This window comes from Paraburkholderia phytofirmans, from assembly GCF_046028095.1.
Classification (GTDB): domain Bacteria; phylum Pseudomonadota; class Gammaproteobacteria; order Burkholderiales; family Burkholderiaceae; genus Paraburkholderia; species Paraburkholderia phytofirmans_A.
This window is the reverse complement of record NZ_JAQQDJ010000011.1, coordinates 1-57248: the sequence shown is the minus strand read 5'-3', so window position 1 is coordinate 57248 and position 57248 is coordinate 1. Positions and strand designations below refer to the sequence as shown.

The 57248-nt window shown below is 65.2% G+C and carries 48 protein-coding genes (1 of these 48 running past the window's edge); 16 read left to right on the top strand and 32 right to left on the bottom strand.

The genetic code is table 11. The features are described from left to right. The 4 genes in view from PQR54_RS27315 to PQR54_RS27300 are tightly spaced (at most 27 nt apart) and all read right to left on the bottom strand, a layout consistent with a single transcriptional unit that may run on beyond the window. A protein-coding gene (locus tag PQR54_RS27315; RefSeq protein ID WP_408251143.1) for a hypothetical protein crosses the window boundary here: on the bottom strand, window positions 1-194 show its 5' portion. Its footprint begins 73 nt before the window's first position; 194 of the gene's 267 nt are visible here — the first part of the coding sequence; the start codon lies at window positions 192-194; the stop codon falls past the left edge of the window. Next, entirely contained in the window at window positions 145-501 is a 357-nt protein-coding gene (locus tag PQR54_RS27310; RefSeq protein WP_408251141.1) for a DUF1634 domain-containing protein, read from the bottom strand. The genes PQR54_RS27315 and PQR54_RS27310 overlap by 50 nt, the downstream gene beginning before the upstream one ends. Continuing rightward, window positions 470-1210, bottom strand: coding sequence for a hypothetical protein (locus PQR54_RS27305; RefSeq protein WP_408251140.1), 741 nt, complete (start codon window positions 1208-1210; stop codon window positions 470-472). Before PQR54_RS27305 ends, PQR54_RS27310 begins: the two co-directional genes overlap by 32 nt. Window positions 1211-1237: 27 nt before the next feature. Then, window positions 1238-1765, bottom strand: a complete 528-nt coding sequence (locus PQR54_RS27300; protein WP_408251138.1) for a DUF8737 domain-containing protein — start codon at window positions 1763-1765, stop codon at window positions 1238-1240. Window positions 1766-1984: 219 nt separating this feature from the next. Between PQR54_RS27300 and PQR54_RS27295 the strand changes: the two genes are divergently transcribed. After that, on the top strand, window positions 1985-2893 hold the full coding sequence (locus tag PQR54_RS27295) for a LysR family transcriptional regulator (RefSeq protein ID WP_408251136.1): 909 nt from the start codon (window positions 1985-1987) through the stop codon (window positions 2891-2893). Window positions 2894-3035: 142 nt separating this feature from the next. On the opposite strand, the gene PQR54_RS27290 is transcribed toward PQR54_RS27295, so the two are convergent. The 3 genes from PQR54_RS27290 to PQR54_RS27280 all read right to left on the bottom strand — a co-directional run bounded on the left by PQR54_RS27290 (window position 3036) and on the right by PQR54_RS27280 (window position 7304). Next, a complete protein-coding gene (locus PQR54_RS27290) occupies window positions 3036-3365 on the bottom strand; it encodes a hypothetical protein (RefSeq protein WP_408251133.1) in 330 nt (109 codons plus the stop codon). A 320-nt stretch (window positions 3366-3685) separates the two neighbouring features. Next, on the bottom strand, window positions 3686-4606 hold the full coding sequence (locus PQR54_RS27285; RefSeq protein ID WP_408251132.1) for a DUF72 domain-containing protein: 921 nt from the start codon (window positions 4604-4606) through the stop codon (window positions 3686-3688). 34 nt (window positions 4607-4640) lie between these two features. Then, the gene (locus PQR54_RS27280) at window positions 4641-7304 is read right to left on the bottom strand and encodes a hybrid sensor histidine kinase/response regulator (RefSeq protein ID WP_408251130.1); all 2664 of its coding nucleotides are present in this window, start codon (window positions 7302-7304) and stop codon (window positions 4641-4643) included. 459 nt (window positions 7305-7763) lie between these two features. Here PQR54_RS27280 and PQR54_RS27275 point away from each other — a divergent pair, with 459 nt between their 5' ends. Continuing rightward, window positions 7764-8996, top strand: coding sequence for a DUF2252 domain-containing protein (locus PQR54_RS27275; protein ID WP_408251127.1), 1233 nt, complete (start codon window positions 7764-7766; stop codon window positions 8994-8996). 62 nt (window positions 8997-9058) lie between these two features. Here PQR54_RS27275 and PQR54_RS27270 read toward each other — a convergent pair whose 3' ends face one another. The 7 genes from PQR54_RS27270 to bcsD form a co-directional block, all read right to left on the bottom strand. After that, window positions 9059-13783: a cellulose synthase subunit BcsC-related outer membrane protein gene (locus tag PQR54_RS27270; protein WP_408251125.1), complete on the bottom strand. Its 4725-nt coding sequence runs from the start codon at window positions 13781-13783 to the stop codon at window positions 9059-9061. Then, window positions 13774-14955: a cellulose synthase complex periplasmic endoglucanase BcsZ gene (gene bcsZ / locus PQR54_RS27265; protein WP_408251123.1), complete on the bottom strand. Its 1182-nt coding sequence runs from the start codon at window positions 14953-14955 to the stop codon at window positions 13774-13776. Before bcsZ ends, PQR54_RS27270 begins: the two co-directional genes overlap by 10 nt. Before the next feature lie 10 nt (window positions 14956-14965). Beyond that, window positions 14966-17530, bottom strand: coding sequence for a cellulose biosynthesis cyclic di-GMP-binding regulatory protein BcsB (gene bcsB / locus PQR54_RS27260; protein ID WP_408251121.1), 2565 nt, complete (start codon window positions 17528-17530; stop codon window positions 14966-14968). 3 nt (window positions 17531-17533) lie between these two features. Then, window positions 17534-19738, bottom strand: a complete 2205-nt coding sequence (bcsA, locus tag PQR54_RS27255; RefSeq protein WP_408251119.1) for a UDP-forming cellulose synthase catalytic subunit — start codon at window positions 19736-19738, stop codon at window positions 17534-17536. Then, window positions 19735-20523, bottom strand: coding sequence for a cellulose biosynthesis protein BcsQ (gene bcsQ / locus PQR54_RS27250; protein WP_408251117.1), 789 nt, complete (start codon window positions 20521-20523; stop codon window positions 19735-19737). Before bcsQ ends, bcsA begins: the two co-directional genes overlap by 4 nt. Continuing rightward, window positions 20520-21500, bottom strand: a complete 981-nt coding sequence (gene bcsP, locus PQR54_RS27245; RefSeq protein WP_408251115.1) for a cellulose biosynthesis protein BcsP — start codon at window positions 21498-21500, stop codon at window positions 20520-20522. Before bcsP ends, bcsQ begins: the two co-directional genes overlap by 4 nt. Before the next feature lie 197 nt (window positions 21501-21697). Continuing rightward, a complete protein-coding gene (bcsD, locus tag PQR54_RS27240) occupies window positions 21698-22153 on the bottom strand; it encodes a cellulose biosynthesis protein BcsD (protein ID WP_408251113.1) in 456 nt (151 codons plus the stop codon). 552 nt (window positions 22154-22705) lie between these two features. On the opposite strand from bcsD, the gene PQR54_RS27235 reads away from it, so the two are divergent. Next, window positions 22706-23851, top strand: coding sequence for a GGDEF domain-containing protein (locus tag PQR54_RS27235; RefSeq protein WP_408251111.1), 1146 nt, complete (start codon window positions 22706-22708; stop codon window positions 23849-23851). 117 nt (window positions 23852-23968) lie between these two features. Next, window positions 23969-26302: a diguanylate cyclase gene (locus PQR54_RS27230; RefSeq protein WP_408251109.1), complete on the top strand. Its 2334-nt coding sequence runs from the start codon at window positions 23969-23971 to the stop codon at window positions 26300-26302. Between the two features lie 54 nt (window positions 26303-26356). Here the strand turns inward: PQR54_RS27230 and hpaI are convergent, their stop codons facing one another. Genes hpaI through PQR54_RS27195 form a run of 7 tightly spaced genes read right to left on the bottom strand, consistent with a single transcriptional unit; the run spans window position 26357 to window position 32319 of the window. After that, window positions 26357-27160 carry a 4-hydroxy-2-oxoheptanedioate aldolase gene (hpaI, locus tag PQR54_RS27225; protein WP_408251107.1) on the bottom strand — a complete coding sequence of 268 codons (804 nt, stop codon included), beginning with the start codon at window positions 27158-27160 and terminating at the stop codon, window positions 26357-26359. Window positions 27161-27181: 21 nt separating this feature from the next. Beyond that, complete coding sequence (hpaH, locus tag PQR54_RS27220; RefSeq protein ID WP_106304577.1) at window positions 27182-27985, bottom strand: 2-oxo-hept-4-ene-1,7-dioate hydratase; 804 nt, start codon at window positions 27983-27985, stop codon at window positions 27182-27184. A gap of 20 nt (window positions 27986-28005) precedes the next feature. Then, complete coding sequence (locus PQR54_RS27215; RefSeq protein ID WP_408251105.1) at window positions 28006-28407, bottom strand: 5-carboxymethyl-2-hydroxymuconate Delta-isomerase; 402 nt, start codon at window positions 28405-28407, stop codon at window positions 28006-28008. Between the two features lie 21 nt (window positions 28408-28428). Then, window positions 28429-29292 carry a 3,4-dihydroxyphenylacetate 2,3-dioxygenase gene (hpaD, locus tag PQR54_RS27210; protein ID WP_408251103.1) on the bottom strand — a complete coding sequence of 288 codons (864 nt, stop codon included), beginning with the start codon at window positions 29290-29292 and terminating at the stop codon, window positions 28429-28431. Continuing rightward, window positions 29292-30749, bottom strand: a complete 1458-nt coding sequence (hpaE, locus tag PQR54_RS27205; RefSeq protein WP_408251101.1) for a 5-carboxymethyl-2-hydroxymuconate semialdehyde dehydrogenase — start codon at window positions 30747-30749, stop codon at window positions 29292-29294. Before hpaE ends, hpaD begins: the two co-directional genes overlap by 1 nt. A gap of 41 nt (window positions 30750-30790) precedes the next feature. Continuing rightward, a complete protein-coding gene (locus tag PQR54_RS27200) occupies window positions 30791-31549 on the bottom strand; it encodes a fumarylacetoacetate hydrolase family protein (protein ID WP_408251099.1) in 759 nt (252 codons plus the stop codon). Further along, a complete protein-coding gene (locus PQR54_RS27195) occupies window positions 31546-32319 on the bottom strand; it encodes a fumarylacetoacetate hydrolase family protein (RefSeq protein ID WP_408251097.1) in 774 nt (257 codons plus the stop codon). The genes PQR54_RS27200 and PQR54_RS27195 overlap by 4 nt, the downstream gene beginning before the upstream one ends. A gap of 180 nt (window positions 32320-32499) precedes the next feature. Here PQR54_RS27195 and hpaR point away from each other — a divergent pair, with 180 nt between their 5' ends. Next, window positions 32500-32907 carry a homoprotocatechuate degradation operon regulator HpaR gene (gene hpaR, locus PQR54_RS27190; RefSeq protein WP_041759232.1) on the top strand — a complete coding sequence of 136 codons (408 nt, stop codon included), beginning with the start codon at window positions 32500-32502 and terminating at the stop codon, window positions 32905-32907. A gap of 9 nt (window positions 32908-32916) precedes the next feature. Here hpaR and PQR54_RS27185 read toward each other — a convergent pair whose 3' ends face one another. From PQR54_RS27185 to PQR54_RS27170, 4 genes are all read right to left on the bottom strand, one after another. Further along, a complete protein-coding gene (locus tag PQR54_RS27185) occupies window positions 32917-33105 on the bottom strand; it encodes a hypothetical protein (protein ID WP_408251095.1) in 189 nt (62 codons plus the stop codon). A 17-nt stretch (window positions 33106-33122) separates the two neighbouring features. Further along, window positions 33123-34262, bottom strand: coding sequence for a DSD1 family PLP-dependent enzyme (locus PQR54_RS27180; protein WP_408251093.1), 1140 nt, complete (start codon window positions 34260-34262; stop codon window positions 33123-33125). Window positions 34263-34282: 20 nt separating this feature from the next. After that, window positions 34283-34954, bottom strand: a complete 672-nt coding sequence (locus PQR54_RS27175) for an HAD family hydrolase (RefSeq protein ID WP_408251090.1) — start codon at window positions 34952-34954, stop codon at window positions 34283-34285. Between the two features lie 137 nt (window positions 34955-35091). Then, window positions 35092-35997 (bottom strand): LysR family transcriptional regulator, encoded by a 906-nt coding sequence (locus tag PQR54_RS27170; RefSeq protein WP_408251088.1) that lies wholly within the window; start codon window positions 35995-35997, stop codon window positions 35092-35094. Between the two features lie 201 nt (window positions 35998-36198). Here PQR54_RS27170 and PQR54_RS27165 point away from each other — a divergent pair, with 201 nt between their 5' ends. Then, a complete protein-coding gene (locus tag PQR54_RS27165) occupies window positions 36199-37293 on the top strand; it encodes a hypothetical protein (protein ID WP_408251086.1) in 1095 nt (364 codons plus the stop codon). A 61-nt stretch (window positions 37294-37354) separates the two neighbouring features. Here the strand turns inward: PQR54_RS27165 and aroQ are convergent, their stop codons facing one another. From aroQ to PQR54_RS27150, 3 genes are read right to left on the bottom strand one after another with little or no spacing between them, the layout of a single operon-like run. Further along, the gene (aroQ, locus tag PQR54_RS27160; protein WP_012427663.1) at window positions 37355-37795 is read right to left on the bottom strand and encodes a type II 3-dehydroquinate dehydratase; all 441 of its coding nucleotides are present in this window, start codon (window positions 37793-37795) and stop codon (window positions 37355-37357) included. A 43-nt stretch (window positions 37796-37838) separates the two neighbouring features. Continuing rightward, window positions 37839-38906: a Gfo/Idh/MocA family protein gene (locus PQR54_RS27155; protein ID WP_408251084.1), complete on the bottom strand. Its 1068-nt coding sequence runs from the start codon at window positions 38904-38906 to the stop codon at window positions 37839-37841. Window positions 38907-38939: 33 nt separating this feature from the next. After that, window positions 38940-40346 (bottom strand): MFS transporter, encoded by a 1407-nt coding sequence (locus tag PQR54_RS27150; RefSeq protein ID WP_408251082.1) that lies wholly within the window; start codon window positions 40344-40346, stop codon window positions 38940-38942. A 277-nt stretch (window positions 40347-40623) separates the two neighbouring features. Here PQR54_RS27150 and PQR54_RS27145 point away from each other — a divergent pair, with 277 nt between their 5' ends. Beyond that, entirely contained in the window at window positions 40624-41580 is a 957-nt protein-coding gene (locus PQR54_RS27145; protein ID WP_408251080.1) for a LysR family transcriptional regulator, read from the top strand. 261 nt (window positions 41581-41841) lie between these two features. After that, window positions 41842-43365, top strand: coding sequence for a CoA-acylating methylmalonate-semialdehyde dehydrogenase (locus PQR54_RS27140; protein ID WP_408251078.1), 1524 nt, complete (start codon window positions 41842-41844; stop codon window positions 43363-43365). A gap of 86 nt (window positions 43366-43451) precedes the next feature. On the opposite strand, the gene PQR54_RS27135 is transcribed toward PQR54_RS27140, so the two are convergent. The 4 genes from PQR54_RS27135 to PQR54_RS27120 all read right to left on the bottom strand — a co-directional run bounded on the left by PQR54_RS27135 (window position 43452) and on the right by PQR54_RS27120 (window position 48650). Further along, on the bottom strand, window positions 43452-44792 hold the full coding sequence (locus PQR54_RS27135) for an MFS transporter (protein WP_408251076.1): 1341 nt from the start codon (window positions 44790-44792) through the stop codon (window positions 43452-43454). A 64-nt stretch (window positions 44793-44856) separates the two neighbouring features. After that, on the bottom strand, window positions 44857-45420 hold the full coding sequence (locus tag PQR54_RS27130; protein WP_408251074.1) for an isochorismatase family protein: 564 nt from the start codon (window positions 45418-45420) through the stop codon (window positions 44857-44859). Between the two features lie 17 nt (window positions 45421-45437). Then, window positions 45438-45890 (bottom strand): MarR family winged helix-turn-helix transcriptional regulator, encoded by a 453-nt coding sequence (locus tag PQR54_RS27125; RefSeq protein WP_408251072.1) that lies wholly within the window; start codon window positions 45888-45890, stop codon window positions 45438-45440. A 63-nt stretch (window positions 45891-45953) separates the two neighbouring features. Further along, entirely contained in the window at window positions 45954-48650 is a 2697-nt protein-coding gene (locus PQR54_RS27120) for a winged helix-turn-helix domain-containing protein (protein WP_408251070.1), read from the bottom strand. 383 nt (window positions 48651-49033) lie between these two features. Here PQR54_RS27120 and PQR54_RS27115 point away from each other — a divergent pair, with 383 nt between their 5' ends. From PQR54_RS27115 to PQR54_RS27080, 8 genes are all read left to right on the top strand, one after another. Beyond that, window positions 49034-50629 (top strand): class I adenylate-forming enzyme family protein, encoded by a 1596-nt coding sequence (locus PQR54_RS27115; protein ID WP_408251068.1) that lies wholly within the window; start codon window positions 49034-49036, stop codon window positions 50627-50629. Then, window positions 50626-51426 (top strand): SDR family NAD(P)-dependent oxidoreductase, encoded by an 801-nt coding sequence (locus tag PQR54_RS27110; protein WP_408251066.1) that lies wholly within the window; start codon window positions 50626-50628, stop codon window positions 51424-51426. Before PQR54_RS27115 ends, PQR54_RS27110 begins: the two co-directional genes overlap by 4 nt. 9 nt (window positions 51427-51435) lie before the next feature. Further along, window positions 51436-52203 carry a crotonase/enoyl-CoA hydratase family protein gene (locus PQR54_RS27105; RefSeq protein WP_408251064.1) on the top strand — a complete coding sequence of 256 codons (768 nt, stop codon included), beginning with the start codon at window positions 51436-51438 and terminating at the stop codon, window positions 52201-52203. Window positions 52204-52205: 2 nt separating this feature from the next. Next, window positions 52206-53186 (top strand): NAD(P)H-dependent flavin oxidoreductase, encoded by a 981-nt coding sequence (locus tag PQR54_RS27100; RefSeq protein ID WP_408251062.1) that lies wholly within the window; start codon window positions 52206-52208, stop codon window positions 53184-53186. Next, complete coding sequence (locus PQR54_RS27095) at window positions 53183-54331, top strand: acyl-CoA dehydrogenase family protein (RefSeq protein WP_408251060.1); 1149 nt, start codon at window positions 53183-53185, stop codon at window positions 54329-54331. The genes PQR54_RS27100 and PQR54_RS27095 overlap by 4 nt, the downstream gene beginning before the upstream one ends. Before the next feature lie 34 nt (window positions 54332-54365). Next, window positions 54366-54788 (top strand): PhlB family protein, encoded by a 423-nt coding sequence (locus tag PQR54_RS27090; RefSeq protein WP_408251058.1) that lies wholly within the window; start codon window positions 54366-54368, stop codon window positions 54786-54788. Window positions 54789-54823: 35 nt separating this feature from the next. Further along, a complete protein-coding gene (locus PQR54_RS27085; protein ID WP_408251056.1) occupies window positions 54824-55975 on the top strand; it encodes a thiolase family protein in 1152 nt (383 codons plus the stop codon). A gap of 4 nt (window positions 55976-55979) precedes the next feature. Next, on the top strand, window positions 55980-57248 hold a 1269-nt coding region (locus tag PQR54_RS27080; RefSeq protein ID WP_408251054.1), incomplete at its 3' end, for an MBL fold metallo-hydrolase.

Below are 57248 nucleotides of genomic sequence, written 5' to 3'. Positions count from 1 at the left end.
AGGATGATGCCGAAGTTCGGAATCTCGTCGCCGTACGTAATCGGACCGTAAAGCACCACGGTCGCCACGATCGCGAAGACCAGGACGCCGACGGCCACCATCAGAAGATTGCGCGCGGCAATCGGCATGACCTTGCGCGCGGCCTTATGCGGTGTGGTGCTGGCAGCGGGGACTTTGTCGGGTTGGACGGGCATGATGGTTCTCGTGACGAAAAGACAGGCTGCGTGAGGAGCAACGGCGAACCGGACTCCACGAAAGGCGTGCGAGGGGCATCATACCAGGGCGCGTGCGTGCCGCGCATTTCATGCCGCGCCGACCACCTACCACGGCCACGATTGTCAGCACGATGGTGGCGATCGCGCTGAACCGGTAATCCCGTTGATGCAGGAACACGCCAAACATCAATATAAGCTGCATTGCCGGCGGCCGGATAAAAAGCGCGATGCCGATGGTCACGATAGAGCGGGCGCTACCCGTGACGGCCACCAGCGGCCACCCCATAAAAGGTAAAGAAATCCGCGATAGGCGCTGTCACCGCGAGCGCCTGAAGTGGAAAGCAGCTCGCCAGATCGCCAACGTTCTTCACGTTCGACAACCGCCGGATGAAATCCTCAGCGGCGTCGATTCTGACTAGCCCGTTGCGATCCAGAAATTGCCCCCACAAAGGCATGTTGCGAAATCGCGTTTCAGCGACCATGGCGCTCGCAACGTAGGCTTGCGGAAAGCACCGTCGATAAGCGCGCAGGTTATAAAGCCATGAAGTTCCGGCGACGCGTGTTGCTTCTTGCTGGTGATGTGCTACGTGGTCGAAAAGCGCGCGGAGTTCGGTGAGTCGTTCGGGCAGACGGTCGATGCTCAAAGGAGAGATCGCGGCCGGTTCGATATCCCGGAAGTGAATGCGTACGCATTCTGGACCTTGCCGCGCATACGAGAAGCAACCAAACGTCTTCACTATCTGCGTCCGGGAAACTTCTGGTTTCTGCCCGAGGTAGAACCGATATGTCCAGTCGGATATGTCGGCCGTCTCGCTCAAGCCATCCGCGTAGCACCGCCACGTTGGATGTTCCCGATCAAAGGCCCGACCCAGTCCGAAGCGGACGTAGATATTCGTATAGTCGAGCAACGCCTGCTCGATCGGCCTATCGGTCAGAGCGGCAACGGCCCGCGCAAAGCGGATTTGCAGAGCAAAGAAATCCTTGCTGTATCGCATCCGGCATCCTTCATATACCAAAGACCGTCAACGCGAGGAGGCGGCATCACCGGCCAAAGCCCATGCTGCCTTCGTCCGTGACCGCATGAGCAGATAGAACGCGGCCACGTGCGTCAGCATCAGCAGTGGCACGTAGATGATCGGGATTGCGTAGGTGGCGCCGAACTGCCCAGCCATGGCGGGAAGGCCGAGGCGGGTCGCATGATAATAGTCGACGATGATGTCGGCCGCGCCCACGATATTGAAGGCGAACACAAAGAAATAGAAGAGCGGACGCATCCTGAAGGTGAGCAACGCCAGCATGGCCAGCACGCCGGTTGCGAAGTCGGCATAAGCGGCGAACTGGGAGAAGCCGGCCGGCAGATTGGGGCCGACGACGCCCGGAAGGATGAAGACAAGCCCGAAGAACCGGAAGCTGTGCAGCGTGGCAATGGCGCGCAGCGCGCCGGCACGGTCCATCGACCTGAGCCGGGGCAGGGCGTAGACGACGAGGCAGGGAAACCATGCGACATAGCCGAGAACGAGCTGAGTCTGGAAAAGGATTTCGGGTGACATTGCTGAGCTCCTGTCAGGTGTTGCTCGGCGCGATATCGAACACTGCGCTCAAGAGGCCGAGCCGGCCCTCCGGAAGACTTCGTCCCGGATGGGCCGGAAAGTTGCACGAAGTCGGGAGTCTTCGCCATGCCACGATTCGGCGTTTCGGCGCTCCTGATCCGCTAGCAGAGTCTAAGTCCGCTTTCGGCGAGCGACTATCCGCGATAATATTCACGGGTTATGAAGCAGAACTTCACAGTCCGGCAAGGCGCGCTCGACGGCGTCGAGGCGTTTCTTAGCGTGGCCGAGCACCGCAGCTTTCGTCGAGCGGCCGCGCAACTCGGCGTGACGCCTTCGGCCATCAGCCAAACAATACGCATGCTCGAGGCACGCGTGGGCGCGGCGCTTTTTGTGCGCACCACACGCAGCGTCGGCCTGACAGAAGCAGGCGAACGCTTCCTTTCACGGGCGAAGCCCGCCTTCGAAGAACTCATCGGTGCGAGCGAACTCGCGCGTGAACTCGGACAGAAACCGGCGGGGCTGTTGCGCCTCTCGGTGCCGAGCGCGGCAGTGCCGATCGTGTTGGAGCCGCTGATCGCATCCTTTTGCCGGGCCTATCCCGAGGTAGAAGTGGAGGTCGTCGCGAGCGCGGAGTTGATCGATCTCGCGGCCGAAGGATTCGATGCCGGCGTGCGCATGGGCCAGTTCATCGAAGCCGATATGGTCGCGGTGCGTCTGACTCCACCGTTTCCGTTCATGGTCGTTGGTAACCCTGATTATTTGCGCCGATGTGGCCGACCGGAGCGCATCGACGATCTGCGAAGCCATCATTGCCTGCGCATGCGCCGCTCAAACGGATCGATCGCGCCGTGGCCTTTTGTCGACGGCGACAAGGCAGTTGAGGCAATCGTCTCCGGGCCGCTTATCGCGCACGACTATCCGACTCTCCTCGGAGCAGCGATTCGAGGAGTGGGGCTGGCGCAGGTGCCCGGGCCGATTGCCGCTGCGCCGATCGCCGATGGCCGCCTGGAAGCGGTACTGATACCGTTCGCCGTCACGACGCCAGGGGTTTTTCTTTACCACTCGGGCAGGCATCAGGTTTTGCCCAAACTGCGCGCATTCATCGAGCACGTTAAATACCAGCACTGAACTGTGTCGCCGTGCGCAGTTAGTCGGTCACCTTCTGTACGCAACCAGCCGGCGTATCGCGCAAGCGCGCGTTTAGCAGTCTTGTCATCCCGCGATAGAAGCACTTGCGCTTATTCGCGGCTGGTCGTCATCTCTCTAACAACTACTGTTGACCGGCGGCCGGCGACACGACGCTCGGGGTCGCCAATGTGTTGTTAGTTTTGGGCGCGCTGGTAGTGTTCGAACCGGTGTTTCCGCTCGGCAGACCGGAGTTCGGCGCCTGACGGGTGGACATGCCGCTATCCGAGTTGGTGCCGCCTGGCGTGCCGTAGCCGCCGGTTGTGCCGTTCATCTGGTTCACCTGATTTGCCGGACTAGCGGTGCTGCCCGACGTACCGCCGCCGCTCGGGCCTCCGGCCGCCTGTGCAAACGCGCCGCCCGACAGAGCAAGTGCGGCGACGGCCGCGATTAAGCTTCTGGTTGCCTTGTTCATGATCCGTCCCTCCTTGGTTGAACTGGAATAAAGACGCAGACGATCGCCGCCTGCTTGATCACGAATGGAGCACTTACCGTGCCGCGTACTGTGATTCGCAGCGAAAGGATTGACTCGGTGCCTGACAGATCCATAACTGCTTGCAGCCGTGCGACTGCGACGCCGGCCAGACGCGGGATACGCCGGGAGCCCGCAATCCATGCGCAGCTGAAATTCACGAGAGCGCGATAACGCGCGGCTATGGCGAGGTGGCTGCGTTAAAGCAAAGCAATGGAAAAAATCCTAATGGACCTTTTTCCTTTAAACGCCATCAAAACGGCTCAAGGCCCGCCCGCAATTCCCTCCAGAATGCCCATTAAAGTTCTTGCATTCCGCTGCCCCTGATCCTCGAAGCAATTGTTGAAAATGACATGCGTGCGTCCGGCCCGTCGCGCGATCGCGCGGATCGCCACGGCCAGTTCCGTCAGTTCCGCCTCGTTGTAGTCATAGTCGAAGCGATCCGCGGCACTCGCCGCGCCGGTTGCGCTCCACGTCTGCGTGTTGCGTCCATGCAGACGCACCATTGCGAGCTCAGGATTCGTCACTTCCCACACCGTATGCACACGATTGCTCACGTCCGGCGGCGCGTCGACGATCACATGCACGATGCCGCGCTCACGCAAAAAATCGAGCGACCACGCCGCATGCTCGTCATCGAACCACGACTGATTGCGAAACTCGGCCGCCATCATGTAGCCCGCCATCCGCTTCCGGCATTCCTCGACCAGCGCGAGGCCATCCGGCGCGCGCGTGATCCACGGCGCGAACTGAAACAGCACAGCGCCGAGCCGCCCGCTCGCGCGCAGCGGTTCGAGCGCTTCCAGATAGCGCCGCCACAATTCATCGCGGATATCGTCCGGCATGTCGCGGTAGTAGACGTTCTTCGTGCGTGGGCCTGTGATGCCTTCCGGCAGCGCCATCGCAATGTCTCGCGGTAACGCCTCGGGCGATGTCTGATGCCCTGTGAAAAGACGAAACGCCTTGAAGTTGAACGTGAAGCCTTCAGGCGTGCGCTCGAACCACAGCTGGGCGTTGCTCGCCGAAGGCATCGCGTAGTAAGCCGAATCCACCTCGACCAGCGGGAACTGCGAAGCATAAAAACGCAGACGTGCCTCAGCGCTGCTGCTGCCGCGCGGATAAAAGCGCTTACAGGCAATCAGTGTCTTGTCGGTCCAGCCTGCGGTGCCGCAGCGAATGTCCATCGGTGAAGTCGGTTGAATGGGTGGCGTGCGCCGCTTACGATGCTTCTTCGGTGTGATCGATCCAGTCCGCGAGTTCGCGCCGCAGCTCCGCGATATCGAGCGGTTTGCCGAGCAGCCGCGCGCCTGGAATCGCGTCGCCGATCTGCGCGCTCTTGCCGTAGCCCGACACCAGCAGCACGCGAATATCCGGCTGCTGCCGCAACACGGTGCGCGCGAGGCAGTCGCCGGACATGCCTGGCAACGTGAGATCCGGGAAGAGGATATCGAAGTGTTGCGCGGGCACGAGCGGCAGCGCTTCTTCCGCGCTCCCGACCGCGGTGCAATCGAGTCCCAGCGCGTTCAGCAGGTCGCTGAATGCTTCGCGTGAGTCCATGTCGTCTTCGACCAGCAGTACACGAGCCGGCGTGCCAGGCGAGCGCGCCGTCGCGCAAGAAGGCTTCGTTTCGGCGATGGCCTCGACCTCGGGCGGCTGGCTTGCCTCGCTGGTTTCCCTGGCGGGGTCGTAAGCGGCGGGCGGCACGCAGGCGGCAATCTGTCCTTCGGCCACGGACACCGGCAACGCCATACCGGCCGCCGTCGCAGCACCGGCGCGCAACACGCTGCGCACCTTGCGGGCGAGATCGTCGCGCCGGTACGGTTTCGAGAGCAACGTGATACCGGCGTCGAGTTTGCCGTGGTGGACGATTTCGTCGCGCGTATAGCCGGAAGTGAAGAGGGTCGGCACCGCGGGCGAGCGCGCAGCGGCACGCTGCGCGAGTTCGACGCTTTTGATCTTGCCGGGCATCACCACATCAGTGAACAGCAGATCGATCGGCACGTCGCTGTCGATGAACTCGATCGCCGCGTCGCCGCTCGACGCGGTCAGCACCTTGTAGCCGAGTTGCGCGAGCATTTCGACGGCGGTCAGCCGCACGTCGGCGTCGTCTTCGACGATCAGAATCGTTTCGCCGCCGCCGGTGGGCGCCGCGGTTTCGTCGACGGCTTCCGGGGTTTCGGCTTCGCAGCAGCGCGGGAAAAACAGCGAGACCGTGGTGCCGCGTCCCACTTCGCTATCGATCAAGGTATGGCCACCGCTTTGCCTGAGAAAGCCGAACACCATGCTCAGGCCGAGGCCGGTGCCGTGGCCGTCGGGCTTGGTCGTGAAGAACGGTTCGAACACGCGTTGCAGGATCTCGGGTGGCATGCCGGCGCCGCTGTCGGTGACGGAAAACACCACGTATTCACCCGGCGACAGCTCGGGTTTGTCTTGACAGAACGCGGCATCCAGCACGCGGTTGGCCGCCTGCACGGTGAGCGTGCCGTCCCCCTGCATGGCGTCGCGCGCGTTGATCGCGAGATTGAGCAGCGCGTTTTCCAGTTGATTGCGATCGGCCTGCACGTTCCACAGATCGTCGCTCAGGACCGTGTCGACGCGCACGGTTTCGCCGAGCGCGCGATGCAGCATCTCACTCATGCCGCTCAGCAGGCGGCGCGGATTCAGCACAGTGGGAGAGAGCGGCTGGCGCCGCGCGAAGGCGAGCAGATGCGCGGCCAGTTTCGCGCCGCGCTTGACGGCGTCCGTCGCGGCCGACAGGCGGCGCAGCGTGGCTGGGTGGCCGCCGGCATCGGCGGCGAGCATTTGCAGGTTGCCGTTGATCACCTGCAGCACGTTGTTGAAGTCGTGCGCCACGCCGCCCGTGAGGCTGCCGATCGCTTCCATCTTCTGCGCCTGGCGCAATTGTTCCTCGGCCAAAGCGCGCGCCGCGACCGCGTCGGCGACGCGCTGTTCGAGCGTCTCGGTCAACTGGCGCAGCGACTGTTCGGCGATCTTGCGTTCGTGAATGTCGATCAGCACGCCGGGAAAACGCGTCGGTTCGCCATGCTCGCCGAACTCGCACTGGCCGTTCGCCTGCACCCACATGTAGTCGCCGTCGGGCCGCCGGATTCGAAACTCGGCGCGAAACGGCTGCCGCGTGCGGATCGCCTCGGCGGTCAGTTGATCGTTGAGCGCCTGGTCGTCCGGATGAAGCATGTGGATGGCGGCGTGGCGCTCGACTCCTTTCGCGGCTTCTTCCTGCTGAAAGGAAAAGGTGCGCGCGAAACGTTCGTCGCCGCTGACCTTGCCCGTGCGCACGTCCAGCACCCACGTGCCGAGCACCGTGCCGGTATTGAGCGCGAGCTGCAGCCGTTCGTTGGTTTCGTGCAGTTCGGCTTCGGCGCGCTGCCGCCAGCGTTCGGTGAGCACGCGCGCGGTGGTTTCGACGACTACTGCCAGCACACCGGCCGGCGCGCCGCTGTCGTCGGCGACCGGACTGTAGTAGAGATCCATCCACACGTCTTCGGGTTTGCCGTCGCGCAGCAGTACCAGTTCCTTGTCGCGATACGACAACGTGCCGCCCGCGAGACACGTGGCCATGACATGCCGGTTGAAATCGGCGACTTCCGGCCAGCCGTGTTCGACCGGGCAGCCGAGCAGATAGGGATGCCTGCCGCCCGCGAAGATTGCGTAGGCGTCGTTGTAGATCATGTAGCCGGGTTTGCCCCATAGCAGCACCAGCGGCACGGGCGAGGCGAGCAGCATCTGGACGGTGGCAGTCAGGCTGCGCGGCCAGTTTTCGATGACGCCAAGGCCGGTGGCGGCCCAGTCGAATGCGCTGATGCGCTGCGCCATCTCCCCACGCCAGCCCGAGCAGCCGTGGTCTTGTGCCGGAAAAGGCATGCTGCGCTCCACAGAGGTCACGTCGATGAAAGTGTCCCCACTCTGCCGGCGCGCGTGACGCGTTTGCACTCGCAGCAGGAGGCGGGATGAAGCTTCTGCCGTGCACCGCATGCCGGCGGATGGCTGACATGCGGCTGCGGTAATTGTAGGCCACAACGCCGGGCCGGTGACTTGTCGCGCATGCGTTGTGGGGTTTAGCCGAACCTTTGTCTGCAAACGATTCGCAAGATTGTCCAGGTGAATGTGCGCGGGCACTTCGGCGCGCGGAATGAGGTGCACAGGTGGGCGTTTCATGCGGAAAAGGATAGTGCGCGTTGAGATGCTCTGTTCCGCTTACAGATTGCATTCAGAATGCAGGCGCGAATCCTGCTGCCAGGATGTGTTCGCGCGCGCCGGCAGGCGCACCGTGGAGTTGAACACCACGCGCAATTCGAACGTAGATCAAAGCGGACCCTGCGAATGACAAAGAAAAACATCACACGAAACAAGCTGCCTAAGCCGGATGCTCGCCAGGCATTGTTGACCACACGCCGCAATTCCAAAATGGCGCGCTCGGCACACGCTTATGTTCGCGGCAACACCAGCAAGTTCTATGAATGGCTCGACGGCATCGAAGGTCATCGGTTGCCGGAGGGACCCGCCATCTGGATTTGCGGCGATTGCCACACTGGCAATCTCGGCCCCGTCGCCGATGCGCAAGGACGCGTCGAAATCCAGATTCGCGACCTCGATCAGACCGTGATCGGCAATCCGGCGCACGACCTGATTCGCCTCGGTCTGTCATTGGCGACCGCCGCGCGCGGTTCGGACCTGCCGGGCGTGACGACGGTACGCATGATGGAAGCGATCGCGGACGGTTACGAGCGCGCCTTCGACGAAGCCGCGGGGAACGCCGACATCCACGCGGAAAAGCCCGAAGCGGTGCGGTTGGTCATGCGGGAAGCCGTGCGCCGTTCATGGCGTCATCTGGCGGAGGAGCGTATCGATGATCTCGAACCGAGCATTCCGCTCGGCCCGCGTTTCTGGCCGCTCGCCAAAAGCGAGCGGCGCGAGATCGAGACATTGTTCGAGAAAGGCTCATTGGCGCGGCTCGCCACCGTGCTGCGCGGCACCGGCGACGAGGCCGACGTGGAAGTCCTCGACGCCGCCTACTGGGTGAAAGGCTGCAGTTCGCTCGGCAGGTTGCGCTATGCGGTGCTGCTCGACATCGACGGCGCGGCGGTGGAGGGCGACGACCTGTGCCTGATCGATATCAAGGAAGCGGCGCAAGCGGCCGCGCCGCGCTATCCCGGCGTACGCATGCCGCGCGATAACGCGGAGCGTGTGGTGGAGGGCGCGCGGCATCTGTCGCCGTCGCTCGGCGAACGGATGCGCTCGGCGCGTCTGGCGGATCGCGCTGTCGTGATTCGTGAACTGCTGCCGCAGGACATGAAGCTGACCATCGAGCAGTTCACCCGCGACGAAGCGATGAAGGTAGCGCGCTTTCTGGCGATGGTGGTCGGCAAGGCGCACGCGCGGCAAATGGATAGCGCCGAGCGCAAGGCGTGGCTCACCGAGCTACGCAGAAATCGTTCGAAGACGCTCGATGCGCCGGGTTGGCTGTGGACGGGTATCGTGGAACTGGTGAGCAGCCATGCTGCAGGGTATCTGGAGCATTGCAGGCGGTATGCGACCGGGCGCGATGACGATTGATGCGTCGTGCTCGCGGCGGCGGCAGGCCAAACCGGGCCGCGCCGCCGTGAGACACCCCAAAGTTAATTCGACAACGACAAATAAGGCGAAACAAGCGGCGTGGGCGGGAACGGCTGCAACCCGGTTTGCTTGCTGAAGCTATACCGCACATAAACCGCTGCAAGATACTCGCGATATTCATAAGCATTGCCGAGCGAAGCGGTCGCCCCGAACGCCAGTTGCGGCGCGAGTTGATATTCGCCCACTGCGCTGAGCGAATACGACACGCCGGTCTTGCTTTGGCCGGGGTACTGCTGGTTGCTCTGCACGCTCGTGCCGAATTGCGCAGCGTTCCCTACCGCCGAACTCTGCCGGTTGGATCCGTCATTGAGCGGGAAGTAATTCGACGCATCCTGGCGGTAGTGCTGCACCCCGATCGATCCCTTCACGTCGTACGTGAATGCACCATTGCGTCCGGTCCACTCGATCGGCAAGTTCAGGATGACGTACTCCTGCGGGCTGAAATAGCCGCCCTGGCCATACGTGAAGTACGACAGGTTCTTGTTGTAGCCCATCACCGTCGTATTCACGCCGATCGTGAAGGTCTGATCGGCGTCTTTCAGCAGGCGCGTGTAGACGCCGCCACCGCCCTTCACGGCGACGTTGCCCTGCACGTTGTCGCCCTTGTAGTACTGGACCGCCGCGTTCACGTACAGGCCGCTCGTGCCGTCGTCCCATGCGAGGCTGGCCAGGCCGCCGGTCGAGGTGATGCCACCCCACTCGAGGCCGGAACCGGCATCGTGCGCGCCAGCGTAGGACAGCAGACTGTCAGTCACCGCACGGCGCGCAATGGCGAGCGAATACGACACCTTGTCGGTAATGCCGCCGTTGTACTGCGCACCGCCCACGATATTGGTCTCGCGAAAGCCAATCGGCGTCACGCCGATATCGCCGCTGATACTGCGGCCTTCGTAGCCGACCGACAGGCCCACGCCGCTCGCCGTCTGGTTGCCGTAGTTGTTGGTGCCCGCCTTGGCCGCCGCGGTGGACGCGTCGTTCGAGAGGCCGGCGCCGAAGCGCGCGAGCGTCGAGACATTGCCGGCGGCAGTGCCGGCGTCGAGGGTGACAGGCGTCGCCGTGACGACCACGTGGCCGTTGCCCGCCTTGATGCGCCCCTGGATCGGCGCTTCGATATCGGTCAAGTTGGACAGGCCGTCCTCGCCGGTGCGGTTACGGAACACGATGCCGCCCGAGATGCTGCTCGACTGCTCGCGATTCACCTGCGCCAACTCTTCCGCGACGCCGAGCGTTTGCGTGTTCGCTACGTTCGGCTGCGCGTAGGTGTTGCCATTGCCGTTCGCGCCCGGTTGCGCCGGGTAGTACGGCTGGGCGTAACCGGTAGGCGGCTGCGGAATGTACGGCTGCTGCTGCGCGTAGTAGCCCTGATTCGGATAGGCCTGCTGCTGCGGCGGTTGGGGTTGATAAGGCTGTTGTGCGTAGCCCTGCTGTTGTTGCGGATACGCCTGTTGGCCGTAGTAAGGCTGCTGCGGATAGCCTTGCTGTTGGCCATACGGCTGCTGCGCATAAGCGGCCGCGTTGCCGCTATTCTTCGACGCGCTTTGCTTCTTGCCGGTCGCGCGCTTCGTGCTCGTGCCCGGCGCGCCATACGGTTGCGGTTGCATCGAACCGGCATTGGCCTGCGCCTGGCGTGCAGCCGGCGACATCGGCCAGGGCGTCGCCGCATAACCATCCTGCGCGGCGTATGGCTGCTGCTGGGGGTATTGCTGCTGCTGCGGATATTGAGCCTGCTGCGAATAAGGCGCCTGCTGCGGATAAGCCGGGTTGTACTGCGGAGCCTGCTGCATCGGCGGCTGTCCTTGCCCCGGATAAGGCTGCAACGGCGCGCCCGACTGGCTCGACCCGTAAGTCTCCTGGCCGTAGCCACCAGACTCGGCGCCTGGACGCGGCGCGTTATACGGCAGCGCGGCAGGCGCACGGTTCGGCGCATAAGGCTGCGCGGGCGCTGTATAAGGCGCGACGTAAGGCGCGGGCTGCGTAGGCGGCGGATAGTTCGGCACGGTTTGTGTCGGCAAGGAAGACTGCGAATACGGAATCGCTGAACGCGCGGCGTTATAACTGCCGCCGGCGAGTGCGGCGTTGTCGGCGTCGGTCGGCGTGACCGTGGCGGTTTTGCCTTCGAAGGGATTGGTGCCCGGCAGCGGCGTCGCGCCGATCCGGCGCATCGCCACTTCCCAGCCGCGCGGCACGTTGCTCGCCGGACTGCGCGGAGCGTTGGCCATCAGCGGCGTGTTGGCGGCGACCAGCGAGCGCTGCAGATAAGTCGAGGCGAGCGACAGCTTGCCTTCCGCTCGATACATGCGGCCGACGGTGGCGAGCACGCCGGGGTCTCCCGGCGCCGCATTCAAGGCCTGTTTCGCGAGAGTTTCGGCGTAGCTGAACTGCTTCGCGCCGGTCGCGGCGGAGATGGTCGCTTGCAGCAGGTTCAGATCGTCGGGCTTGCGTTGCAGCGCGACGCGATAGCTGGCGAGCGCGTTGCGATCGTCGCCGGCACTCGAATAGAGGCGGCCGAGCGCCGCTTGCAGATCGGGATTGTCGGGCATGGCCGCGAGCCACGGCGCGATCACGTCGTAGGCGCTGGCGAGGTCGCCGCGCTGGCGCACCGCGTCGCACTGCTTGATGACGATGCCGAGATTCAGATTGCCGAAGTCGGTGCGTTGCTGCGGCGTCAACTGCATCGACGCGAGCCGGCGCATCACCATGCCGAGCTCGGCTTCCTGCTGCGTGGCCGACAGAATGCCCGCGTATTGCAGCAGCAGATCGGTGTTGCCGGGCGCCGAGTTCATGGCGGCGCGCACGAGTCCGAGCGCGCGGTTCGGGTCGCCGGCCTGGCTGTAAGCGGCGGCGATTACGCCGATCAGTTCGGGACTATTGCCCGCGACCGGCTCGGCGGCTTGCAGTGTGGCGAGCGCCTGTTGCGTCTGCCCGTTGCGCGCCATCCGCGTGGCGAGGTCGGCTTGCTGATGCACCCACAAGCGGTGTTGCAAGGTGGTCATCGCGTCGGTGCGCTGCGCGACCGGAATGCGGTCGAGTTGCGCGAGACCCGCCGACCAGTCCTGCGTTTCCGCCGACAGCAACGCGCTCGCATACAGCGCGTCGGTCATGTCGGGATGCGCGGCGAGCAGGCCGTCCATCATGCTGCGCGCGTTGGCGACCGCGCCCTGGCGCACGTAGATGCGCGCGAGGTCGAGACGCAGCCACGGATCGTCGGGCGTGTTGAGCAGCGCGTCTTCGAAGAGGCTGCGCGCGCTGCCGAGATCGCCGCGCGCTTCGGCCGCGCGCGCCTGCGCGGCCTGCGCTTCGCCACGCAGACGGTTGATACCGCCGGCCTTCGACTGCTGTTCGGTGTTGAGTTGATTGGCGAACTGCAGCGCCTCGTCGCCGCGGCCTTGCGCGGCGAGCGCGCCGACCAGCCCGCGCACCGCGTCGGGGTTGTCGGCCTGACGGCGCAGCGCCATCCGGTACGCCTGTTCGGCGCCGCTCGGGTCGCCGTTCGCGAGCAGCATTTCGCCGAGCAGCACCTGCGCGGTGACGTCGGACGGATTCAGCGCGATCGCGCGTTCGAACAGCGACTTCGCCTTCGCGAATTCGCCGTTGCTGCGCGCGCCGATCGCGTCGCTCGTGTAGGTCCAATAGCTCGCGCTGTCGAGCGCGGTTTTCCAGCGCGCCGGATTGCCGTTGCGCGACGCGCGTTCCAGATAGTTGCGGGCTTCCGCGAAGTGCTCCTGCTTCAACGCGGCGATGCCCATGCCGCCGAGCGCGTCGGTGTCGTTCGGGCTGGTGGCCAGCACCGAGGAAAACTTCGCGCGCGCCGTCGCCACGTCGTTGCGGTCGAGCGCGCTGAAGCCGTCGGCGATCGTGCGGCCGCGCGCGTCGGTCGCGGCATTTTCCTGCGAGCGTGCGCGCGCCGCGCTGTCCTGCTGCACCATCGAATCGAAGCGCGCTTTCACGGCGGCGTCGTCGGTGGCGGTTTGCAGATAGGCCTGATAGAGCGGGGCGTCGGAGGGCCGCGCGTCCAGCCACAACAGCGCCTGACGCCAGCTCTTTTTCGCCGACGCGCCGACCGTGCTGTCGCCCGCCAGTTTCTGCAGACGCGCGATACCGTCGCGGCGCGTCACGTCACGATAGGTCAGATGCTGCGCGTAGGCGAGGGCGTAACGCGGGTCGTCGGGGTTGTCGCGCGCGAGTTGTTCGAGACCGCGGCGCGCCTGATCCCAGCCTTGCGGCGTGGCCGAGAGCGCCTGGTAATACTCGAGCTGCAATTCGGGCGTGGCCGGTTTGCCGGTCAGCGCGCGCTGGTATTCCTGCACCGCGCTCGCGCTTTGACCGCTCTGCGCGAGCCGCCGCGCGTCGTTCACGGTCTGATCGCGCAGGCTCGACTCGCCGAGACGGCGGCCGAGTTCATCCAGATTCGGATAGTTCGGCGCGGCTGCCTTCAGGCGCGCCAGATACTGCTGCGCGCCGGCGCCGTCTTTACGGTCGGCGAGCACCATGCCCATGCCGAACAGCGCATCGGGCTGCCTGGGATCGATGCGCAGCACCTTCTGCCATGCCTGCTCGGCGAGGTCGCCGCGCTGATGCGATTGCCAGTACTTGCCCTGATCGATCAAGACGTTCAGCGGATCTTTCGACGCCTGCGCCAGCGCATCCGGCGAAACCGTCGCCACGCAGCAGACGGCCGTGAGGCTCAGCGCGAGGCGCAATGACAACGCGAGGGCGCTCAGTCGCATGCATTTCTCCAACTCGGCACGAGACGTCCGGCTTCGTCGAAACGATAGCGGCCGTCGATGAAACCCGTGCCGAACAAACCCAGCACACGATCGTAGTAAACCGGTTCGCGGCCCGGTACGTTTGTGTCGAGCGCCGCGAGATGCGTGCGCGCGAGGCCGAGGCCGCGCTCGTCGCCGAGCGCCTTGAAGTACGGCGCGAGCACACCCCAGTAACTGAGCGGTCCTTCGCCGCTGGCCGTGCCGGTGGTCGATGAAACCTTCTCCGGCGGAAAGCCGGTTTGCGCGACGCGCGCGCGCATGCCGCCGAGCGCCGCGAGCCAGGGCTTGGCAAGCGGATCCGCGGGCGAGGCGAGGCCGGCCCACAGGTAGACGCGGATCGCGTCGTAGCTGCCGATGTCGCCGTTTTTCGGATCGACCACGAACTGGCCGTTTTGCCATGCCGCCCAGTCGGGCGCGAAGCCTTGTGGCGCGGTGGTCTTGATGAACTTGTAGGCGCTGTCGGCGAGCTTGCCCCATGGGCCGTTCGGTATTTCGCGCGCGAGCGAGCGCAGCACCGGCAGCGGCAGATAGCTCGGATTCAGGCGTGTCACGCCGCCGCTCCTGAAGCCCTGCGGTCCGGGCAGCAGCATCGGCCCGACGCCCGGCAAGGTGGTCATTTCCTGACGTGCGATCTGCGCGGCCAGCGCTTCGCCCAATTGCGTGTAACCCGCTTCATGCCACAGGCGGCCGGCTTGCAGCAGATCGTAGGCGATCCACAAGTCGGAGTCGGAGGCGGAATTCGGATCGAGCACGCCGTACGAGCCGTCCGCTTTTCTGCCCCATTGCCACGACGGCAGCCGCATGTTCTGCGCGTCGAACTGATTGCCCGACAGATTGGTGCGGGTCCAGCCGAGCAGCCGGTCGAAGGTGGCGCGGTCGTTCGCGACCAGCGCGAAGAAGAGCGCGTATGACTGGCCTTCGGAAGTGGTTTGCTGCGCCGGCGTGGAGTAGTCGATCACGCGGCCGTCGGCCTGCACGAAGCGTTCGACGAACGCGCGATAGCCGCTCCAGTCGCCACAGGCGCCGGGCGCGGCGGTGGTCTGCGCCACCTTGACGAGATTGGCGAAACTCGCGGACGCCGCCAGCCCGAGCGCCAGCGCCACGCCGATTTTCTTGTTGATTCGAACCCGCATATCAGTCCTATTAGTCCCTCAGGCGGCGCGCGGCGATCGAGCGCAGCGTCCGGTAGAACAGGCCCGCGATGATCAGCGCGGCAAGTACGCCGCCCAGCATCAACAGCAGCGGATGCGACGACAGCGCCCAGCGCAGATATTCCTGCGGCGACAGATGGCCGACGTAATACGCCTCGCCGTTCGAGGTGATGGTGACGGTGCGGCCGTGGATCACGGCCATCGCGCCTTGAATCTGCGGCAGCACGTCCGAGTCGAGCAGCGCCGCGGAGAGATCGGCGTCCGACTGGCCGGCCGCGCTCACCAGCGCGACGGCGCTGCGGTTCTTCTGCAGCGGCGATTCGAAACCGGTCAGCAACGCGTCGCCGTTCGAACTCACGAGAGTCAGATCGGCGCGCGCGGGCGTGCGCTCGACGCCGCGTTCGCCATGCCACCAGTCCTCGAGCTTGAAGACGATGTCGGTGAGCTGGAAGGTGCGCGAGTCGCCGTCGCTGGAGAACGGCATCGACTTGGCCCAGCGCTGCAACAGCGGTTGCTTGCCCGGCGCGCCGAAGATCAGCAGGTCCTTGTTGGCGAACTTGTCGGCGTCGTCGGCGGTGCCGACCGTGACGCCCGTCACCGGATAGCCGGTCGAGGTCCCCATGCGGCCCATGGTCAGCAGAAACAGGCTGTAGTCGCTCGAATCGGCGTCGTTCGGCAGGATCGCGGCGGTCTCGGAGAGGTCCGCCATCCGCGTGAACGGGAAGCCGCTATTGGCGAACGCGGCCAGATCGGGCAGCGCCATGTAGTGCGGGAACGACGAGAGGTCGATGGTCGAGTTCGGATCGATCGCGCCGACCACGTTGTCGAGCAGACGCCCATGACATTCGCCGGTATTCGGAATGTCGTAGTAGAAGTGCAGGCGCACCTGCGCGCGCGGCGTCAGCAGCAGCGGCGGAATGTGCAGGGTGCGGCGCGCTTCGGCGGTCTTGTCGGGCAGCACGGTGGCGAAGTAATGGCTCAGCTCGAACACAGACGCGGATTCGGCGGGAATCGGCAGCGCCTGCACGAAGCCGTTGTTCACGCTCACGTTCAGCGACGAGCGGTCGCGCAGTGGACGCACCGTGTAGCGGTAGCGCAGATCGATCGGCGCGCCCTTGGTGTGCCACATGAACAGATCGGGCGGCACGCGCAGATTCACGCGCACGGCGTCGGCGTCGTAACCGGACACGGTCAGATCGCGCGGATCGGTGAGTTCGCCGAAGCGCACCGGACGATTGGTGGGCAGCCAGTTCGGCGCATCGTACGGCGCGCGCGGCGCGAGTTCGTTCAGCTGCGTGATGGTCGCGCTCGGGCCGGTCAAGGTGTTCTGGCCGATGCCGAGCGATTTCGCGGCGGTTTTCAGTTCGGCTTCGGTGCGTCCGAGCACGAGCAGCAGCTTGCCGCGCGCCGGCGCTTCGCGATCGACCACCGCGATGGTCGGGCCGGAAATCGCCGGAATATTGATGCCGGCCGGACGTTGATCGGAAGTCGCGAACACGACGGCATTGCCCGACAGCGGCGCGTTATCCAGCTGCGCCGGAAACACCGCGCCGCGATAACCGGCGAGCGCGCCGAACCACGACGCCACGATGCCGCCCGCTTCGAGCGTGGCGTTGCCCGGCTTTTGCGGGAACACGAACGGCAGCTCGAGACGGCGCACGTCGCGGCGGTCGAAGAACGGCTGCGGCAGCGCGGCCAGATTCGGCTTGCTGGCGAGCGACGCGTAAGTCAGATCGAGCGAACTCGCATTGCTGACCGTGGCCCACAGCGACGAGTTGGCTGGGTCTTCACAACTCGTCGTGTAATGGCCGATCAACTGCACGTTCAGATGGTTGAACTCGGTGATGAAGCGCGGATCGATCGTGACGTCGCGCGCCACCAGCATGCCGGCCTGTTCGTGCGGCACGGGCAGGGTGGCGGCAACTTCGCCGTTCACCAGCACCTTGAGTTGCGAGATATTCGGCAGCAGCGCGGGCGAGTAGCTATACACCAGATGCAGGACCGCGCCCGTCACCACTTCGTCGCCGCGCACGGAAAACGCCACGCCGTTCTGGCCGTCGGTGCCGCGCAATTGCAGCGGGTCGAGCGCGCCGAGATCGGCGAAGGTCAGCGTCTGACGGCGGCCGCCCGGCACCAGCGTGCCCGGTTCGGCGGTGGTCGGCGTCTTGACGCCCAACGCTTTCACCGACGACGCGGCGAGCGCCGGCGTCGGCGTCGCCAATTGAGGTTGCGCCAGCGCGTTCGGATCGTAGGGCACGGCCGGACCCGGCGCGCTTGCAGTGCCGGCGCCGGTCGCGGTCGGCGCAACCGGCTTGCTCTGAACGGAGCCCGCGGCGCTCTGCGCGGCGTCCGTCCCGTTTGCAGCGACGCTCGCCGCCACGACTTCAGCCGCCGAGGCGAGCGGCGCGGCCAGCGCCGTCTGCAATGCCAGCCAGCACGCGAGGCCGCGCATCAGCCGTTGCGAGCCGGGGCGTGCCACGCGATGCATGCTCAATCCGGTCCCACTGCGCTCGTGATTCGAGCGTTCGATGTTGCCCTTCGCCATCCAGTTGCGCATAGATCAGTCTTTCGTTTTTAGCTTCTTGACGTCCATTGGACGGCTTTTCATCGAACTGCGAAGGTCGGCATAAAGATGCTCGAACAGACCCGCGATACCGCGCGCGCCCACCGTCAGCACATGCGACAGGCCGCGCAACGGCGTGTCCTGCTGCCGTCCTTCCGCCCAGCCGGTCCATGCGTCGGCGCGTGCAAAGGTGGTCTTGACGAATTCGTACTCCTGCTCGCGCGTCATTGCCGAGAAGCGCAGGCCCACGCGGCCCGGCGCGGTGAAGCCCACGGTCGCGGGGAACGCGTATTCCTCGTCGCCACGAAAGAGGGAGACGGTCACGCGCTCGTGCATCGGCACCTGGATCGCGGCGGGCAGCGCGACGCCGACGCCGCCTTCCGAGTAGTCGATGGTTTCGCAGGCGAGCGTGCGGCCGGTCGAGAATTTCAGCATGACGGGCATCTGCATCGCCACGCGGTGCACCGCGCGAATCTGCCGGCGCTCGCTCGCGGCGGCCACGCTCGCGCCGAGAATCAGCATGTTGTACGTGGTCCAGCCGAGGTTGAGGATGGTGGTCTGCACCACGCTGCGCACATGCCAGTTCAAGTAGATATGCACGATGCCTACGCAGAAGCCGATCAGGTTCAGCAACAGCAGAAACAGATACGGCCGTGAGATCGCCCAGTCGAAATAGTTCTTCTCGATCTGGCCGCCCTTGGCCGTCACGTTGAACTTGCCGAGCTTCGGGTTGATCAGCGCGAGCAGGGTCGGCGCGGTGATGTACGAGGCCAGCACCGACTCATAGACTTCCGCCCAGAACGAATGGCGGAACGAGCGCTGCATGCGCGAGTTGGTGATGCTCGCGTGCATCATGTGCGGCAATGCGTAGATCGCGATCGTGCTGGCGGCGGCTTCGATCACGTGCGCGCCGAAGAACAGATACGACAGCGGCGCGGTGAGAAACACCAGACGCGGGATGCCGTAGAAGAAGTGCATCATCGCGTTCAGATAACACAGGCGCTGGCCGATCTTCAGCCCCTTGCCGGTGAGCGGATTGTCGATCCGGAAAATCTGCGTCATGCCGCGCGCCCAGCGAATCCGCTGGCCGATGTGGCCGGACAGAGATTCCGTGGCCAGCCCCGCGGCTTGCGGAATCGCCAGATACGCGGTGGTATAGCCGAGACGGTGCAGCTTCAAGGCGGTGTGCGCGTCTTCGGTGACGGTCTCGACCGCGATGCCGCCGATCTCCTCGACCATGGTCCGGCGCAGCAGCGCGCACGAGCCGCAGAAGAAGGTGGCGTTCCACAAATCGTTGCCGTCCTGCACGAGGCCGTAGAACAACTCGCCTTCGTTCGGCACCTTGCGGAAGGTGCCGAGATTGCGTTCGAAGGGATCGGCGGAGAAAAAGTGGTGGGGCGTTTGCAGCATCGACAGCAGCTTGTCGCGCAGGAACCAGCCGAGGCCGATCTGCAGGAACGAGCGGGTCGGAATGTGATCGCAATCGAAGATCGCGAGGTATTCGCCGCTGGTGATCTTCAGTGCTTCGTTGATGTTGCCGGCTTTCGCGTGGCGGTTGTGCGTGCGGATCGTCCAGTTCACGCCGACCTCTTCGCAGAACGCCTTGAACTCGGGACGGCGGCCGTCGTCGAGTACGTGGATCGAAATCTTCTCGGCCGGATAGTCGAGCGCGAGCGCGGCGTAGATGGTCGGCTTCACCACCGAGAGCGGCTCGTTGTAGGTCGGAATGAACACGTCGACGGTCGGCCATTGGTCGCGCGAGGCGGGCAGCGGCATCGGCGTGCGCTTGAGCGGCCAGGCGGTCTGGAAGTAGCCGAGCAGCAGCACGATGGTCGAATAGACTTCGGCGGAGACCAGCAGCAGACCCCAGCCGGCGTCGAGCGGATGCTCCCAGTACGTGGTTGCGGTCAGCCGCCAGTACATATAGCGGCCCGAAGTGACCACCGACAGCATGATCATCACCATCGTCGCGTACCGGCCTTGCAGGCGGCGGAACATCAGCGCGGTCACGAAGCAGCAGGTCGCGAACGTCAACTGTTCGTAGAAGGCGAGCGGCACGGTGAACACGAAGTACAGCATCACCAGCGCGAACAGCGTGACGAGTCCGGTGACGATGCGGCTGTTCCAGAAGCGCGCGTCGACGAAACGTTCGATCCGCGACGGCTCGGCGGGCTCGAGGCCCGGCGACGGAGACGTACTCATGCGACGTTCCTCGGCGAGACGGCGATCGCGTCGAGCGCCGCCAGCAGCCACGCGCCGCACGACCTGAAATCGGCGGCGGCCTGGCTGAGTGGGTCGTAGTGAATCAGCGTGGTGTCGCACGCGAGCGCCTCGCTCACGCCTTCGTCCAGATGGATCACGCCGGGGAACAGCTTGGTGCCGAGCATCTGGCGCAGCACCTTGAGCACGTCTTTGGTCAGCTGGCGCGACTGGTCGATCTGGTTGATCACGTAGCCTTCGCCGCCGAACTCGGCGCGCGGCGCCGCGTACGCTGCGATCAGCCGCTCCATCTGCGGAATCGCGGCGTACGAGGCGGCGTCGGCGAGCACCACGTTCAGCGTGAAAGTGGCCGCCGTCAAGGCGGCTCGCACATACGTGGACGAACCCGGCGGCGTGTCGATGATCACGATGTCGGAGGCGTCGAGTCGCAGGTTCTGCAACGACTGCGCGAGCCAGCGCGGATCCTGGTCGATGTGCGCTTCGAAGCGGCGGCGGTCGTCTTCGAGCAATGCGCCGTAGGGCAGCACGGTCACGCCGTCGACGCCGTCGAACATCACGGTTTGCCACGGGTCGCCGGTCAGCGTGGCGCGCGACAGACCGTCGATGCTGTCGAGCGGCACGCCGAAGTGCAGACGCAGGGCGTTCTGCGGGTCGAGGTCGAGCGCGATCACACGCCGGCCGCCGGCGGCCAGCACGGAAGCGAGATTGGCGGCGAGGGTGGTCTTGCCGACCCCGCCTTTGGCGGACACCACCGCGATGACTTTCATGAGCGACGAGGGCCGTTGATCAGCCACGAGTTGGAGGTGGCGGGCGTGGCGGCGCGCGTGGCGCCGGCCGGTGCTGCGGATTGAGCGGGGGTGCCGCGCAGGCGGTCGAAGACCGACTGCAGAGGCGCGGATGCGTCGCTCGGCGCGGCCGGATGCGGCGCCGCGGATGCGAATGCGGGTTCCGGCGCGAAGAGCTTGCCGAGGATCGAAGCGGGTTGCGTCGGCGCGGTGGGTGAGGCGGGTGAGGCGGGTGAGGCGGGTGCGGTGGGTGCAGTCGGCGCGGTCGTACTCGCGTAAGCACGCGCAGGCGCCGGGGTCTGCGCCCAGCTCGGCGCGGCGGCGGACGCGACCGTTTGCATCACCGGCGGCCGCAACGGAATCGCCGGTGGCACGGAGGCTGGTTGCACGGAAGCCGGTTGCGCGGCGTGAGGCACGGGGGCGAGCGGCGCTGTCTGTGCCGGAATCGCAGCGGAAGCGAACTGGATCGCTGCCGGCGCGCTTTGAACCGGAGCCGGAGCCGCAGTGGGCGCGGCTTGTGCAGCCGCCGGCGCGACGGCTTCCACTCGAACAGCGCCAACCGCCGCTGGCGGCGCCGCGTCGTTTTTCGATTCGAGTTCGCCGAAGCGCGACGCGCCTTTCGGCACGTTCACCGGCGCGGCCACGGCGACCGGCGGAATATCCCGCCGAGGCGAACGCGTGAACAGCGGCGCCTTTGCGCGCGTGACGGAGGCGGCGTCTTTTGGCGTGGTGTCCTGACGATCGACGGCCACCGGCGCCTCGACTGCTTGCGACTGAGGCTTGGGTTCGCGATGCTGCCCGATGGCGGGAATCGTCGGCTGGGTCAGATCGAGCGTCACCAATAGCGGCCAACGGGTGCGCGCCGAACGCGCTTCGTTTTCGCGGCCGATTTCCTGGTACGCGTTGGCGTCACCGCCAAAATGATCGAAAAGTTTCTCGATGTCGCTCGATGAGCTCATAGTGCCGCCGTCTTGTTCATGCCTACCCTTGCCCCGATCCTGACTTGCGTTCGCGGCCCTGAAACGCTGGTCCTGCCTGCCTGCTCTGCTACTGCACGCGCACCGGTCTGGCGCGTTCCTCTACTGCTCGTTGCTACTGTGTCCATTCACATACGCGGCCCACCTGGCCGGGCCACATGTTCATCAACGTGCGGCGTTCAAACCGGATGACGGCCCAAACGAAATTCGATCGCGGTGTCCTCGCTGTACCCACTCGTTTGCGCGACCGACAAACCCTGCGCGCCCAACGCGCTCAACCAGGTCTGATACACGCCTTCGAGAAACGCCGGCGTCCATGCAAGCGCGGCGCCGCCGAATGCCTGCAATGGTGCGCAGTAGTGAACGATGCGTAGTGACTCGGGTTCATCCGCCAACTCGACGTAGCCCCAATCCATTTCTTGCCAGTACACATTCAGGTTCCGTGCGAGCTCGGCGGTCGAGTCGCAGGCGGGCAGCGGATGCGCCGCCGCAAACCGGCTGCCGACGCGGTGCATCAGTTGGCGCAGTTCGTCGCGACCGATCTGCGCTTCGAACTCGGTGGCCAATGCGGTGAGCATGCCGCGCCACTGCGGCGAGATCTGGCGTTCCAGCAGGTAATCGAGGATTGGGACCATGTTTTCCGGGAAATGGCCGTCGTTTCAGCCGCTTAAAAAAATTAGATGCCACGACCGGGCGTAAAGGAAAAGTGTTGCGGGAAATCGCGTATTGCACGCCGCCTAAGTTAGTTTTACCGGGCTGTCTAGTCTGTCCGCCACACTTCGAAGCAGTCTACTTAAGACATTAACTTTTAGCCACTTCCCAATCGTCTGTTTATACGCGCAATGGATAGCGGCGGATGCGCTTCGGATTAAGTAATTTTTGCTGCTCCAATGGCCTGTTCGTTTAGCCACCATGGCCTGCCGGTAAGAACGTGTCCGACATGACTCCATTAACGGCTGCATTCGCCAGCTGATTTAGCATTTTCGTTTCGTGATAAATGCAACGCTTCGCGATTGCCGGGGAGCGGCGTCTGCGCTGCCACAGGAAATTCTTTCTGTATCTTTCGAGGTCCTTGCGCGCCCAATTTTTGTCCGAGCCGCTAAGCTTGCGAACTTGCATCGAGGTGCCAAAAAAAGAACGGGCGTACGTGGCGAATGCCGACGATGCCGTTTGATTCATATATTGCAATGCTCAATCCACTCAGTATTCTTCTGGTCACCGTGTTGTCGAGCGCCATGGCGATGGCCGTGCTCGGTTCGTTGTGGCGCGCGGCGATTCCAGGCGTCGGTTACTGGATCTCGGCCAACGCGATCGCCATCGTCGCGTTGCTGGCTTTCGCGTTGCAAGGCCATGGGTCGCGCTGGCTGACCTTCGTGGCGTCCAACGTGTTGCTGGCCGCCTCGCTACTGCTGGTGGTCGAAGGCTGTCTGCGCTTTCTGGGGCGCCGCGCGCGACCGTGGCCGGCGTACATCGGCCTTGTCGTCGTGCTGTTCGGCATCTCGTACTGGACCTTCGCCGCGCCGGACTTCAACGCGCGCGTCGCGCTGGTGTCGGCGTTTCACGCGGCGCTTTATGCCGCGCTCGCCGCGCTCCTGCTGCGCGGCCGTCCCGCGAACCGGCCGCGCTATAGCTACTATTTCCTCGCGGTAGCAGCCATGGTGCTGTGCGCCGGGCACACGTCGCGCGGGCTCATGTACGGCTTCGGTCTGCTGACGCAAAGCAGCCTGCTGCAAGTGTCGCCGTCCAACATCATTTTTCTCGCGCTCGGCATTCTTGCGCCGCCCTGTCTTTCGATCGGCGTGGTGATGCTCGCGCACGACCGCCTCGCCGAGCGGCTCGAACGGTTGGCCAATGTCGACGACCTGACGGGCGCGCTGTCGCGCCGCGCGTTTCTGGCGATCGGCGACGCGCTGCTGAATGCGTCGCTGCGCACCCGTTCGCCGGTGGCGCTGGCGATCATCGACATCGACTCGTTCAAGGCCGTCAACGACAACTACGGCCACGCCGCGGGCGACCAGGTGCTGAACCACTTCGCGACCTTTGTCGCCCGCAACCTGCGGGTCGGCGATGTGTTCGGCCGGCTGGGCGGCGAGGAATTCGGCGTGCTATGCCCGGCCACCACCGCCGCCGAAGCGGTGAGCCTGCTCGACCGTCTGCGCAGCCGCCTGGCCGGGGCCGCGGCTGACGAGTTGCCGCGTGGGCTGCGCTACACCTTCAGCGTCGGCGTGGACCAGCTTCGGCGCGATGAATCGCTCGCCCAGTTGATGGCGCGCGCGGACGGCGCGCTGTATGCCGCCAAGGCGTCGGGCCGCAATCGCGTAATGGCCGCGTAGAGCGGAGGGCTACGAAAAAGAATCTTCGTTCGATTTGTGTGGAAGGCATAAATATTTGTCAGATCTTTGCCGATATCCATTGGCAGAGTGACCGGAACCAGGCTGATATCTATCAATATGCTTTCCACCGCAACGCAGCAACCGTTCGACGCCGGTTTGCGCGATCGCTTCCACCGGCGCTCGCTCGAGCACCAGCGTCCGCTGTCCACCGTGACCATGGCGTTCACCGTGGTCGCGTTCCTGTGCTTCGTCGGGGCGCGCAATCTGGTCGACGGCCCGGCCGCGCCGCTCGGCTACCGGCTCACGTGCGCGCTGCTGCTCGCGTTGCTGGTGCTGGCGATTCCGCGCGCCAGGTCGACGTGGAGCTTCGGCCTGATCGGCGTTGCTTACTCGCAGGTGCTGGTGGCGGGTATGGCGATGAACATCGTCGGCGTCACGCAACCGTTGCTGTGGACGCTGCCCGCGCTGGTCGTGATACCGATCTGCGCCGCGCCGCTATGGCTCACGCCGACGCACTTCGTCACCGGCAGCGTGCTTTTCTATGCGACGGCGTTCGCGCTGCTGTTCGGCGCGCCGCTGACGCATGACGTCGAGACGGTCGTGTGGATGTGGATCGTGGCGATCGGCGTGCCGACTTCCGCCGTGTTTCACTTCGGTTTCTACCGGTTTCGCCGCAATCACTTTCTGCTGGAGAGCCAGCTCGCGCAACTTGCCGCGACCGACCCGCTGACCGGCCTGCAAAACCGCCGCGCGTTCGTCAAACAGGCCGAGCGCCGCCTCGACAGCGTCACGCCGGATACGCGCGTCAGCGCGATCTTTCTCGACATCGACAACTTCAAATCGCTGAACGATCGCTTCGGCCACGCGATCGGCGACCATGCGCTCTACCAGGTCGCCCAGGTGCTGATGGAAGAGGTCTCCGCGGACGACAGCGTGAGCCGGATCGGCGGCGAGGAATTCGCGCTGCTGCTGCGCGACGGTCTCACCGGCGCGCTTCATGTGGCCGAACGCCTGCGCCATGCGATTGCCGCGATCGAGCGGCCGGACGGCCGGCTGACCGCGAGCTTCGGCGTGGCCGAGCACCGCAGCGGCGAAAGCATCATGGTGCTGCTCGATCGCGCCGACGAAGCCTTGCTGCGCGCCAAGCATTCCGGCAGAAACCGGGTGTGCGCCGAGCGCGCGCTGCCGCGTGAAGCGCTGCAACTGCTGACCGACGACGGATCCGACGAGGATGGGGCGCTTGTGCGGCGGCATCGCTGGGAGGAGTACTACCTCACCTCGCATTTCCAGCCGCTCTACAGTTTGTCGCATCAGAAGCAGGTGGGCTTCGAGGCCTTGCTGCGCGGCGAGCAGGACGACGGCACCCTGGTGCCGCCCGCGGTGCTGTTCGCGCCGAGGCCTTCGAGCGACGAGGGCGCGCTCGATCGCGCGAGTCACGTCGTGCATCTGGCCAATGCGCGCACGTCGCTGCCGGACGACGCGTGGCTCTTCCTCAACATTCTGCCGGCCACGTTCATTGCCGAAGGCTACGCGGATCAACTGGCGAAAATCGTGCGGTCCGTCGGACTCGAACCTGAGCGCGTGATTCTGGAGATTCTCGAATCGCATGGCGGCAGCGTCGACGACATGTCGCGCGCGGCGGCGCTCTATCGCGAGCACGGTTTCCTGATCGCCGTCGACGATTTCGGCGCCGGCCAGTCGAATCTCGACCGGCTGCTCAGGATTCGCCCGGACCTCGTCAAGCTCGACGGCGAACTGATTCGCGCGACGGGCCACGGCACCGAGCAGCCGATTCTGCCGAAGCTCGTTTCGCTGTTGCATCTGGCGGGGATGCTGGTGGTCGTCGAAGGCGTGGAGACCACGGAAGAACTGATTCTCGCGGTGGAATCGAATGTGGATTTCGCGCAGGGTTATCTGCTGGGGCGGCCGGCCAAGGAGATCGCGCCGCCGGAGTCGGTGCACCGCCGCATCGATGACGCTTTCGATGTGATCGCGCAAGGGCGGGCGCATCAGCATGCGTTGTTCGAAACCGAAGTGGAGCCTTACCGGGTCGCCTTGCGGCTCGCTGCCGATGCGTTGCTGGCCGGTGTGGCCATGGAAGAGGCGTTCGCTCCGCTGGCGAGGTTCGAGCGCTGCATCAGCTGCTTCATTCTCGACGACGCGGGCAGGCAGATCGGTCAGGAAGTGCAGGGGCCGGCCTGGAGCACGGACGGCGCCTCGCTGCAACCCGTGGCGAATCCGCGCGATGCGCGCTGGGATCATCGGCCGTATTTCCGCAACGCGGTGTTGTTGCCGGGCGTGGCGGTGTCGAGTAATCCTTATCTCTCGCTGGCGAGCGGCAGGCCGTGTATCGCGGTGACGCTGGCGCTGCAGTTCGCCGCCGAGCGCTCCGTGATCGGAGTGGAACTGGACTGGTCGGCGTCGGGCTTGCCTTGGCCCGCGGCGGAGTAGTTTTTTTCTTTCCCGCAGTGCGGGCCTGACGGTTCGCGCGCTAAACAGGTCGCGTCAGTACCCACCCTTGGGCGATGCCGCCATCGTCGCAGTCTTTTTATACGACGCCGCCAGATCGGCCGCCGCGCGGCTCAGCAAACCCGTGTCCGTGCCGACAGCCACAAAAGTCGCGCCCGCTTCGAGGTAGTCGGCGGCAATCGATGGATCTGGCGCGAGCACGCCGGCCGCTTTGCCCGCGCGCAGCACGGTCTGGATGCCGTTGCGAATCGCTTCGCGCACGCTGGCGTCGCCGGGTTTGCCAAGCAACCCCATCGACGCGCTCAGGTCCGACGGACCGAAAAACACGCCGTCGACGCCATCCACTGCCGCTATCGCCGGCAGATTCTCCATGCCTTGCACGGTTTCCACCTGCACCAGCACGCACAACTCGTCCGCCGCCGTGCTCAGGTAATCCGGTATCCGGTTCCAGCGCGATGCGCGCGCCAACGCACTGCCCACGCCGCGAATGCCTTGCGGTGGATAACGCGTGGCCGCGACCGCGTCGGCGGCCTGTCCGGCGGTGTCGATCATCGGCAGCAACAGAGTCTGCGCGCCGATGTCGAGCAATTGCTTGATCAGCGCGCTGTCGCTGCGCACCGGGCGCACCACCGGATGCGACGCATACGCGGCCACCGCCTGCAATTGCGCCAGCGTGCTGCGCACGTCGTTCGGCGCATGCTCATTGTCGATCAGCAGCCAGTCGAAGCCGGCGGTGGCCAGCAGCTCGGTCACGTAGGCGTCGGCGAGCGCGGCCCACAGGCCGAATTGTGGTTTGCCTTCGGCAAGGGCGCGCTTGAAGGTGTTTTGCGGAAGGGACATGTCGTGTCGGCTCAAATGAGTTCAGATGAAATTCAAACCGATGCCGCCCAGCGGACCGTAGTCGACGTGGAACGTGTCGCCCGCGCGCGCGGCGATCGGACTGGTGAAAGAGCCGCTTAGAATCACGTCGTTCGCGTTGAGCGATTCATCGTATGGAGCGATCTTGTTGGCGAGCCAGGCCACACCGGTTGCAGGATGATTCAGCACGGCGGCCGCGAGACCGCTTTCTTCCACCGCGCCGTTCTTGTAGAGCAACGCGCCGACCCAGCGCAGGTCGACATCCAGCGGACGCACCGGACGGCCGCCCAGCACGATGCCCGCGTTCGCCGCGAAATCGGAGATCGTGTCGTAGACCTTGCGCGGGGCTTTGGTTTCGCGGTCGAACTGTTCGATGCGCGCGTCGATGATTTCCACGGCCGGCGTCACGTAAGCGGTCGCGTCCAGCACGTCGAACAGCGTGACGCCGGGCCCCTTTAGCGGCTTGCTCAACACGAACGCGAGTTCGACTTCCACGCGCGGCGCAATGAAGCGGTCCGCGCGAATGTCCTGACCGTTTTCGATGAACATGCTGTCGAGCAGCGGCGCGTAGTCGGGCTCGTCGATCTGCGACGAACGCTGCATCGCGCGCGAAGTGAGGCCGATTTTGCGGCCCTTGATCACGTGGCCTTCGGCGAGCTTGAGCTTGACCCACTCGCGTTGAATCGCGTAGCCGTCCTGCACGGTCATCTGCGGATAGGCGGCGGAGAAGTGGCGCAGTTGCGTGCGCGTTTTCTCGGCGTGATCGAGTTGTGCCGCGAGGTCGCGGATCGTCTGTTCGTCTAGCATGATGGATTCTCTCAGTGCCGCTATTCAGCCTTCAGGCGTGCGTGCAGGTTGTTGTGTTTCCACGTGCCGGCTTCGCTGAATTCATTGATCTCCAGCGATAAGGCTAGCCCATGCTGTTCGAATTCAGTGGCGAAGTGCTGCTTGATCAGCGCGAATAGCGCGTCGCCGGTAGCCTTTTTTGCCGCTTCGGAGCGGCCCGCGCCGATCTTCAGGTTCGCGTGCAGGAACGCTGCGTCGGCGCGGCCGTCGGCGATGCAGTACTGTTCGCAGCGCAACGCGCGCACGCGGATTCCGCCGAGCGGATAGACGCGCTGTTCGTTCTCGCGTTGCGCGTCGAGGCACTGCGCGAGCGCCTTGCACAGTTGGCCGATGCTTTCTTCGCCGGTGAGATTGGCGCTGTATTCGAGTGTCAGATGCGGCACGGTGAACTCCTTGCCTGGTATTCAGGCGGGTAGCGGCGTAACGGGAAAGATCGCGTTGATCTGGCCGGTGCCCGAACTGCCGAAATACGGCGTGACGACTTCCACCTTGCCGTCGTATCGATCCCAGCCGAGCGCGCCGAGCAGCATCGCGGTGTCGTGCATGCCGCCTTCGCCCCAGCATTTTTCGTTGTAGAGCGGCAGCATCTCGCAGAAGGTTTTCCAGTCGCCGGCTTCCCACAACTCGACCACCTTGCGGTCCATCTGTTCGAGAAACGGACTCCACACCTTGTGCATGAACTGCTCGGCGGTGCCGTTGTTGGCGAAGTGATGGCTGAGCGATCCGCTCGCCAGAATCGCCACGGTGCCCTCATAACGCTCCTCGATGGCCTTGCGCACCGCGAGGCCGAAGCGCGCGCTGGTGTCGAGGTCGTGCCACATGCACCAGCCCGCTACCGAGACGGTCTTGAAGTGCTGATCGCCATTCATATAGCGCATCGGCACCAGCGTGCCATATTCGAGTTCGAGCGTGGTCTCGCTGTGCGCGCGGCTTTTCACACCCATTTCGTTGGCGACTTCCGCGATCAGATTGCCGAGTTCGACATTGCCCGGATACGCGTACGGCATGTTCTTGATGAAATGCGGCAGTTCGTTGCTCGTGTAGACGCCTTCGAACTTCGGCGCGCAATTGATGTGGTATTCGCTGTTCACGAGCCAATGCACGTCGAACACGACGATCGTATCGACGCCCAGTTCGCGGCAACGCCGGCCGATTTCATGATGGCCGTCGATCGCGGGTTGTCGGCAGCCTTTATGCGGACCGTCGAGTTCGGACAGATATAACGACGGGACGTGAGTCACTTTTGCTGCCAGCGCGAGTTTGCCCATCACACCCCCCAGCGCGGAATGTGATGCGAGCCTAGCGACACGCAAACATTCTTCGGTTCGAGAAACACTTCATAGCTCCACGTGCCGCCTTCGCGGCCCACGCCCGATGCCTTGGTGCCGCCGAACGGCTGGCGCAAGTCGCGCACGTTCTGGCTGTTGACGAAGCACATGCCGGCTTCGACGGCGGCGGCAACGCGCAATGCGCGGCCGCTGCTCTCGGTCCAGATGTAACTCGACAGGCCGTAAGAGATGTCGTTGGCGAGTTTGATCGCGTCGGCTTCGTCGTCGAATGGAATCAGGCAGGCGACCGGGCCGAAGATCTCTTCCTGCGCGATGCGCATGCGGTTGTCGACATCGACGAACACGGTGGGTTGAACGAAGTTGCCTTTGCGCATGGCGTCGGGCAACTCCGGCATGTCGAGGCCGCCGCACGCGAGCGTCGCGCCTTCTTTCGGGCCGAGTTCGATGTAGCTGCGCACCTTCGCCAGATGGCCCTGACTGATCATGGGGCCGACAATGGTGCTGTCGGCTAGCGGATCGCCCACCGTCAAACGCTTCGCGCGCTCGATGAAACGTTCGGCAAAGCGTGCGTAAATAGAGCGCTGCACGAGAATGCGCGAGCCCGCCGTGCAGCGTTCGCCGTTGTTCGAGAAGATCATGAATACGGCGGCGTCGAGCGCGCGTTCGAAATCGGCGTCGTCGAAAATCACGAATGGCGATTTGCCGCCCAGTTCCATCGAAAACTTCTTCAGCCCCGCGGTCTGCACGATGCGGTTGCCGGTCGCCGTCGAGCCCGTGAACGACACGGCATGCAGGTCCGGATGCGCGACCAGCGGCTCGCCGGTGTCTTTGCCGAAGCCGTGCACCACGTTCAGCACGCCGGCCGGAATGCCGGCTTCGAGCGCGAGGTTGCCGAGCATCGAGGCGGTGAGCGGCGAGAGCTCGCTCATCTTCAATACAGCGGTATTGCCGAACGCGAGACAGGGTGCCACTTTCCATGTGGCCGTCATGAACGGCACGTTCCATGGCGAGATCAGCGCGCACACGCCGACCGGATGGAACAGCGTGTAGTTCAGATGCGTATCGGTCGGATACGTATGGCCGTCGACGCGCGTGCACATCTCGGCGAAGTAGCTGAAGTTGTCGGCGGCGCGCGGCACGAGTTGCTTGCGCGTTTGCGAGATTGTCTGGCCGGTGTCTTTCGTTTCGGTCTCGGATATCTCCGGCACGTTCTTCGCAATCAGTTCGCCGAGCTTGCGCACCAGCTTCGCGCGTTCCGCGGCGGGCTTGGCGGCCCATGCGGGAAACGCGTCTTTGGCGGCGCGCACGGCGGCGTCGACTTCTTCCGCGCCGCCTCGCGCGACTTCGGCAAGGACTTCTTGCGTCGCCGGATTGACTGTTTCGAAGTAGTCTTTCGCCGCGCTCGCTTTACCGTTGATCAGATGTTCGATTCGCATTGTTGTGTCCTTTGTTTGCTGTCCCATGCATCGCCCCCCGATCAGGCGCGGTTGAAATCCGCGTCGGATGCAATCGTATTGGCGAGACGGCCCAAACCGTCGATTTCGCAGACCACTTCGTCGCCCGCATTGACGTTGACGATGCCTTCCGGCGTGCCGGTCAGGATCACGTCGCCGGGTGCGAGGGTCATGAAGCTGCTCAGGTATTCGATCAGCGCCGGGATGTCGGTGACGAGATCGCGCGTGTTGCCGTGTTGCTGACGTGTGCCGTTCACGAACGTGCGCAATTCGAGTTGCGTCACGTCTTCGACATCGGCGGCGTCGACGAACCACGGGCCGAGCACCGTGCCGCCGTCGCGATTCTTCACGCGCAGGTTGGGGCGGTAATAGTTTTCCAGGTAGTCGCGGATCGCGTAGTCGTTGGCGATCATGTAGCCCGCTACATGCTGCATGGCGTTGTCGCGCTTCACGTTCTTCGCGGTTTGCCCGATCACCACCGCCAGCTCGCACTCGTAGTGCATGAAGGTGACGTCGGCGGGGCGGCGCGTCACGCCGCGATGGCCGACCACCGTGCCCGGTCCCTTGAGAAACACGAGCGGCTCTTCCTGCTTGTTGAACTGCAATTCCTTCGCATGCTCGGCGTAGTTCAGGCCGAGCGCGAAGATCGTGCCGACTTCGATGGGCGCAAGCCACACCACTTCATCCTCGCGACGTACGCGGCCATCGGCGAGACGCACGCCATTGGCGTCGGGATAGGCTTCATGAATCGCGCCTGCATACGCAACGCGGCCGCGCATCATGGCTGTTCCCCTTGTTGTTCTTCGGCGCCGACGAACGACACCGTGAGCGGCGGCATGGCGCCGATCGACAGCGTGGCCGTGTCGCCGATATGCGCGACAGGCGAACCATGCGGCACGCCGAGCGTAATGACGTCGCCCGCGCTGAGCGTCATGAAATCGGTCACGTCCGCGAGCAATTGCGCAACGTTGCGTACCGACGACGCGGTGCTCGCAGTGAATGCGTCCCGTGAGCCGAGCTGAACCCGGATCGGGAGGTTGTCCGGCGCTGCAACATGATGCGACGCAACCACGGCAGGCCCGACGACGCAGAAACCGTCGCGCGCACGGAATCGCACCGACGGCCGGTACACGCTCGCATGCGGCACGCTGAGGTCGGCGACCAGCGTGTAGCCGGCGATATAGTCGAACGCCCGTGCCACGCTGACCCGTGTTGCAGTGCGGCCAATCACGATGCCGAGCGACGCGCCGACTTCGACGCCCAACGCATCGTCCGGCACGACGACCCGCGCGCGGTGCCCGGCGAGCGTATTGCGCGGCTTCAAATAGAGCACGGGAGCTTGCGGCGGCGCTTTATACGGCACGGCGTGCACCGCATCGCCCAGCGCCGCGAGCGCGGCGCGGTCGTTCAGCAAGGTTCCATAGACAGCGCCGCGAACCGGCGCGCGGCAGGCCGTGCCGCGCGCGAGCAGCGCGGCCGCGGTGCGCGCATCCACGTCGCGCGGCAGCGCCTCGCCCTCGGGATGCAGCAGATGATCGGCAAGTGCAAACATAAATCAGCTGTCTCTCGGCAAAAACACTAACATGTTAGTAGTATTGCGCTTGATATCATCCATGGTCAATAGCCTGTCGGCTGATCGCGGGTTTTCCCTTAAGCTTCGACGGCTGCTTTTAAATCATCTTCCAACATGTCCGCTTCCGCCTCGACCCGAGTTTTGCACCGCAACCTGCCCATGCTGTTGCTGCGCGCCAGAGAAAAAATGATGGAGCGGTTTCGCCCGCTGATTACCGCGCATGGCTTGACCGAACAGCAGTGGCGCGTGATTCGCGCGCTCAATGAGCACGGCCCGATGGAACCGCGCCACATCTCCGATATCTGCACGATTTCGAGCCCGAGCATGGCCGGCGTGCTCGCGCGCATGGAGAGCATGGAGCTGGTGACCAAGGAGCGTTTCGCCGAAGACCAGCGGCGCGTGCTGGTGTCGCTCACGGACACGAGCGCGGAATTGGTGCGCGTGATTTCGAAGGATCTCGAAGCGCATTACCGCGAGTTGGAGCGCAAGGTCGGACCGGAGATCGTCGAGCGCGTGTATCGCGCGGTGGACGATCTGCTGGCGGGTCTGGAGGAAGAGGAGGAGTGAGGTAGCAGCTTAGCGGCGCGAGCCGGTGCCGCGGTGTTCTCTAACGTCGACGTGCATGCGCCGCTTCTTGTACGCGCAACGCGGACAGTGGCGCACGGTGGCGAGTGAAGTCGTCATGCGTCGTGCGATTTCCTTGTGCGAGAGGTCGTCGCCGTAGCGCTTGATCGCACCGCCGGCGCTGCGCAACAGAAATGTCATGCGCTGGCGCCCCCGCTTCACCAACCGTGAAAGCGCCGCCACTCCACGCTGTTGCCGTCCGGCGCCACCGCGTGATACTCGGGAAACTGCGCGCCGGTAGCGCATGCGTGATTCGGCAGAATGCGCAGTTTCATGCCGATCGGGAAGCGCTGCGTGACATCGTCGTGGGCGTCCGCGTCGTTCGCGGTCGGCGAGAGAACGCCGTGTTCCTGGTTGGCGCCGCTGACCACGTAGCCGGGCAGCGGCGTGCCGTTCAACAGGCACGGCTGGCCATAGGCGAAATCGTGCGACTGCTTCGAGGTGCCGCGATCCCGGCTCATCGCCATCCAGCCAGCGTCGAGAATCGCCCAGCCCTTGTCCGCCTGATGACCGATCACGGTGGCGAGCACGCTGAGCGCGATGTCGTCGAGTGCGCACACGCCGACGTTGTGCATGACGAGGTCGAACAGCACATACACACCCGCGCGCACTTCCGTGACGCCCTCTAACTGCGTGGCAGCGAGGGCAGTGGGCGTCGAGCCGACGCTGACCGCCGGGCAGGCAATGCCGGCTTCGCGCAGCCGTTGCGCGGCGCGCACGCAGCCGGCGCGTTCCTGCTCAGCGAGCGCCGCGAGTGCTTCGGGCGTGTCGAGCTCGTAGCTTGAACCGGCATGGGTCATCACGCCGCCCACCTTGACGCCGTTCTCATGCAGAATCCGGCCGACTTCGAGCAGTGTGTCCTGTTCCGGTGTGATGCCTGAGCGGTGCCCGTCCGTATCCACTTCGATCCACACCTCGAAGGTTTCGCCGTGCTGATCGGCGAATGCGGCGATGGCCGAAGCGGCGGTCGGATTGTCTACCACGAGCTTCAGATTGCAGCCCTGGCGGCGCAGCGCGAGCGCTCTCGGCAGCTTCGACGGAGCCATGCTGACGGCGTAAAGAATGTCGTCGACGCCGGCGGCGAAGAACGCCTCGGCTTCCTTCAATGTGGACACCGTAATGCCGCGCGCGCCGGCGGCGATCTGCGCACGGACGACGTCGATGCATTTGGTGGTCTTCACGTGCGGACGAAACGCGACGCCGAGCGTGTTCATACGCCCTTGCATTCGCGCGATGTTTCTTTGCATCCGTGCGATGTCGATCAACGCGGCTGGCGTTTCAATCTGGTCGAGTTTCATGCTTTCACCGGGAATTGGGGTTACGCGTGGTCATGCTGGTTCGCGCCGAAGCGAGCGAGCCACGGGACGAGCTTGTCGAGCGTCGGTGACTCGAGCTCGGGCGCCTGCGCGCCGTCCACGAGCGGCAGGCCGACGCGGTTGTGCCAATACGTCCGCAAGCCGACGGCGGCGGTGCCGAACATGTCGTAGCTGGAGCCGGCCACGAACGCCGCTTCGTGAGCTTGCACGCCGAGCTTTTCGAGCGCGAGGCGGTAGGGCAGAGGGTCCGGTTTGTACATGCCCGCTTCTTCGGCGGTGACGATGGCGTCCCAGCGGACCGGCAAAAGATGAGCCGCCTGTTCGCCGAGCCGCGCGGAGCAGTTGGTGACGACCGCCAGCTTGCAATGCGGCGCGAGCGTTTGCAACGCGTCGAGGGCGCCGCTCCACGGCGTGAGCGTCAGCCAGTCCGCTTCAAGCGCGAGCGCGGCGGATTCGGGCAGGCCGACTTGTGCGGCGGCTTCGCGCACCAGTTGCTCATATGCAATGTACGAGCCGCAGCCGTAGGTCAGCCGCAGATAGGCGGCGCGCCATGTCCGGCCCGCCTGTTCGGAACCGGCCGCGCGATTCCATGAGGTCCACGAGTCGAGCAGGGCAGTCAGGAGATCGAACAGGACCGCTTTGGGATAGGCGGCGGGCGCGGAGGCAAGAGTCATGATTGATTTGAGCGGCGGCGAACGGTGAGCTGATTATAAAGTTGCATCGGCGGCGCGGCGTTCAGATAGGCTAACTCATAGATTCAGCCAGATCGAATGATTCGTTTTGCGACCGCGCACACGCGGGTTTTGAACATTCATCGCCGCCAGGGCGGCTGCGGCCTGAACCTGCCTTGCAGATACTGCATGAAATGGCGGGTGCGCGCCGGCAGGCCCGCGCGTTGGTGCGTAAGCGCCATGACGTCGGCATCCGGCGCTTTCCATCCGGGCAGCAGACGCACGAGCTTGCCCCTCGCGATATCGTCGGCCACGTCCCATTCGGAGCGCAGGATCACGCCGCGTCCTTCGCATGCCCACTGGCGGATCACATCGCCGTCGTTGCAGCTCAAATGGGCGGACACGCGCACGCTGCGGCGCGTGCGGCCCTTGCTGAACTGCCACAGCGAGACATCTTCGTTGTTCTCGCGCAGCACGATGCAGGGGAGCTTGCTCAATTCATCCGGAGAATCCGGCGTGCCGATTCGCTTGATCAGCGCGGGCGCCGCGCAGACGAAGCGCGCATTCGGTGCAATCGTGTAGCCGATCAGATTCGACACCGGCAACTCGCCGATATGCACGACGATATCGAAGCGATCCATTGTCTCGGTCAGCGGCTTGTCGGATAGCGTAAGCGCGACGTCGATGTCCGGGTTCCGCTGCTGGAAATCGGCAATCGCGGGCGCGAGATGCCGCCGCCCGAACCCCAGCGGCGCATTGATCTTCAGCGTGCCGACGAGTCCGCCGCGGCGCATCTGCAGGTCTTCGAACAGCGCGTCGAACTGCTGGACGAGGTCGGCGCCCCGTTCGCACAGCAGCGTGCCTTCTTCGGTGAATTGCAGGCGGCGTGCCGTGCGGTTCACCAGTTGCGCGCCCAGCTTCTTTTCCAATTGCTGAAGACGCTGCGTGACCGCCGAGGGTGACAAGCCCAGCTTGCGCGACGCGGCGACCAGACTGCCGCTTTCGCGCAGCGTCAACAGGAAACGGATATCGGCCGAATCGTTCATATGAGCGGCGTTTGAGTTCGGAAGTCTGGCAGCTTAAAGTGTTTGGACTCGCGGTTCCAGTTCAGTCTGGCACGCGCGCCCGCGAATGCGGTGCGGCTCGCAAGGTAAAGTGATGCCTGCCTTCATGCAGGCGACGGCGCGAGCCGCTAAAGTATGCGTTTGCGCCGATTACCTGTTGCTTTCATTTGAAGAGAAGTCCACATGCCGTTGTCCAATGGGCCATCGAATGGTCCGTCAAACGATGCCGCGCAGAACAGCGCCTTGACCTTGAAACAGGCGGTGTTTCTGCATACAGGCTGGCGTAGTGCCGGAACGTGGGTCTGGTCGCGACTGCGCGAACTCGATACCGTGACCGCCTTTTATGAACCGCTCAGCAACGTGCTCGCGGATCTGAGCCTTGCCGATGTGTCCGCGTCGCGCCCCACGCTGACATCAGGACATCCGCCGCTCGACGCGCCGTATTTCGACGAATATCGCCCGTTTTTGCGCGACGGCGCTCTCGGTGTGGACGGTTACCGCCGGGGTTTCAGTCTCGATCGCTTCGCCAGCATACCGGATGCGGAATTTCCCGCCATGCAGGCCTATTTGCGCAATCTGTGCGAGCGCACCACCGAACAAGGCAGCGTACCGGTCTTCAAGTTTTGCCGTTCGTCCGGCCGGCTGCCGTGGCTGAAACAGGCTTTTCCGCAGGCCATGCATGTGGGTGTGCTGCGAAATCCCGCGTCGCAGTTCGCTTCGGGGTGGCTGCTCAGCCGGCAATGGAGCAACCCATTTTTCGTGGCCGCGCCGTTTCGGGTGCTGGGGCTGAATCAGGCGGACCCGCTAGTCAGGCAGGCCATCGAAATTTGCGGCGTGAGCTTGCCGCCGTCCGCGCCCACTTCGGATAACGCTTATGCAATGGCTTGCGAGCAGTATGCGCGCACGGCGGAAGGCAATAACGCATATCGGGCGTTCGTCGCTTTGTGGATTCTGTGTGCGTTGCGCATGGCGGGGGGCGTCGATCTGCTGATCGACATGGACCGGCTTGGAACATCGCGCGACTATGCGGCGGGTTTGCGCGCCGGCTTCGAAACGCAGAGCGGTTTGTCGCCCGCCTTTGGCAGCGCACGCGATCTGGTGGATGAGACGCGGCGCGGTGCGGCGCGCATGAGCGGCATCGACGGAAGGGCGATGCGTGCCGTGCATTCCGCCGCGCTCAAATTCCTCAAGGCACAGGGGGCCGCGGATGCCGCCTTTGTCGAAGTGATCCGCGAGAAGATGGTGCTGGCCAATGAATTGACCGACGCATGGCGCTGATGGCGCATTCGCCGCGCGACGGTAAATAACCCCGAACGCGGCGACGCAAATTCGCCGTCGTTTAAGCGGCCGCCGCCGACACAGCCGCCCGCAACCCCAGCAAATAACTGTCCACACCAAAGCCGCAAATCTGTCCTTTGACGATTTCCGCGAACACGGACACATGCCGGAATGCCTCGCGCGCGTGGATGTTCGACATGTGGATTTCGACCACCGGCACCGTCAGGATCGCCAGCGCATCGCGAATACCGTAGCTGTAATGCGTCCACGCGCCGGCGTTGATCATGACGCCGTCCGCGTTGTCAGTGAAAGCCTGGTGGATGCGCTCGCACATGGCGGCTTCGCTGTTGGTCTGAAAGCTCTCCACCTGCACCCCCAGTTCCTTGCCCAATGCCTGCAGGCTGCTGTCGATTTCGGCCAGCGTCACGGTGCCGTATTGCGCGGGATCGCGCTTGCCGAACATATTGTGGTTGATGCCGTGAAGCATCACGAACGTTTTCATGGGGTGTCCCTGGAGGATTGGAGTCAGTAAAGGCGCTGCGATATCAGTGCGCCGCCGCGGCCGCGGACGTCGTGTCGACCACGGCACCGGTATTGGCCGCTTCGACGATCGCCTCGGTAATGCGCAGATTGTGCAGGCCGTCGCGGGCGCTCACGAGCGGTTCAACTTCTCTGCGGATCACGCGCACGAAATGTTCGAGCTGAAGCTTGAGCGGATCGTCGCGAGTCATCTCGGCGACGCCGACCTGAAACGGCTTCCACCACGAACGATCCTCGGCCTTGCCATAGGTCTTCAGCCGCATGGTGGGCACGGCGAGCGAGCCAAAGGTGCCCGCAATGACGTAACAGTCTTCATCTGGATACGTCGGATAAGCCTTGTTTTCCTGCGAGGTCTGTTCCCAGCTGCGCGCACTCGCGGCCGTGTCGGACAACATGAAGCTGCCGAGCGCGCCGCTCGAAAAGCGCAGGTTGATCGCCACCGTGTCTTCGACCGGAAAGCCGCGTGTGGCGTGCGACGAAAACGCCTGCACGGCCACGATATCGCCGCACAGCATGCGCAGGTTGTGCACCTCGTGAATCATGTTCAGCAGGATCGGACCGCCGCCCGGCTCGCGCCGCCAGGGGGCGTCGGCGTAGTACTCGTCCGGTTTGAAGAAGACCGCGCTGCCCATCACCGCGACCAGTTTGCCGAGCCGGCCTTCGTCGATCAGCTGCTTCGCACGGGCCATGATCGGACTGTGCGCGCGATGATGCCCGATCAGCAACGGCACGCCGCGGCGTTCGACCTGGCCGACCAGCGTTTCGGCTTCACCGACCGTGGGCGCGATCGGCTTTTCGAGCAGCGTGGGCACGCCGGCCGCGAGACAGGTCAGCGCGTGCTCCACATGCAACTGGTTCGGCGTGGCCAGGATCACGCCGTCTGGGCGATCGCGTTCGAGCAGTTCTTCGAGCGTCCGGTAAAGCGGCACGCCGGCCTGCGCAGCGAGCGCCTGTGCCGCCGGCGACGGGTCCACGATCGCCGACAGCGTGCATGTGCCGCTCTGCTGCGCGACAGCCATGTGAGCGCGGCCGATATAGCCCGCGCCGGCCACGGCGATCCGGATCCTGGTCATGGATCGATTCCTTTGAAGTTCGATCGAAATGGCTTACGCAAGGGCTTTTTTGGTTTCTGCCATGGTCTCGGCCCGCATCCGGTCGTAGCTGTCCTTATCGATCGGCACCGCATTGGGTTCGCCCAGATCGCTCAACTTCACGCGGTAGTTCTCGCGGGCGGTCCATGCGGTCACGGCGGCAACGATGGTGATGGCGAACGTGATCGTGCCGATGATGAGCGGCACATTGGTCGATCCGGGCGGCGCGACATAGGCGAACAGCGCGGGCAGCAGGGCGGTGATCGTCGTGCCGATGTTCTGGCCGATAGCCATGGCGGAGACGCGTGAGCGGGTCGGGAACAGCTCCGGATAGAAGCTCGGGAAGATCGCGTTATAGCCTTGATAGATGATGCCCCACATGAGGATCGACATCACCATGGCGAGCGGCACGTTGCGGATGCTGATCGCGTACAGATAGCCGAACGACAGCAGACCCGCGCCGAGCGCGCCGACGACGATGGGCAGGCGCCGGCCGATCCGGTCAGACAGATTACCCACATAGGGAATCACCAGCACGGCGACGATGTTGCCGATCACCGGAATCCACAAATAGACGCTCTTGGAAAAACCGATGCCGTACGACGCCTGCACCGCATAGGCCGCGCCGAAAATGGTGGCGACGACCGGGATCACGTTCATCAACGAGCAGAGAATCACGCGCACCATATCGGGCCAGTTGTAGCGGAAAGCTTCGACAATCGGCGACTTGGGCACGTTGCCGCTCGCGTCTTCTTTGGCGAACGCGGGTGTTTCATGGACTTCGCGGCGAATGTAGTAACCCGCGATCAGCACCACGGCGCTCAGCAGGAACGGGATGCGCCAGCCCCACGAATTGAACGAGCTCTCTTCCATGAAGTAGGCGAGCGGCAGGAACACGGCGGCGGCGAGAATCTGGCCCGCCTGCACGCCTTGCAGGGTGAAACTGGCGTAGTAACCGCGCCGCCCGAATGGTGCGTGTTCGAGAATCATCGAACTCGCGCCCGAGATTTCACCGGCCACGGCGAAGCCTTGAATCAGACGCAGCACCACCAGCAGGGCGGGCGCGAGCAGCCCGACGCTGTGATAGGTCGGCAGAAAGGCGACTGCCATCGTCGAGAAGCCCATCAGGAACATGCAGACGAGCAGTACGTTCTTGCGGCCGTGAGTGTCCCCCCAGTGCCCGAGCACCACCGCGCCGATCGGCCGCGCGACGTAACCCACGCCGTAGGTGGCGAGCGAAGCCACGATGGCGATCTTCGGATTGCCCGACGGAAAGAACAACTGTGGAAAGATCAGGGCCGCCGCCTGGGCGTAGATAAAGAAGTCGTAGTACTCGAGTGCCGAGCCGATCCAGCCGCTGGCGGTTGCTTTGCGAGCCTGCGAGCGGCGTTCATGGCTGCCTGCCGATGTATTCGTTTCCATGGTGTCTCCAGAACAGAAATGTTTTTTGATCAGCTTCTACGGCTGGTTCATTGGCGTACTGAAAGCAAAACTATGCAAGCCAGGACTTACCTGGCCCCGACCGCGCGGCCTGCTTCCTACGCGCCAGGATGCTGCTGTGCAGCGAAGCGGTCTTCTGAAAAGTACAGGGTTAACGAGTACCTGGTTGTACCTAGTATTTCATCCGGCCAACATCCCTTGCCCGATCGGTTCGTTAAGTCTAGGGTAATGTGCTTCTGCACGGACACAATGCGGCCAGATGGAAAATCAGAATGCGCTCACAGCCAGCAATGAGTCGTTCCTGCGCGATCTGCAATTGTTCTGCAATATTGCGCGCCGGGGCAGCTTCGTGGCGGCATCGACGGAGATGGGTTTGTCGCCCTCGCATGTCAGCAAGCGCATCGCCATGCTGGAAGTGAGTCTCGGCGTGAAGCTGTTTCAGCGCACCACGCGCCGGGTCAGCGTGACGAGCGACGGCGAAGCCGCTTTGCAGTGGGCGCAAAAAATACTCGACGACGTGCAGGGCATGGCCGATGCGTTCGCCGATCGCCGCACCGAATTGCGCGGCTTGCTGCGCATCAGCACGAGCCTGAGGCTCGGACGCAAGCACGTGTCGCCGATTCTGGCCTTGCTGCGGCAGCGTCATCCGAATCTCGAGATCTGGCTGGAATTGCTGGACCGGCGCGCCGACCTGGTCGGCGAGAACTTCGATATCGACGTTCGCGTGGGCGAAGTGCATGAGCCGCACCTGATCGCGCACAAGATGGTGGAGAGCGCGCGGATACTCTGCGCGTCGCCGGAGTATCTGGAGCGGCGCGGCATGCCGCTCGAACTGGCCGAGCTGGCCCAGCACGATTGCCTGCTGTTTCGCGGACGCGACGACCGCTTCGGCGTCTGGCGTCTGAGCGGTCCGGACGGCGAAAAGAGCGTGAAGGTGACGGGCACCGTCGCGTCCAATCTCAGCGATATCGTCGTGCAGTGGGCGAGAGACGGTTACGGCGTGGTGATGGTGTCGATCTGGGACGTGGCCGAGAGCCTGCGCGCCGGTGAACTGGTGCGCGTGCTGCCTGATTACATGCAGTCCGCCGATGTGTGGGCGGTGACCGCGGAGCGTCTGTCGTCGTCGGCGAAGATCCAGGTGTGCATCGAATTTCTCCGGGAACAGTTGACGAGCGGCCCGTATGCGTTGGTGACGCGCGGCGTGGGCGGCTTTTGACCGAGCCACGCCGGTACGTGCGTTGACGCCTGAGCGAGGCTCACGTTCCAATACAGTTGCCACGCAAAAAACAATACAGTGAGGCGCGGTTTTAATTGGCTGTATCGGGAATATGACCGGCGCGGTCGATACAGTTGGCGGGTCTCGATGGAGCCTGCCGACGAGCGGATCGCCGCTCTGGCGCTGGGCGACGTAGCCTGATTTTTTGCCTATGGCCCGGTGCCGACGCGCCGCGGTTTATCCCGAACACGAGGTAAAGACATGAATGCAGTGAATGAACAAGCGAAGCTGTCGGTGCAGCAGTTGGGCCACTACATCGGCGGCGCGCCGGCCGCGCCGGCAAGCGGCCGCTTCAAGGACGTGTTCAATCCCGCCACCGGCAAGGTGAGCGCTTCCGTCGCGCTGGCGTCGGTCGAGGAAGTGGACGCGGCGGTGCAGGCCGCCAAGGCCGCCTTTCCCGCCTGGAGCGAAACCGCGCCGATCAAGCGCGCCCGCATTCTGTTCAAGTTCAAGGAGTTGCTGAACCAGCATCACGACGAACTGGCGATGCTGATTACGCGCGAACACGGCAAGGTGTTCACGGACGCGCAAGGCGAAGTGGTGCGCGGCATCGAAGTGGTCGAGTTCGCGTGCGGCATTCCGAACCTGCTGAAGACCGATTTCACCGATCAGATCGGCGGTGGGATCGACAACTGGAATCTGCGGCAGGCGCTGGGCGTGGTCGCGGGCATCACGCCGTTCAACTTCCCGGTCATGGTGCCGATGTGGATGTTCCCGGTCGCGCTCGCCTGCGGCAACACGTTCGTGCTGAAGCCGTCGGAACGTGACCCGTCGGCGTCGCTGCGTCTCGCCGAATTGCTGAAGGAAGCCGGTCTGCCGGACGGCGTATTCAACGTGGTCAACGGCGACAAGGTGGCCGTCGATGCGCTGATCGATCACCCGGACGTCGCGGCGCTGTCGTTCGTCGGCTCGACGCCGATCGCCGAATACATTCACACGGAAGCGTCGAAGCGCGGCAAGCGTGTGCAGGCGCTCGGCGGTGCGAAGAATCATCTGGTGGTGATGCCCGATGCCGATCTGGATCAAGCCGTCGACGCGCTGATCGGCGCGGCCTATGGTTCGGCGGGCGAGCGCTGCATGGCGATTTCGGTTGCGGTGGCGGTCGGCAACGTGGCCGACAAGCTGATCGAAAAGCTGGTGCCGCGCGTCAAATCGCTGGTGATTAAGAACGGCGAACATCTCGACGCCGAAATGGGCCCGTTGGTTACCGCTGAACATAAAGCCAAGGTGACGGGTTATATCGCCTCGGGCGAGGCGGAAGGCGCGAAACTGATCGTCGATGGCCGCGCGCATCCGGTGGCGAGTGAAGACGGCTTCTTTGTCGGCGGCACGCTGTTCGACCATGTCGGCACGGAAATGAAGATCTACAAGGAAGAGATCTTCGGCCCGGTGCTGGCGGTGGTGCGGGTGCCCGATTTCGCGAGCGCCGTGGATCTGATCAACGCGCACGAGTTCGGCAACGGCGTGTCGCTGTTCACCTCGGACGGCGGTGTGGCGCGCGCGTTCGGCCGGCAGATTCAGGTGGGCATGGTCGGCATCAACGTGCCGATTCCGGTGCCGATGGCGTGGCATTCGTTCGGCGGCTGGAAGCGTTCGCTGTTCGGCGATCATCATGCTTATGGCGAAGAGGGTGTGCGCTTCTATACGCGCTACAAGAGCATCATGCAGCGCTGGCCGGATAGCATCGCCAAGGGTGCTGAATTTACGATGCCGGTGGCGAAGTAATTCATTCGGCTGGATCGTTGTAATGAAAAAGCCGCGCCTGAATTGTCAGGCGCGGCTTTTTCGCATCTGCTCGCGGCAACGGCCACTTAAACGCCCGCGGACGAATCCTCTTCCGCTTCGCTCAACACAGCGTTTTGCACGGCGACCGCGGGGCTGACATAAGCAGGCGCCTGCCGCGGATCGTCGACGCTATACCGCAGACGCCCCGCTTCGAGATACACGCGCAACTGGCGGTACTTCACGAAATAGAGCAAGCCGACAATCGCCGCCGCGAATCCCGAAGCCGCGCCTACCCCGAGCGCCCAGCGCGGGCCGAAACGGTCCGCGACCCAGCCGACGACCGGCGCGCCGAGCGGCGTACCGCCCATCAAAATTGCCAGCAGAATCGCGATCACCCGGCCGCGCATGGCAGGCTCGGTGGTGACTTGCACGAGACTGTTGGTGGACGTCGAGAAGGTCTGCGTCGAGACACCGATCGCGATGAGCGTCAGGCCGAACAACAGGGTGCTCGGCATCAGCGAAGCCAGCGTACAGCCCACCCCGAACATGGCCGCCGCGCTGAGCAGCAGCACCATGCGCGGTTTCGCACGGCGCGCGGCAAGCAGCGCGCCGGTCACGGAGCCGATCGCCATGGTCGAGCTCAGCACGCCGTATTCGCTGGCGCCCGCATGAAACGCCGTGACCGACATCGTCGAAATGAAGATCGGGAAGTTCAGGCCGAAGGTGCCGATCAGGAACAGCATCAACAACGCGGTCACCAGATCGGGACGCTTCCAGACATACTTGAAGCCTTCCACGAAACTGCCGCGCGAGCGCGCCGCGTGCGGTCTCGGATGCAGTTCGTTTACCCGCAGCATGCGCAGCGACCCGAGCACGGCGACGAAAGACAGCGCGTTGATGAGAAACACCCAACCGGTGCCGACCGAGGCGATCAGCAAGCCGGCAACCGCGGGCCCGACCATGCGCGCCATGTTGAACGAAGTGGAATTCAGGCCGACAGCGTTCGACAGATCCTCTTCGCCGACCAGATCGGACACGAAGGTTTGGCGCACCGGCGAGTCGAACGCGGTGACGCAGCCGAGCAGCCCCGCGAATACATAGACGTGCCACAACTGCACGAGCCCGGTGACGGTGAGAATGCCGAGGCCCAGTGCGCAAGTGCCCATGGCCGCCTGGGTGGCGAACAGCAGCTTGCGGCGGTCGAAGTGATCGGCCGCATAACCGGTGAGCGGCAACAGCAGCAATTGCGGGCCGAACTGCAGCGACATGACGATCCCCACGGAGGTCGCGTTATGACGCGTGAGTTCCGTGAGGACGAGCCAGTCTTGCGCCGTGCGCTGCATCCACGTGCCGATGTTGGAGACGATCGCGCCGCTCGCCCAGACCCGGTAATTGAAATTGCGCAGCGAACGGAAAGTGCCTGTCACCGGACTGTTTCCCTGTGCGGGGTTAGCCCGGCGCGCGGGCTTCGCTGCATGGTCGAACCAGGCATCATGCGCGGGAACGCTCGAGCAACTCGAGGAGTTCCTGCGTCGTGCCGGTCTCGCCGAGACGCGGGAAGATGCGCGTGATGCTGTTGGTGTGAGCGTCCGCATTGAGGTCGGTCATGGCGTCGACAACCAGCGTGACGTTAAAGCCGAGTTCGTTGGCGTAGCGCGCGGTGGATTCGACACCGATGCTGGTCGCCACGCCCAGCAGCACCACTTGCGTGACGCCTTGCTCGCGCAGATAGGCTTCGAGATCCGTGTTTGTGAACGCGCCCCAGGTGCGCTTGGTGACCCGATGATCCGACGGCTGCGCGTTGATCTCGGGCACGAGGTCCGCGAAGCCGGCGGGGAAGTCGCCGGCGGGGCGCGCCTGTTCCGCGCGGCCCGGCGCGCCGCCGGTCACGTTGACGAGCACCACGGGCAGGCCGTGGCGGCGAAACGCGTCGGCGACGACAGCCGAGCGCTTGACGACTTCGCCGGTGGGATGCGCGGTGGGCAGCGCGACAATGCCTTGCTGCAAATCGATGACGATCAGCGCGGTTTTTGCGTCGAGCGTGGTGAGTGCCATGAGATGCTCCGTGAGAGTTACGAGTCGATGAGGCGTTTGAGCAAGTCGACGCCGGTCGCGAGTTGTCGTTGCTCGGCCGCCGAGAAGCGCGTCTGGATGGTGCGGAACAACCAGTCTTCGCGCGCCGCGCGGCTTGCCTTGATTTTCTTTCGAAAGGCGGGCGTGAGAGAGAGGACCGTTTGCCGTCCGTCGTTCGGATCGGGCGCGCCGCTGACGAGCCCGGCGGCTTTCAGAACCGAAAGCGTCTCGCCCATGGATTGCGGACGCATGCCGTGAGCACGCGCGAGCGCGGTTACCGTTGCCGGACCTTCGCGCTCCAGCAAGCCGAGGACCTGCACCTGTGAAGGGGTGAAATCGCCCAGATGCGATTCTTCACGCAAGCGGCGGCGCAGTTTGCCGACCAGCACGCGCAGGTTTTCCGCCATGGCGTGCAGGGATTCGGTGTCGGACGGTAAATCGCTCTTGCTCATGCCATGACAAATGTGAAGGTTACCTGCTAAGGTTACCTTCGTATCGGGCTGAGGTCAAGGAGGTCAGACGATCAGGCCCGAGCGGCGCGCGATGACGATCGCCTGCGTGCGGTTGCTTGCGCCGAGCTTCGCGCTGATATTGCGCAGGTGAAATTTGACGGTCGTCTCCGACACGAACAGCCGTTCGCCGATGGCGCGATTCGCCAGCCCTTCCGCGAGGAGCACCAGCACGCCGTGCTCGCGATCGGTCAACCCGTCGATCGTGCCGGCCGGAACGGTTTCGCGCGCGGCGTCGGGCAGCGCGTTGCACGCACACTCGACCCCCGCGACGAACGCCGCCGGGTGGGGGTTGGCCGCAAGCCACGCCGACCCGGCCGTCGTCCAACGGTAGGCGTCAAGCAACGCCGCCATCTGTCGCCCCTCTTCGGCGAACGGCTGAACGAATCCTTCCCGGCATGCAAAGGTCAGTGCGTCTTGCAGCGGCGCGGCGGCAAGCCTGACATCGCCACGCACGCAATGACCGATAGCGAGCAGGATGCGCAGCTTCAGCGCGCGTCGCAGCCGGCCGTCGCGCAGGGCCAAGGCGAGTTGCGCGCCGGCCTGCGCGATGCCGTCGGCATCGTCCGGGTCGTTCATCCGCAAGCGCAGGTCGGCGATTTCCACGGGTTCGAGGTCCGCCGTGAACACGCCGGCGTCGCCGTGGTGGTTGCGTCGCGCGGCCTGCGCCTGATAGTGGCGCGCGGCGGAGAGATTGCCTTCGAGCAGGGCAAGGCGTGCGCGTTCGAGCCACGCATGCGCCGAGAGTCTCGGCAGTCCGCGAGCGTGACCGAGGCGTTCGAATTCGGCCAGCGCGTCGCGCGCCTGTTCGCCGCGGCCCAGTTGCGCGTGAATGCGCACCCGCAAAGTCTGGCCGATGATCAGCAGATCGGCGACCCCGGATTCGCGCGCGATCGGCAGGGAGCGCTCGACCAACGCCTCGGCTTCGTCGAGCCGGCCGGCCAGATACAGCGTGTCGGCGTACAGAATTCCGAGCGCGGCCTTGCGCAAGGTCGTCTGCCGGTCGTCGTCCGACGCATGCTCGTACGCACAGCGATACCGGCCAATGGCGTCGCGCAGCCGGCCCTCGATCAGTTCGATCGCGCCGTGCAGTCCCTCGGAATAGGCCTCGCCGAGCGGACAGCCGAGCGCGCGATGCTGGACGATCGCTTCGTCGATCGCGGCCCGCGCGTCCGGCAGTTCGTTGCGCAGGATCATTCCGCCGGCCTGGATCGATTTCAGCCATGCGCCCGCGAACGTCGGCTCGTCGGGCACGACGACATCGCGCACCAGCCGCGTGTACGAATCGAGATCGTCGGAGTGCATCACGTTCATCACGCGCAACGTGGTCGCGGCGAGCCGCTGCTCGCCGGTCATCGCATTCGACGGGTCGGCGTCGAGCGCATCCAGCAGCGCCAGCGCGTCGTCGTAGCGCTGCAGGAACATCATTGCCCACGCATGCGCGACGCGCAGCGCGGGGAACGACTGCAGTTCATCCGCGCAGAACCGGTCGAGCCAGCGGCACAGCAGCCCGACCCGCCCCGCATGCAGCAGGCTCGCCGCGCAGGCGGCGACGCGCGTCAGCGCCGCCGTGCGTTCGCCGGCCGCCAGCGCATGGTCGACGGCCAGCACGTGCATGTCGCGCGCCCCGTACCAGGCGGATGCCGCGCGATGCAGCCGCTGCGCGTCCCGCGCATCGCGCGGCGCGAGCCGTTCGCGCAGGAAGGACGCAAACAGACCGTGATAGCGGTACCAGCCCGATTCGCCGTCAAGCGGCACGACGAACAGGTTCGCGCGCTGCAGACGGTCGAGCAGGTCGCGGCTGTCCTGGCGCCCCGTGACGGCGTCGCAAAGCGGCGCGCTCAGGCGATCGAGGACGCTCGTCTCGCGCAGGAAGCGCTGGACGTCGTCGGGCTGGTGGGCGAGCACGTCTTCCGTCAGGTAATCCGCGATGTCGCTTTGCGCATTCGCCACCGCGGCGACAAAGCGCGCGGCATCCGTGCGCCCGGCCAGCGACAGCGCGATCAGGTGAAGCGCCGCGGGCCAGCCCTCCGTGCGTCGATGCAGCGCGCCGATTTGCGCTTCGTCGAGCGCCAGGCCACGCTGGTCCCGCAGCAGCGCCGTGGTTTCCTGCGGCGAGAAGCGGATCTCGTCCGGCCCCAGCTCGCACAGCAAGCCCTTCGCGCGCAGACGCGCGAGGCCAGCCACCGTCCGCATGCGCGAGCCGATGACCAGCAGTGCGTTGTCCGGCAGTTGCTCGACAAGCCGGGAGAAATGATCCAGCACGTCCGCGCATTGCACCTTCTCGAAATCGTCGACGCACAGCACGAAGCGGCCAGGCCATGCCGCGATCCGCTCGATCAGGCCGCGAATCAGGTCCGCGCCGGCCGCGTGGACATCGAACGGGGAATGGCCATGCCGGGACCGCTCCGGCTCGACGCGGTCGATCTGCGCGAATGCACGCGTGAGATAGGCGAAGAAGCGGGCCGGGTCGTTGTCGTCCTCGTCGACGCGAAACCATGCGGTCGCCACGCCGGCCTCACGCATACGCGCGCAGAATTGCGCCAGCAATGTCGTCTTGCCGAAGCCGGCCGGTGCGCGGACAAATGCGGTCCGCGTGTCCGGGCAGCGCGCCAGCGCATCGTCGAGGTTCGTGCGGCGAACCTCGGACGACATCGGCGGCGGCGCCGCCAGTTTCGATGCAATCCAGTGATGATCTGCCATGGCGTTCACAACGTCCGAAATGCGGGATGCCTAACCTGTTGCAACCGTCAGGCTCGCTGCGGCCCGTTATCGGGCCATGCGGCGCGCGCCGTCTCTCGCGTTGCCCCGGTCGTGCACTGCGATGATTCCTGTCACGAGGTGCGGTGCACCAGGCCAACGCCGCCGGTTCGCGAACGGGAAGGATGCGATGTTACTTCCGCGCCGCTTGCGAATGCTCCGGGCATTTACCCTACGCGCGCCAGCTCGCCGCACAACGTCATAAACACTTCGTCGAGATGCCGGGCCCGAGCCTTCGAACCGCCGCAGAAAATCATCAGAAATGACGAAGAGCGCGATACGGGTGCAGCGGTAGACTCGCTTCGAACCAATCAGGAGACATGCACATGACCGTGCAACCAGAGGCATCGAGCAAGACTGCGCAGGCGTCGTCCGGCGCCACGTCTTGCCTGCCGGGCACCCTCGAGCACTGGGCCGCCGATCGCCCCGACGACATCGCGATCGTCGACGGCGATACGACGCTGACCTGGCGCGCGTGGAACGACATGGCGGACCGCGTGGCCCACGCGCTAATCAGCCTTGGTGCGCAGCCGGGCGACATCATCGCGATCCGTTCGCAGATTCGCCACGAGTGGCAGATTCTGCATGCCGCAGCCGCGAAGATCGGCTGCTCGGTGCTGCCGTTCAACTGGAGGCTGACGTCGCACGAAACGCGTTTCGTGCTGGAGGACAGCAAGGCCGCTTTTCTCGTGTTCGACGACGACGATCCGGCCGCCTGCCAGGAGGCCAGCGAAGGCCTGCCGCTCAAGGCCGTGATCTCGGTCGGCGCGGCACAGGCGCACGGCATCGTGCCGTTTTCGCGCCTGCTCGACGTCGCCCCGCCGTCGCCGCTGTTCTCGGCCGCGCGGCCGCCGCTCATCATCTACACGTCGGGCACGACCGGCCGGCCGAAAGGCGTCGAGATGGTCCACGCCGAGGTGACGCCCGAGTTGTTCGAGTACGTGGAGAGCGTCGAGGAAGCCGATCCGCAGCGTCCCGGCGCCGTCACGCTGCTTACGATGCCGATGCACCACGGCGCGGGGCCGGGCCTGTGCTGGAGTTCCATGCGGGCCGGCAACGCGATCGTGATGATGCGCCGCTTCGAGCCCGAACAGGCGCTGGCGGAGATCGAGCGCCACAGGGTCAATCACTGGACCGTCGTGCCGACGATGCTCAAGCGTATCGCATCGCTGCCGGCCGACACGCTCGCCCGTTACGACGTGTCGTCGATTCGCTCGATCCGGGTGGGGGCTGCGCCGGTGCCGAGCACGGTCCGCGAATGGACCGTCGCCCATTTCGGCCACGTGCTGCACGAAGGCTACGGTGCAACCGAAGTCGGCATGATTTCGCATCTGCGGCCGTCCGACATGCAGCGCAAGCCGGGGTCTAGCGGGCGGCCATACCGCCACGTGCACATCCTCATCAAGGACGAGACCGGTCATCCGCTGCCGGCCGGCCAGATCGGCGCGGTGTGGGTGAAGTCGCCAGTCGTGATCGACCGCTACCTGAACGGGCCGGAGCTTGGCCGGGACGTGCTCGACAGCGACGGTTATTTCGCGGTGGGCGATGCCGGCCGGATCGACGACGAAGGCTTCGTCTACCTGAGCGACCGCATCAAGGACATGATCATTTCGGGCGGCGTCAACATCTATCCGGCCGAAATCGAGGCCGCGATGATCACCCATCCCGCGATCGAGGACGTCGCCGTGATCGGCGTGCCCGACGACGAATTCGGCGAAGCGGTGAAGGCGTTCGTCGAACTGCGGGCCGGCGCATCGCTCGATGCCAAAACGCTGCAGGCGTTCATCCAGCCATTGCTGGCCTCGTACAAGCGGCCGCGCAGCATCGAATTCGTCGCGGAGCTGCCGCGCAGCACGGTCGGCAAGGTGCTCAAGCGCGAACTGCGCAACCCCTTCTGGAAAAATCAGGAACGAAGCGTATGAACAGGGAACAGACTTTATTCGATCTCACCGGCCAGGTCGTGCTGGTGACGGGGGCGGGGCAAGGCGTCGGCCGGGGCATCGCACAGACGCTCGCGGCGTTCGGCGCGGCGGTCGCGGTCAACGACTATTTCCTCGAACGCGCGCAGCAGGTGGCGGACGAGATCGAGGCGGCGGGCGGCAAGGCGGTCGCGGTGCAGGCCGACGTCACCGACTACGCCAGCGTCGCGCGCATGTTCGACGATACACGGGGCGCGCTCGGCGCCGTCGACGTGCTCATCAACAACGCCGGCAACGCTGGCGCGCAGCCCGATCGCCGCGACGGCCCCAAGCCATTCTGGGAGACCGAGCCGGAAGACTGGCGGCGTTTCATCGGCGTGAACCTCGACGGCGTCATGCATTGCAGCCGTCTGGCGCTGCCCGACATGATCGAGCGCAGGCACGGTCGCGTGATCACGATCATTTCGGAAGCGGGCCGCTGCGGCGAGGGCCACGGACTCGAAGCGTACTCGGCCGCGAAGGCCGGTGCGGCGGGCCTGATGCGCGGCATCGCGCGCAGTGTCGGCCGCTTCGGGGTCACGGCCAACAGCATCGCGATCTCGGCAACCGAGACGCCCGCGATCGCCGACGCGTTGACCAACACGGAGTTCATGAAGAAGGTGCTGGCGTCGTACGTGATCCGCCGGGTCGGTCAGCCGACCGACGTCGCCGCGATGGCGCTGTTCCTCGCCTCCGGCGCGAGCAGCTGGATCACCGGCCAGACCTATCCGGTCAACGGTGGTTTCTCATTCTCGATGTAAGGAGCGACGATGAGCGAACCTCTCGTAATCACCGAGCGGCGCGGCCCGATCCTGATCGTGACGATCAACCGGCCGCACGCGAAGAACGCATGCGACGCGGCCACCGCGCGCGCGATGAACGAAGCCGCCGACCGGCTCGATGCCGATGATTCGCTGTTCATCGGCATCGTCACCGGTGCGGGCGGCACCTTTTCGGCGGGCGCCGACCTGCGCGCGGCCGCGCGCGGCGAGTCGGCGTCGACGCCCGAGCGCGGCGGCTTCGGCTTCTTTCGCCGTCCGCCGTCGAAGCCGGTGATCGCCGCGGTCGAAGACGTCGCCGTGGGTGGCGGCATGGAACTCTGCATGGCGTGCGATCTCGTCGTGGCCGCGCGCGACGCGCGCTTCGGGCTGCCCGAGGTGCGGCACAACGTGCTCGCGATCGGCGGCGGGCTGTTCCGCACTGTGCAGCGCATTCCATACAACATCGCGATGGAATTCCTGTTGACCGGCGACCTGCAGACCGCGGAAACGATGCAGCGCTGGGGCTTCGTCAACCGCGTCACCGAGCCGGGCGAAGCGCTCGCGGGCGCGCTCGAACTCGCGGAGCGGATGCTCGTGAACGGGCCCACCGCGCTCGCCGCGACCAAGCAGGCCGTGCGCGCGTCGACCGACTGGCGCGAAGACGACGCATGGACGCTGCAGATGCCGATCGCCAACCGGGCGCTCGAATCGGAAGACCGCAAGGAAGGCGTGCAGGCGTTCCTCGAGAAGCGCAAGCCGGTGTGGAAGGGGCGCTGATCATGAACCGCCTGCCTGCCCGGATTGCCGTCCGCCTGCGGCTGCCGCTGATCGCCGCGCCGATGCTGCGCGTGTCGGGTCCCGAGCTGGTGATTGCCGCGTGCCGGTCCGGCGTGGTCGGTGCGTTCCCGACGGCCAACGCGCGCAACCTCGACGAACTCGACGCGTGGCTGACGCGGATCGGCGCCGCGCTCGCCGACTTCTCCGGCCGTGCCGCGCCATGGTGCCCGAACCTGATCATGCACCGCGACCCGGACACGTTGCGCCGCGAGCTGGCGCTGATCGTCCGGCATCGCGTGGAGATGGTGATCACCAGCGTCGGCTCACCCGCGCCGGTGATCCCGGCGCTGCACGACGCCGGCTGCCTCGTGTTCGCCGACGTCGCGTCGATCCGCCACGCGCATCGTGCGCTCGAGGCGGGCGCCGACGGGCTGATCCTGCTCACCGCCGGCGCGGGCGGCCAGACCGGCTGGCTGAACGGCCTGGCCTTCGCCCGCGCGGTGCGCGCGTTTCACGACGGCCCGCTGGTGCTCGCCGGCGGCGTCAGCGACGGCGAAGCACTGTTCGCCGCACGCGCGCTCGGCTGCGATCTCGCGTACATGGGCACCCGCTTCATCGCGACCGACGAGAGCATGGCATCGGACGCGTACAAGGCAATGCTCGTCGCGTCGGACGCGGACGACGTGATGCTGACCCGCGCGATCACCGGCTTGCCGGCGAGCATGCTGAGGCCATCGATCGCCGCGGCCGGGCTCGATGCCGGCACGCTCGACGAATCGATCACGCCGGAGCGCGCGCGCACGCTGTTCGGCGAGGCAAAGGACACGGCGCGCCCGACTCGCTGGAAGGACATCTGGAGCGCCGGACACGCGGTCGGCGGCGTGCGCGCCGTGCAGCCGGTCAAGCAGCTTGTGGCGGCGACCGCACGCGAATACGACGAGGCGCGCCGGCGCATGCTGGCCATGGAGGGAGACACACGATGACCATCGACTTTCGTCCGTCGTGGATGGACGACGATCTCGAACTGTACCGCGGGTCGGTGCGGCGTTTCGTCGAGACCGAGATGCAGCCCGACGACGAGGCGGCCCGCAAGCGCGGCCACGTCGGCAAGGAGATCTGGCGGCGCGCGGGCGAACTGGGTTTGCTCTGCACCGACATCCCGGGCCGGTACGGCGGCGCCGACGGCGATTTCCGCCACGAGGCCGTGCTGTACGAGGAAATGGCGCGCCGCAGCCTGACCGGCATGTGCCCGTCGATCCATTCGATCGTTGCGCATTACTTCCTGAATCACGGCACCGAAGCGCAGAAGCACGCGTTCCTGCCGCGTATGGCGCGCGGCGAGATCGTCGGGGCGCTGGCGATGACCGAGCCGGGCGCCGGCTCCGACCTGCAGGCGCTGCGCACGCGCGCCGAGCGCCGCGGCGACCACTACGTGCTCAACGGCGCGAAGACGTTCATCACGAACGGCTTCCTCGCCGGCGTGGTGCTCGTGGCCGCGAAGACCGATTCGGCCGCCGGGGCGGGCGGCACGTCGATCCTGATCGTCGAGACCGACGACTGCCCGGGCTTCCGGGTCGGCCGGCTGCTCGACAAGATCGGCCTGAAAGCGCAGGACACCTGCGAGCTGTTCTTCGACGACGTGCGTGTGCCCGCGGATCGCGTGCTCGGTGGCGTCGCGGGGCAGGGCTTCTACCAGATGATGTCCGACCTGCCGTACGAGCGGCTGATCATCGGCGTGATGGCGGCGGCCGCGATGGAGGGCGCGTACGAAGCGGCGCTCGAGTACGTGCGCTATCGCGAGGCGTTTGGCCGGCCGCTCGTGGAATTCCAGAACACGCGCTTCAAGCTCGCGGAGATCGCGACGACGATCAAGGCGACCCGCTGCTTCATCGACCGCTGCGTCGAGGACCTGGTTGCGGGGCGGCTCGATACGGCGAGCGCATCGATGGCGAAGCTGTGGGGCTCCGAACAGCAGGGGCGGGTCGTCGACGAATGCCTGCAGTTGTTCGGCGGCTACGGCTTCATGAACGAGACCATGGTCGGGCGCATGTACGGCGATGCGCGCATCCAGCGCATCTACGGCGGCACCAGCGAAATCATGAAGGAAGTCATCGCGCGCGCGATGTGACATTGCGCGTCGACACCATAGAGGAATACGAACCATGTTGCCTTTGCTCGACCCGACGCTTTACTCGGAAACCGGTACGGATGCGCTGCCCGATGCGCCCGCGCTGCGCGCCGTACGCTCCCCTGATGGCCATATCGGTTTTCCGCCGCAGCGCTATGGCTGCCAGGTGTCCGGCTCCAGCGGCGACGCGCTGCAGGACGTGCTGCTGACCGGGCGTGGCCGCCTGCGGGCGATCGCGACCGTGCATCTGCACGCGCAGCCGGTGCCGGCGGTGCCATTTACGGTCGTCGAAGTGGCACTGGACGACGGTCCGGTGGTGCGCGGCCTGCTGTCCGAGAACCAGCCGCTACCGCTCGAGCACGGCACGGAACTCATCACCCGGCTCGAAGAAACCGTGGATGCGACCGGGCGCAAGGTGCGCGCGTTGCGCTTCGCGGTTGCCGCTGCCCGCGACTGATCCACTGATCCATCAACAGCATTCATCTTTTCCATATGGCCAAGACACTTGCAGAACTTCGGCCCGTCTACGTCGTTGGCGTAGGCTGGCATCGCTATCAGGAACCGACCGACACGCCCTACGTGCAGCTCGGTCTCACCGCCGTGCGCCAGGCACTGCAGGACGCGCGCGCCGAGTGGGCGGCCGTGGAAACCAGTTACGTCGGCACCGGCCGGCTCGGTATGGCGAGCGGCCGGCCGATGCTCAGCCACCTGGGGCGCAACGAAGCGTCGATCGTGCACGTCGAGAACGCGTCGGCGTCGGGTTCGGCGGCGTTCCGCCACGCCTGTATCGAGGTGGCGGCCGGGCTCGCCGACCTTGGCCTCGTGGTCGGCGTCGACAAGAGCAACGGGCCGGCGCGCGTCGCGCTGACACAGACCGGCGTCGCCGATCTCGCCCGCGACGAAATCGCGCCGTTCACGCATTTCGCGCTGCTGACCGATGCCTACATGGCTCGCCATCGCATCGGCATCGACGAGGTCGCACGTGTCGCGGTCAAGAACCACCGCAACGGCGCCGCGAATCCGAACGCGCACCGGCAGAAAGTGCGCACGCTCGACGACGTGCTGAACGGCCGCGCGGTGTCGGGCAAGCTGACCACGCTGCAGTGCTGCCCGGTCGGCGAGGGCGCGGCAGCGGTCGTGATCGCCTCCGAGGATGGCATTCGCCGGCACGGGCTCGATGCGGCCCGCGCGATACGCGTCGCGTCGTCGGCCGCGATCAGCGAGATCGTTTATCCGGCCGGCGTCGATTTCGACGCGGAACTGACACGCCGGGTCGGCGCGCTTGCGATGCGGCAGGCGCAGGTGTGCCCGGCCGACCTCGACGTACTCGAACTGCACGACGCGTTCGCGATCGAGGAACTGCAATACCTCGAGGCGCTCGGCGTATGCGGCCCCGGCGAGGCGGCGGCGAGGCTCAAGGCCGGCGCGTACGACATCGGCGGCGAGCTTGCGGTGAGCCCGTCGGGCGGCCTGATCGCGATGGGGCATCCGCTCGGGCCGACCGGCGTCGGCCAGATCGGCGAGATCGCGATGCAACTGCGCGGCGAAGCCGGCGCACGCCAGCAGCGCGACGCGAAGACCGGTCTCGCGCACATGGTCGGCCTCGGCGCGGTCGCCTATGCGCATGTGCTGCGGCGGGACTGAGCGGATGGCGGCGACCGCAGACCGGCAGGTGGACGACCCCGCGGGCGGGCGCGCTGGCGCGCCGACGGCGGCCCCCGGCGCCGCTGCCACGCCGCTCGTCTATCCGTTCGGCACCGGCCCGGCGCCGGGCGCCGCGCACGAACTTGCGCCGGGGGTGCGCTGGATCAGGCTGCCGTTGCTCGGCGAGTTGCAGCACATCAACGTGTGGGCGATCGCCGACGGTGGCGGCTGGGCCATCGTCGACTGCGGGCTGTTCACGGCGGAAGTCGTCGCGGTGTGGGAAACGCTGCTCGAAACGGGCCTCGAAGGACGGCCCGTTACCCGGATCGTCGTCACCCACCAGCATCCCGATCACGTCGGCATGGCCGGCTGGCTCGCGCGCCGGTTCGGCTGCGCGCTGTGGATGACGCCGCCCGAATATGCGGCCTGCGCCGATACGCAACGCGGCGAGCGACTCGATGCGGGCGTCGCGTTCTATCGCGCAGCGGGCTGGCCGCGCGATGCGCTCGAGCGCTACCGCACGCAGGCGAACGACCTGCAACGCTACGTCGACGCGCTGCCACCGGACTTCACGGCCCTGCACGATGGCGACCGGCTCACGCTCGGTGGCCGCCTCTGGGAAATCGTGACCGGCAGCGGCCACTCTCCGGAGCACGCGTGCCTGTGGTGCGCCGAACTCGGCTTGTTCATTTCCGGCGACCAGGTGTTGCCGACGATTTCGTCGAACGTCTCGGTGACGCCGGCGAGTCCGCGCGCCGACCCGCTCGGCCGCTGGCTCGCATCGCTCGACAAGCTCGCGCGGCGCATTCCCGACCACGCACTGGTGCTGCCCGCGCACGGTCTGCCGTTTCGCGGTCTGCACCAACGCCTCGCGCAACTTGCGGCGGGGCACGCCGGCGGCCTGCAACGGCTGCGCGACGCGCTGTCCCGGCCGGCGCGCGTCGTCGATCTGCACGGCGCGCTGTTCAGGCGCGTGCCTGGCGGGTCGCCGTTCCACTTGCGGCTCGCGTCGGGCGAGTGCGTTGCACATCTGAATCGACTGATCGCACAGGGCGAAGTCGAAGTGTCGCGGGATGCTGACGGTGTCGACTGGTATCGGCTGGTACGGGCTGGCGCCGCCCACGACGACGGCCTCTTCAGGCTAGTCCGAGGCGGCGCGCGCCGCACCCGCCGGCGGACCGGCAAGCACACGAGCACGCTCGCGAAAGCGACCCGCGCAGCGCATAAGAACAAGCGCCGGCGGGGCCGCCGGTTTGGGGGGGCCCCCCGGCCG

Coding starts and splice junctions, on each gene's coding strand:
- PQR54_RS27310 (WP_408251141.1), bottom strand. CDS start 501: ATGGGGTGGCCGCTGGTGGCCGTCACGGGTAGCGCCCGCTCTATCGTG.
- PQR54_RS27305 (WP_408251140.1), bottom strand. CDS start 1,210: ATGCGATACAGCAAGGATTTCTTTGCTCTGCAAATCCGCTTTGCGCGG.
- PQR54_RS27300 (WP_408251138.1), bottom strand. CDS start 1,765: ATGTCACCCGAAATCCTTTTCCAGACTCAGCTCGTTCTCGGCTATGTC.
- PQR54_RS27295 (WP_408251136.1), top strand. CDS start 1,985: ATGAAGCAGAACTTCACAGTCCGGCAAGGCGCGCTCGACGGCGTCGAG.
- PQR54_RS27290 (WP_408251133.1), bottom strand. CDS start 3,365: ATGAACAAGGCAACCAGAAGCTTAATCGCGGCCGTCGCCGCACTTGCT.
- PQR54_RS27285 (WP_408251132.1), bottom strand. CDS start 4,606: ATGGACATTCGCTGCGGCACCGCAGGCTGGACCGACAAGACACTGATT.
- PQR54_RS27280 (WP_408251130.1), bottom strand. CDS start 7,304: ATGCCTTTTCCGGCACAAGACCACGGCTGCTCGGGCTGGCGTGGGGAG.
- PQR54_RS27275 (WP_408251127.1), top strand. CDS start 7,764: ATGACAAAGAAAAACATCACACGAAACAAGCTGCCTAAGCCGGATGCT.
- PQR54_RS27270 (WP_408251125.1), bottom strand. CDS start 13,783: ATGCGACTGAGCGCCCTCGCGTTGTCATTGCGCCTCGCGCTGAGCCTC.
- bcsZ (WP_408251123.1), bottom strand. CDS start 14,955: ATGCGGGTTCGAATCAACAAGAAAATCGGCGTGGCGCTGGCGCTCGGG.
- bcsB (WP_408251121.1), bottom strand. CDS start 17,530: ATGCGCAACTGGATGGCGAAGGGCAACATCGAACGCTCGAATCACGAG.
- bcsA (WP_408251119.1), bottom strand. CDS start 19,738: ATGAGTACGTCTCCGTCGCCGGGCCTCGAGCCCGCCGAGCCGTCGCGG.
- bcsQ (WP_408251117.1), bottom strand. CDS start 20,523: ATGAAAGTCATCGCGGTGGTGTCCGCCAAAGGCGGGGTCGGCAAGACC.
- bcsP (WP_408251115.1), bottom strand. CDS start 21,500: ATGAGCTCATCGAGCGACATCGAGAAACTTTTCGATCATTTTGGCGGT.
- bcsD (WP_408251113.1), bottom strand. CDS start 22,153: ATGGTCCCAATCCTCGATTACCTGCTGGAACGCCAGATCTCGCCGCAG.
- PQR54_RS27235 (WP_408251111.1), top strand. CDS start 22,706: ATGCTCAATCCACTCAGTATTCTTCTGGTCACCGTGTTGTCGAGCGCC.
- PQR54_RS27230 (WP_408251109.1), top strand. CDS start 23,969: ATGCTTTCCACCGCAACGCAGCAACCGTTCGACGCCGGTTTGCGCGAT.
- hpaI (WP_408251107.1), bottom strand. CDS start 27,160: ATGTCCCTTCCGCAAAACACCTTCAAGCGCGCCCTTGCCGAAGGCAAA.
- hpaH (WP_106304577.1), bottom strand. CDS start 27,985: ATGCTAGACGAACAGACGATCCGCGACCTCGCGGCACAACTCGATCAC.
- hpaD (WP_408251103.1), bottom strand. CDS start 29,292: ATGGGCAAACTCGCGCTGGCAGCAAAAGTGACTCACGTCCCGTCGTTA.
- hpaE (WP_408251101.1), bottom strand. CDS start 30,749: ATGCGAATCGAACATCTGATCAACGGTAAAGCGAGCGCGGCGAAAGAC.
- PQR54_RS27200 (WP_408251099.1), bottom strand. CDS start 31,549: ATGATGCGCGGCCGCGTTGCGTATGCAGGCGCGATTCATGAAGCCTAT.
- PQR54_RS27195 (WP_408251097.1), bottom strand. CDS start 32,319: ATGTTTGCACTTGCCGATCATCTGCTGCATCCCGAGGGCGAGGCGCTG.
- hpaR (WP_041759232.1), top strand. CDS start 32,500: ATGCTGTTGCTGCGCGCCAGAGAAAAAATGATGGAGCGGTTTCGCCCG.
- PQR54_RS27185 (WP_408251095.1), bottom strand. CDS start 33,105: ATGACATTTCTGTTGCGCAGCGCCGGCGGTGCGATCAAGCGCTACGGC.
- PQR54_RS27180 (WP_408251093.1), bottom strand. CDS start 34,262: ATGAAACTCGACCAGATTGAAACGCCAGCCGCGTTGATCGACATCGCA.
- PQR54_RS27175 (WP_408251090.1), bottom strand. CDS start 34,954: ATGACTCTTGCCTCCGCGCCCGCCGCCTATCCCAAAGCGGTCCTGTTC.
- PQR54_RS27170 (WP_408251088.1), bottom strand. CDS start 35,997: ATGAACGATTCGGCCGATATCCGTTTCCTGTTGACGCTGCGCGAAAGC.
- PQR54_RS27165 (WP_408251086.1), top strand. CDS start 36,199: ATGCCGTTGTCCAATGGGCCATCGAATGGTCCGTCAAACGATGCCGCG.
- aroQ (WP_012427663.1), bottom strand. CDS start 37,795: ATGAAAACGTTCGTGATGCTTCACGGCATCAACCACAATATGTTCGGC.
- PQR54_RS27155 (WP_408251084.1), bottom strand. CDS start 38,906: ATGACCAGGATCCGGATCGCCGTGGCCGGCGCGGGCTATATCGGCCGC.
- PQR54_RS27150 (WP_408251082.1), bottom strand. CDS start 40,346: ATGGAAACGAATACATCGGCAGGCAGCCATGAACGCCGCTCGCAGGCT.
- PQR54_RS27145 (WP_408251080.1), top strand. CDS start 40,624: ATGGAAAATCAGAATGCGCTCACAGCCAGCAATGAGTCGTTCCTGCGC.
- PQR54_RS27140 (WP_408251078.1), top strand. CDS start 41,842: ATGAATGCAGTGAATGAACAAGCGAAGCTGTCGGTGCAGCAGTTGGGC.
- PQR54_RS27130 (WP_408251074.1), bottom strand. CDS start 45,420: ATGGCACTCACCACGCTCGACGCAAAAACCGCGCTGATCGTCATCGAT.
- PQR54_RS27125 (WP_408251072.1), bottom strand. CDS start 45,890: ATGAGCAAGAGCGATTTACCGTCCGACACCGAATCCCTGCACGCCATG.
- PQR54_RS27120 (WP_408251070.1), bottom strand. CDS start 48,650: ATGGCAGATCATCACTGGATTGCATCGAAACTGGCGGCGCCGCCGCCG.
- PQR54_RS27115 (WP_408251068.1), top strand. CDS start 49,034: ATGACCGTGCAACCAGAGGCATCGAGCAAGACTGCGCAGGCGTCGTCC.
- PQR54_RS27110 (WP_408251066.1), top strand. CDS start 50,626: ATGAACAGGGAACAGACTTTATTCGATCTCACCGGCCAGGTCGTGCTG.
- PQR54_RS27105 (WP_408251064.1), top strand. CDS start 51,436: ATGAGCGAACCTCTCGTAATCACCGAGCGGCGCGGCCCGATCCTGATC.
- PQR54_RS27100 (WP_408251062.1), top strand. CDS start 52,206: ATGAACCGCCTGCCTGCCCGGATTGCCGTCCGCCTGCGGCTGCCGCTG.
- PQR54_RS27095 (WP_408251060.1), top strand. CDS start 53,183: ATGACCATCGACTTTCGTCCGTCGTGGATGGACGACGATCTCGAACTG.
- PQR54_RS27090 (WP_408251058.1), top strand. CDS start 54,366: ATGTTGCCTTTGCTCGACCCGACGCTTTACTCGGAAACCGGTACGGAT.
- PQR54_RS27085 (WP_408251056.1), top strand. CDS start 54,824: ATGGCCAAGACACTTGCAGAACTTCGGCCCGTCTACGTCGTTGGCGTA.